Annotated in this window: 49 protein-coding genes (1 of these 49 running past the window's edge); 24 read left to right on the top strand and 25 right to left on the bottom strand. The window is 73.7% G+C overall.

The annotated features are described in order from the left end of the window. Positions 1–1,000, top strand: partial view of an NAD(P)/FAD-dependent oxidoreductase gene (locus ACWED2_RS40340; RefSeq protein WP_449695792.1) — the 3' portion only. The gene continues 188 nt to the left of window position 1, outside the view; only the last 1,000 of its 1,188 coding nucleotides appear in the window; its start codon lies off the left edge, out of view; its stop codon occupies positions 998–1,000. On the opposite strand, the gene ACWED2_RS40335 is transcribed toward ACWED2_RS40340, so the two are convergent. The 6 genes from ACWED2_RS40335 to ACWED2_RS40310 all read right to left on the bottom strand — a co-directional run bounded on the left by ACWED2_RS40335 (position 963) and on the right by ACWED2_RS40310 (position 10,875). Then, the gene (locus ACWED2_RS40335; protein WP_449695791.1) at positions 963–4,706 is read right to left on the bottom strand and encodes a glycoside hydrolase family 2 TIM barrel-domain containing protein; all 3,744 of its coding nucleotides are present in this window, start codon (positions 4,704–4,706) and stop codon (positions 963–965) included. The genes ACWED2_RS40340 and ACWED2_RS40335 overlap by 38 nt on opposite strands. Before the next feature lie 161 nt (positions 4,707–4,867). Then, a complete protein-coding gene (locus ACWED2_RS40330) occupies positions 4,868–6,781 on the bottom strand; it encodes a DUF2264 domain-containing protein (RefSeq protein ID WP_449695790.1) in 1,914 nt (637 codons plus the stop codon). After that, positions 6,778–7,791, bottom strand: a complete 1,014-nt coding sequence (locus ACWED2_RS40325) for a hydroxyacid dehydrogenase (protein ID WP_449695789.1) — start codon at positions 7,789–7,791, stop codon at positions 6,778–6,780. The genes ACWED2_RS40330 and ACWED2_RS40325 overlap by 4 nt, the downstream gene beginning before the upstream one ends. Further along, complete coding sequence (locus ACWED2_RS40320) at positions 7,788–8,642, bottom strand: carbohydrate ABC transporter permease (RefSeq protein WP_449695788.1); 855 nt, start codon at positions 8,640–8,642, stop codon at positions 7,788–7,790. Before ACWED2_RS40320 ends, ACWED2_RS40325 begins: the two co-directional genes overlap by 4 nt. Continuing rightward, entirely contained in the window at positions 8,639–9,571 is a 933-nt protein-coding gene (locus tag ACWED2_RS40315; RefSeq protein WP_449695787.1) for a carbohydrate ABC transporter permease, read from the bottom strand. Before ACWED2_RS40315 ends, ACWED2_RS40320 begins: the two co-directional genes overlap by 4 nt. Next, positions 9,571–10,875 carry an ABC transporter substrate-binding protein gene (locus ACWED2_RS40310; protein ID WP_449695786.1) on the bottom strand — a complete coding sequence of 435 codons (1,305 nt, stop codon included), beginning with the start codon at positions 10,873–10,875 and terminating at the stop codon, positions 9,571–9,573. Before ACWED2_RS40310 ends, ACWED2_RS40315 begins: the two co-directional genes overlap by 1 nt. 109 nt (positions 10,876–10,984) lie before the next feature. On the opposite strand from ACWED2_RS40310, the gene ACWED2_RS40305 reads away from it, so the two are divergent. Both ACWED2_RS40305 and ACWED2_RS40300 read left to right on the top strand, forming a co-directional pair. Next, positions 10,985–12,748: a heparinase gene (locus ACWED2_RS40305; RefSeq protein WP_449695785.1), complete on the top strand. Its 1,764-nt coding sequence runs from the start codon at positions 10,985–10,987 to the stop codon at positions 12,746–12,748. Further along, the gene (locus ACWED2_RS40300; protein ID WP_449695784.1) at positions 12,745–13,854 is read left to right on the top strand and encodes a substrate-binding domain-containing protein; all 1,110 of its coding nucleotides are present in this window, start codon (positions 12,745–12,747) and stop codon (positions 13,852–13,854) included. The genes ACWED2_RS40305 and ACWED2_RS40300 overlap by 4 nt, the downstream gene beginning before the upstream one ends. A 40-nt stretch (positions 13,855–13,894) precedes the next feature. Here the strand turns inward: ACWED2_RS40300 and ACWED2_RS40295 are convergent, their stop codons facing one another. The 4 genes from ACWED2_RS40295 to ACWED2_RS40280 all read right to left on the bottom strand — a co-directional run bounded on the left by ACWED2_RS40295 (position 13,895) and on the right by ACWED2_RS40280 (position 19,024). Next, the gene (locus ACWED2_RS40295) at positions 13,895–14,764 is read right to left on the bottom strand and encodes a protein kinase domain-containing protein (RefSeq protein WP_449695783.1); all 870 of its coding nucleotides are present in this window, start codon (positions 14,762–14,764) and stop codon (positions 13,895–13,897) included. Between the two features lie 96 nt (positions 14,765–14,860). After that, positions 14,861–15,910: a LacI family DNA-binding transcriptional regulator gene (locus ACWED2_RS40290; RefSeq protein WP_449695782.1), complete on the bottom strand. Its 1,050-nt coding sequence runs from the start codon at positions 15,908–15,910 to the stop codon at positions 14,861–14,863. Between the two features lie 153 nt (positions 15,911–16,063). Continuing rightward, complete coding sequence (locus ACWED2_RS40285) at positions 16,064–17,458, bottom strand: serine/threonine-protein kinase (RefSeq protein ID WP_449695781.1); 1,395 nt, start codon at positions 17,456–17,458, stop codon at positions 16,064–16,066. A 165-nt stretch (positions 17,459–17,623) separates the two neighbouring features. Beyond that, positions 17,624–19,024 (bottom strand): protein kinase domain-containing protein, encoded by a 1,401-nt coding sequence (locus ACWED2_RS40280; RefSeq protein ID WP_449695780.1) that lies wholly within the window; start codon positions 19,022–19,024, stop codon positions 17,624–17,626. A 255-nt stretch (positions 19,025–19,279) separates the two neighbouring features. Here ACWED2_RS40280 and ACWED2_RS40275 point away from each other — a divergent pair, with 255 nt between their 5' ends. After that, complete coding sequence (locus ACWED2_RS40275; protein WP_449695779.1) at positions 19,280–19,705, top strand: STAS domain-containing protein; 426 nt, start codon at positions 19,280–19,282, stop codon at positions 19,703–19,705. Positions 19,706–19,710: 5 nt separating this feature from the next. On the opposite strand, the gene nrfD is transcribed toward ACWED2_RS40275, so the two are convergent. The 4 genes from nrfD to ACWED2_RS40255 all read right to left on the bottom strand — a co-directional run bounded on the left by nrfD (position 19,711) and on the right by ACWED2_RS40255 (position 26,668). Further along, positions 19,711–20,727 (bottom strand): NrfD/PsrC family molybdoenzyme membrane anchor subunit, encoded by a 1,017-nt coding sequence (gene nrfD, locus ACWED2_RS40270; protein WP_449695778.1) that lies wholly within the window; start codon positions 20,725–20,727, stop codon positions 19,711–19,713. After that, positions 20,724–21,764: a 4Fe-4S dicluster domain-containing protein gene (locus tag ACWED2_RS40265; protein WP_449695777.1), complete on the bottom strand. Its 1,041-nt coding sequence runs from the start codon at positions 21,762–21,764 to the stop codon at positions 20,724–20,726. The genes nrfD and ACWED2_RS40265 overlap by 4 nt, the downstream gene beginning before the upstream one ends. Next, positions 21,761–25,039 (bottom strand): formate dehydrogenase, encoded by a 3,279-nt coding sequence (gene fdh, locus ACWED2_RS40260; protein ID WP_449695776.1) that lies wholly within the window; start codon positions 25,037–25,039, stop codon positions 21,761–21,763. The genes ACWED2_RS40265 and fdh overlap by 4 nt, the downstream gene beginning before the upstream one ends. A 120-nt stretch (positions 25,040–25,159) precedes the next feature. Next, positions 25,160–26,668 (bottom strand): MFS transporter, encoded by a 1,509-nt coding sequence (locus ACWED2_RS40255; RefSeq protein ID WP_449695775.1) that lies wholly within the window; start codon positions 26,666–26,668, stop codon positions 25,160–25,162. A gap of 250 nt (positions 26,669–26,918) precedes the next feature. Here ACWED2_RS40255 and ACWED2_RS40250 point away from each other — a divergent pair, with 250 nt between their 5' ends. After that, positions 26,919–27,272, top strand: a complete 354-nt coding sequence (locus ACWED2_RS40250) for an STAS domain-containing protein (protein ID WP_449695774.1) — start codon at positions 26,919–26,921, stop codon at positions 27,270–27,272. Positions 27,273–27,502: 230 nt separating this feature from the next. Here the strand turns inward: ACWED2_RS40250 and ACWED2_RS40245 are convergent, their stop codons facing one another. Together ACWED2_RS40245 and ACWED2_RS40240 are read right to left on the bottom strand one after the other, a co-directional pair. Next, a complete protein-coding gene (locus tag ACWED2_RS40245) occupies positions 27,503–27,637 on the bottom strand; it encodes a hypothetical protein (RefSeq protein WP_449695773.1) in 135 nt (44 codons plus the stop codon). Positions 27,638–27,756: 119 nt separating this feature from the next. Beyond that, positions 27,757–28,239 (bottom strand): DinB family protein, encoded by a 483-nt coding sequence (locus tag ACWED2_RS40240; protein ID WP_449695772.1) that lies wholly within the window; start codon positions 28,237–28,239, stop codon positions 27,757–27,759. A 566-nt stretch (positions 28,240–28,805) separates the two neighbouring features. On the opposite strand from ACWED2_RS40240, the gene ACWED2_RS40235 reads away from it, so the two are divergent. From ACWED2_RS40235 to ACWED2_RS40225, 3 genes are all read left to right on the top strand, one after another. Next, positions 28,806–29,384 carry a helix-turn-helix domain-containing protein gene (locus tag ACWED2_RS40235; RefSeq protein ID WP_449695771.1) on the top strand — a complete coding sequence of 193 codons (579 nt, stop codon included), beginning with the start codon at positions 28,806–28,808 and terminating at the stop codon, positions 29,382–29,384. A gap of 187 nt (positions 29,385–29,571) precedes the next feature. Next, the gene (locus ACWED2_RS40230; RefSeq protein WP_449695770.1) at positions 29,572–30,303 is read left to right on the top strand and encodes a sensor histidine kinase; all 732 of its coding nucleotides are present in this window, start codon (positions 29,572–29,574) and stop codon (positions 30,301–30,303) included. Continuing rightward, a complete protein-coding gene (locus ACWED2_RS40225; protein WP_449695769.1) occupies positions 30,300–30,974 on the top strand; it encodes a response regulator in 675 nt (224 codons plus the stop codon). Before ACWED2_RS40230 ends, ACWED2_RS40225 begins: the two co-directional genes overlap by 4 nt. A 3-nt stretch (positions 30,975–30,977) precedes the next feature. On the opposite strand, the gene ACWED2_RS40220 is transcribed toward ACWED2_RS40225, so the two are convergent. Both ACWED2_RS40220 and ACWED2_RS40215 read right to left on the bottom strand, forming a co-directional pair. After that, positions 30,978–31,652, bottom strand: coding sequence for a response regulator (locus ACWED2_RS40220; protein ID WP_449695768.1), 675 nt, complete (start codon positions 31,650–31,652; stop codon positions 30,978–30,980). After that, the gene (locus ACWED2_RS40215; protein WP_449695767.1) at positions 31,649–32,824 is read right to left on the bottom strand and encodes a sensor histidine kinase; all 1,176 of its coding nucleotides are present in this window, start codon (positions 32,822–32,824) and stop codon (positions 31,649–31,651) included. The genes ACWED2_RS40220 and ACWED2_RS40215 overlap by 4 nt, the downstream gene beginning before the upstream one ends. 167 nt (positions 32,825–32,991) lie before the next feature. Between ACWED2_RS40215 and ACWED2_RS40210 the strand changes: the two genes are divergently transcribed. From ACWED2_RS40210 to ACWED2_RS40175, 8 genes are all read left to right on the top strand, one after another. After that, the gene (locus tag ACWED2_RS40210; RefSeq protein WP_449695766.1) at positions 32,992–33,912 is read left to right on the top strand and encodes an ABC transporter ATP-binding protein; all 921 of its coding nucleotides are present in this window, start codon (positions 32,992–32,994) and stop codon (positions 33,910–33,912) included. Then, the gene (locus ACWED2_RS40205; RefSeq protein ID WP_449695765.1) at positions 33,909–34,682 is read left to right on the top strand and encodes an ABC transporter permease subunit; all 774 of its coding nucleotides are present in this window, start codon (positions 33,909–33,911) and stop codon (positions 34,680–34,682) included. Before ACWED2_RS40210 ends, ACWED2_RS40205 begins: the two co-directional genes overlap by 4 nt. A 130-nt stretch (positions 34,683–34,812) precedes the next feature. Next, a complete protein-coding gene (locus tag ACWED2_RS40200; RefSeq protein WP_449695764.1) occupies positions 34,813–34,947 on the top strand; it encodes a keywimysin-related RiPP in 135 nt (44 codons plus the stop codon). A 93-nt stretch (positions 34,948–35,040) separates the two neighbouring features. Further along, the gene (locus ACWED2_RS40195) at positions 35,041–36,882 is read left to right on the top strand and encodes an asparagine synthase-related protein (protein ID WP_449695763.1); all 1,842 of its coding nucleotides are present in this window, start codon (positions 35,041–35,043) and stop codon (positions 36,880–36,882) included. After that, positions 36,879–37,133 carry a lasso peptide biosynthesis PqqD family chaperone gene (locus tag ACWED2_RS40190; protein ID WP_449695762.1) on the top strand — a complete coding sequence of 85 codons (255 nt, stop codon included), beginning with the start codon at positions 36,879–36,881 and terminating at the stop codon, positions 37,131–37,133. The genes ACWED2_RS40195 and ACWED2_RS40190 overlap by 4 nt, the downstream gene beginning before the upstream one ends. Beyond that, positions 37,130–37,546, top strand: a complete 417-nt coding sequence (locus ACWED2_RS40185) for a lasso peptide biosynthesis B2 protein (protein ID WP_449695761.1) — start codon at positions 37,130–37,132, stop codon at positions 37,544–37,546. Before ACWED2_RS40190 ends, ACWED2_RS40185 begins: the two co-directional genes overlap by 4 nt. Continuing rightward, positions 37,543–38,508 (top strand): ATP-binding cassette domain-containing protein, encoded by a 966-nt coding sequence (locus ACWED2_RS40180; protein WP_449695760.1) that lies wholly within the window; start codon positions 37,543–37,545, stop codon positions 38,506–38,508. The genes ACWED2_RS40185 and ACWED2_RS40180 overlap by 4 nt, the downstream gene beginning before the upstream one ends. Positions 38,509–38,510: 2 nt before the next feature. Next, positions 38,511–39,305: an ABC transporter permease gene (locus ACWED2_RS40175; protein ID WP_449695759.1), complete on the top strand. Its 795-nt coding sequence runs from the start codon at positions 38,511–38,513 to the stop codon at positions 39,303–39,305. Between the two features lie 66 nt (positions 39,306–39,371). Here the strand turns inward: ACWED2_RS40175 and ACWED2_RS40170 are convergent, their stop codons facing one another. Continuing rightward, the gene (locus ACWED2_RS40170) at positions 39,372–40,145 is read right to left on the bottom strand and encodes a hypothetical protein (protein WP_449695758.1); all 774 of its coding nucleotides are present in this window, start codon (positions 40,143–40,145) and stop codon (positions 39,372–39,374) included. 174 nt (positions 40,146–40,319) lie between these two features. Between ACWED2_RS40170 and ACWED2_RS40165 the strand changes: the two genes are divergently transcribed. After that, entirely contained in the window at positions 40,320–40,862 is a 543-nt protein-coding gene (locus ACWED2_RS40165) for a DUF6630 family protein (protein WP_449695757.1), read from the top strand. A 116-nt stretch (positions 40,863–40,978) separates the two neighbouring features. On the opposite strand, the gene ACWED2_RS40160 is transcribed toward ACWED2_RS40165, so the two are convergent. Continuing rightward, positions 40,979–45,157, bottom strand: coding sequence for an HAD-IC family P-type ATPase (locus ACWED2_RS40160; protein WP_449695756.1), 4,179 nt, complete (start codon positions 45,155–45,157; stop codon positions 40,979–40,981). A 129-nt stretch (positions 45,158–45,286) separates the two neighbouring features. Here ACWED2_RS40160 and ACWED2_RS40155 point away from each other — a divergent pair, with 129 nt between their 5' ends. Beyond that, positions 45,287–46,129 (top strand): TIGR03619 family F420-dependent LLM class oxidoreductase, encoded by an 843-nt coding sequence (locus ACWED2_RS40155; protein WP_449695755.1) that lies wholly within the window; start codon positions 45,287–45,289, stop codon positions 46,127–46,129. On the opposite strand, the gene ACWED2_RS40150 is transcribed toward ACWED2_RS40155, so the two are convergent. After that, positions 46,122–47,057 (bottom strand): LysR family transcriptional regulator, encoded by a 936-nt coding sequence (locus tag ACWED2_RS40150; protein WP_449695754.1) that lies wholly within the window; start codon positions 47,055–47,057, stop codon positions 46,122–46,124. The two genes, ACWED2_RS40155 and ACWED2_RS40150, sit on opposite strands and share 8 nt — an antisense overlap. Positions 47,058–47,128: 71 nt before the next feature. Between ACWED2_RS40150 and ACWED2_RS40145 the strand changes: the two genes are divergently transcribed. The 3 genes from ACWED2_RS40145 to ACWED2_RS40135 are packed head-to-tail and all read left to right on the top strand — an operon-like array spanning position 47,129 to position 50,498. Continuing rightward, positions 47,129–47,833 carry a succinate dehydrogenase cytochrome b subunit gene (locus ACWED2_RS40145; protein WP_449695753.1) on the top strand — a complete coding sequence of 235 codons (705 nt, stop codon included), beginning with the start codon at positions 47,129–47,131 and terminating at the stop codon, positions 47,831–47,833. Then, a complete protein-coding gene (locus ACWED2_RS40140; RefSeq protein WP_449695752.1) occupies positions 47,833–49,755 on the top strand; it encodes a fumarate reductase/succinate dehydrogenase flavoprotein subunit in 1,923 nt (640 codons plus the stop codon). The genes ACWED2_RS40145 and ACWED2_RS40140 overlap by 1 nt, the downstream gene beginning before the upstream one ends. Further along, positions 49,752–50,498, top strand: a complete 747-nt coding sequence (locus ACWED2_RS40135) for a succinate dehydrogenase/fumarate reductase iron-sulfur subunit (RefSeq protein ID WP_449695751.1) — start codon at positions 49,752–49,754, stop codon at positions 50,496–50,498. The genes ACWED2_RS40140 and ACWED2_RS40135 overlap by 4 nt, the downstream gene beginning before the upstream one ends. Positions 50,499–50,500: 2 nt before the next feature. Here ACWED2_RS40135 and ACWED2_RS40130 read toward each other — a convergent pair whose 3' ends face one another. Further along, complete coding sequence (locus tag ACWED2_RS40130; protein ID WP_449695750.1) at positions 50,501–51,208, bottom strand: ArsR/SmtB family transcription factor; 708 nt, start codon at positions 51,206–51,208, stop codon at positions 50,501–50,503. 111 nt (positions 51,209–51,319) lie between these two features. On the opposite strand from ACWED2_RS40130, the gene ACWED2_RS40125 reads away from it, so the two are divergent. Next, complete coding sequence (locus tag ACWED2_RS40125) at positions 51,320–52,498, top strand: MFS transporter (RefSeq protein WP_449695749.1); 1,179 nt, start codon at positions 51,320–51,322, stop codon at positions 52,496–52,498. A 228-nt stretch (positions 52,499–52,726) separates the two neighbouring features. Here the strand turns inward: ACWED2_RS40125 and ACWED2_RS40120 are convergent, their stop codons facing one another. The 3 genes from ACWED2_RS40120 to ACWED2_RS40110 form a co-directional block, all read right to left on the bottom strand. Beyond that, positions 52,727–53,062, bottom strand: coding sequence for a lycopene cyclase domain-containing protein (locus tag ACWED2_RS40120; protein WP_449695748.1), 336 nt, complete (start codon positions 53,060–53,062; stop codon positions 52,727–52,729). Positions 53,063–53,253: 191 nt separating this feature from the next. Continuing rightward, the gene (locus tag ACWED2_RS40115) at positions 53,254–53,622 is read right to left on the bottom strand and encodes a hypothetical protein (RefSeq protein WP_449695747.1); all 369 of its coding nucleotides are present in this window, start codon (positions 53,620–53,622) and stop codon (positions 53,254–53,256) included. Continuing rightward, on the bottom strand, positions 53,619–54,155 hold the full coding sequence (locus tag ACWED2_RS40110) for a MarR family winged helix-turn-helix transcriptional regulator (RefSeq protein ID WP_449695746.1): 537 nt from the start codon (positions 54,153–54,155) through the stop codon (positions 53,619–53,621). The genes ACWED2_RS40115 and ACWED2_RS40110 overlap by 4 nt, the downstream gene beginning before the upstream one ends. Positions 54,156–54,331: 176 nt before the next feature. Here ACWED2_RS40110 and ACWED2_RS40105 point away from each other — a divergent pair, with 176 nt between their 5' ends. Both ACWED2_RS40105 and ACWED2_RS40100 read left to right on the top strand, forming a co-directional pair. Further along, complete coding sequence (locus tag ACWED2_RS40105) at positions 54,332–56,350, top strand: phosphocholine-specific phospholipase C (protein ID WP_449695745.1); 2,019 nt, start codon at positions 54,332–54,334, stop codon at positions 56,348–56,350. A 122-nt stretch (positions 56,351–56,472) separates the two neighbouring features. Further along, entirely contained in the window at positions 56,473–56,772 is a 300-nt protein-coding gene (locus ACWED2_RS40100; RefSeq protein WP_449695744.1) for a DUF1540 domain-containing protein, read from the top strand. Positions 56,773–56,918: the final 146 nt, after the last annotated feature.

The following is a 56,918-nucleotide window of genomic DNA, read 5'->3' as shown; positions in this document are numbered from 1 at the left end:
CGTCTTCGCGGGCACCGGCGTCCAGCTGCGGATCGCACGGGTCACCGCGGTCGACGCCGAACGCCGGACCGTCGCCCTCGCCGACGGCGAAGAACTCGGTTACGACACGCTCGTCTACGCCCTCGGCAGCACCGCCGCCGCCGTTCCCGAGCACGCCCACAGCGTCGCGGGCAAGGAGTCCGCGCTGCGGCTGCGCGCCCGGCTGGCCGAGCTCGACGCGGGCGCGACGGTGCTCGTCGTCGGCGGTGGCCTGACCGGCATCGAAACCACCGCGGAGATCGCGGAAGCCCGGCCGGACCTCGACGTCGCCCTCGCCGTCCGTGGCGGCCTCGGTGACTGGCTGAGCGAGAAGGGCCGCGACCACCTGCGGCAGGCGTTCGACCGGCTCGGTGTCACCGTGCACGAGAACACGGCCGTCACGAGTGTCGAGCCGGCCGCCGCGAGCACCACCGACGGCCGCACGATCCCGGCCCGGGTCACCGTCTGGACAGCCGGGTTCGCCGTGCACCCCATCGCCGCGGCGACGACGCTGGAGGTCGCCGAGACGGGGCAGATCGTCGTCGACGACACGATGCGGTCGGTCTCGCACCCGGACGTCTACGCCGTCGGCGACGCCGCGTACGCCCGGGGCGGGCACGGCACACCGCTGCGGATGTCCTGCGCTTCGGGGATCCCGACGGCGCAGCTGGCGGCCGACGCCATCGCCGCCCGCCTGACCGGGCGCCCGGTGCCGGAGAACAAGATCGGCTACTCGGTCCAGTGCGTGAGCCTCGGCCGCCGCGACGCCGTCATCCAGCCGGTGACCCCGGACGACCTGGCCAAGCCCGCCGCGGTGACCGGCAGGACGGCCGCCCGGATCAAGGAACTGATCTGCCGGTCCGCGGCGTGGAGCGTCGCGCACCCGACGATGCTCGTCCCGGCCCGCCGCCGGCACACCGTCGCCGCCGGCGCACCGGGCGAGGTCAGCCGCCCGCGGGCAGACCGGTCAGCGCCTCGGTGAAGCTCAGCGGGCGCAGCGACAGCGTGTACTCGTACGTCCGGTCCGCCGCCACCTGGCTCTTCTCCCGCACCGGGTTCGGCGTGTCGCCGACGCCGGTGGCGGCGTGCCCGGCGTGCAGCGTGAACCAGCCCGGGTTCCGCCGCAGCTGGAACGGGTAGGCCGCGCGGTCCAGGTCGTCGTACGGCGTGACGCTGACGTCCTGCGCCCCGCCGACCAGCAGCCCGGACTGCCGGCCGTCGGTCAGCAGGGCCCAGCGCGTGTCGGTGTGGTTGCCGTGGTCCTGCGGGCGGTGGTACTCCACGTACTGCTCGTCCACAGTGGACCGGTTGACCGCGATCGGCGTGCCGTCCTTGCGGTCGGCGTAGCTCTCCGCGGTCCGGCCGTACCAGGAGAACTGCCGGAAGCTGTCCGGGACGCCCAGCGACACCCCGATCCGCGGCAGGTAGTTCATCGTGCCCTGCGGCGTCACCTTGTGGCCCAGGCGCAGCACGCCGGCGGAGTCCACGGTGTACGTCATCGTCTGGTCGAACCACGCGCCCGCCACGTCCGGCGCGGCCACCCGGCTGTCGACCACCACGCTGACGCTGCCGCCGGCGCGGTCCACCCGGACCCCGGTGACCGTGGTCCGCAGGCGGTCGAGACCCAGCTTGCGCCAGTCCTCGCCCTCGGCCCGGCCCCAGGCGAACGTCTCGTTGCTGATCGGGGCGCGCCACGCGTCGAGCTTCGGCCCGCTCGCGAGCAGCTCCTTGCCCCACGCCTGCATCGACGCCAGCGCCCCGGTGCGCTTGTCCACCCGGTAGGCGACCGGCCCGGCCTGGGCGGTGACGTCGTCCGCGGTCTCCCGCGCCGTCACCCGGCCCCAGTCGAACGGCGCCCGGTCGAGGCCGGGCACCCGGGTGCCGCCGAGCGAGAACTGGTCGTGCGCCAGGACGTGTCCCGGGGGCAGCATCGGCTGCGGCTTCTTGACGACCGCCTCCACCGTGAGGAAGCGCTCGCGATCGGCACCCTGGACCGGCAGGGGGATCCGGCCGGTGGTGGCCGCTGCGACGCGGAGGGGCTGCTCGCCGCTCTCGACCGTCTTCGAGCCTTCGGTGACGCGCCACCTGAGGTCGACGTCGCCGGTGCCGGTGAACTGGCGTTCGTTGGTCACCGACAGCACCCCGTCGGCGTAGGCGAACCGCAGTGGCTGGTGCGCCCACGCCAGCTGCGTGGTTTCCGGCTGCGGCTTGCGGTCCGAGCCGATCAGTCCGTCCACACCGGACAGGCTGGAGCCGTAGGACAGGTACGTCCCGCGCTCGGTCACGGTGTCGAAGTCGAGGGCCAGCAGCGCGCCCGGCACGGGCTCCGGCCCGGAGAGCTCCGCCGCGCCGAGCGCGCGGTCGTGAATCCGGACGTCGTCCACCAGACCGCGGCCCAGCCAGCCGATGTTCGAGGGATCGGTCCACGACGTCTCGAAGTCGCGGCCGATGTTCACCTCGGCCGAGGAGGAGTCGATCGGGCCGCTGAAGGCCTTCTGCCCGATCTCCCGGCCGTCGAGGTACAGGCGCAGCGTGGCGCCGTCATAGGTGCCGCTGACCCGGTGCCAGTTGCCGTAGAAATCGGCCGGGACCGGCGCCTGCACCGCGATCCACGTGCCGCTGTGGATGAAGAACTCCAGCGTCGTTTCGTTCTTCATCTTCAGCGTGTACTGGTGGTCGCCCTTGGCGATGATCGGGAACTGGCCGGTCCACTTGCCCGGTTTCACCCAGGCGTCCAGGGTCAGGGCGGTACCGGTGAGGTCCAGCCGCCGGTCGCGGTAGACCTCGGCGAAATCGTCCAGACCGGACAGTTCGAGGGCTTTGCCGCGGTGGCCGCCGACGAGCTTCGACGTCCCGGAGAGGTGGGTGGCGATGCCGTTGCCCGACACGTCCGGGACCTCGCGCAGCGGCTGCCGGATGTTCTGCTCGGCCCAGTCCCAGATGAAGCCGCCCTGGGTCTGCGGGTGGGCCCGGATGATGTCCCAGAACTCGCGGAAGTTGCCGAGGCTGTTGCCCATCGCGTGCGCGTATTCGCCGAAGATCAGCGGTTTCGTCGTGCTCTTCGCCTGCTCGGCGAACCTCTCCGGCGAGGGGTAGCGCGGGCCCCACACGTCGGCGTACGGGGCGTCGCCGTCGGGACTGTTGGACTGGTGGTAGATCGGGCGCGTGGGGTCGTTGGCCCGCAGCCAGTCGGCCATCGCGTAGTGGTGGGCGCCCAGGCCGGCTTCGTTGCCGGTGTCCCAGAGGAAGACGCTGGGGTGGTTCTTGTCGCGTTCCACCATGCCGATCAGCCGGTCCAGGAACGCGTCCCGCCACTCGGGCTGGTTCGCCTGGCACCAGTTCGCGCAGTTCTCGTGGTTGTGCGTCTCGATGTCGACCTCGTCGTCGATCCAGAGGCCGTGTTCGTCGGCGAGCCGGTAGAAGTACGGGTCCGACGGGTAGTGCGACGTGCGGACGGCGTTGACGTTGAGCTGTTCCATCAGCGCGACGTCGCGCTCCTGCGCCCGCCGCGGCACGTGCCGGCCGTGGTCGGGGTCGGTCTCGGCGCGGTTGACGCCCTTGAAGAGCACGCGCTTGCCGTTCACCAGCAGTTGCCTGTCGCGGATTTCGATTTCGCGGAAGCCGGTGGTTTCGCGGGTGATGTGCGTGGTCCGGCCGTCCGGGCCGGTCAGGGTCAGCACGGTCGTGTACAGGTTCGGCGTCTCGTCGGTCCACTTGGCGGGGTTCCGCACGGGCAGGGTCAGGGTGACCGCGGCGCCGGCGTCGCCGACTTCGACGTCCCGCGAAGTGGCGGCGACTTCCTTGCCCGCTTTGTCGCGCAGGCTGAGCCCGACGGTGTGCTTCCCGGTGGTGCCGCCCGGTTTGCGCGCGACCTCGACGGCCGCGCTCAGGACCGCGTCGGTGTAGGCGGGGTCGAGGTCGGTCCGCAGCGTCACGTCCCGGATGTGGGTGGCGGGCGTGGACGTCAGCGTCACGGAGCGGAAGATGCCCGCGTAGCGCCACTGGTCGTAGTCCTCGAGGTAGGCGCCGGCGCTCCAGCGGTGCACCTGCACGGCGAGCCGGTTGGGGCCGGGCTTCAGCGCGGCGGAGATGTCGAACTCCGCGGGGGTGTAGCCGCCCTGGTCGTAGCCGATGTACTGGCCGTTGACCCAGACGAAGTACGCCGAGGTGACGCCGTCGAAGCGCAGGCTGGTCCGGCGCTCGGCCCAGCCGGCGGGCAGGTCGAAGTCGCGGGTGTAGGCCGCGGTCGGGTTGACGTCCCGGGGCACCCGGGGCGGGGCATCGGGCTGGATCTCGGTGGCGATGTTGCGGAAGACGGGGTGGTCGAGGCCGTCGGTCTGCCAGGTGTGCGGCACGGAGACCTCCCGCCAGCCCGAGGTGTCGTACCCGGCGGCGTGGAAACCGGCGGGCACCTGGGCGGGGTTGTCCGCCATGGCGATCCGCCACGTCCCGTCGAGCGTCTTGGTGAACGGCGTCTGTTCCCGCCCCCGGACGGCGGACTCGGCATCGGCGTGCGGCGCGAGGAACGCGTGCGGCGGCTCCTGGCCTTCGCCGACCTTCCGCGGGTCTTCGAGGTAGGAGTAGACGTCGTCGACGGCCGCGTTGGCCTGCCCGGCGGGCACCAGGGTCCCCGCGAGAGCCAACAGGACCACACCCAGAGCGCGCAGCCGCACGGGAGGAACCTCCATGTTCCGACAAGATCCCGACAGAACCCAACAAGATGGAACAGGAAGCGCCGGGGGAGGTCAATAGGACATTCGGTGCGGAACAAGGCATCCGGCGGGGCATCACGCGTGACCCGAGGGGCATCAAGCGTGATCGGGCGGGCATCGCCGCGATGCCCTCGCAGTCACGCGTGATGCCCGGCGGAAGCGGGCAGGGTGATCCGGGCGGTGACGCCGTCGGGCCAGGTCAGCGTGACGCCGTCCGCGATGGGCGCCAAGAACGGGTCGGGGTCGTCCGGGCCGCCGCGGTCCAGGACCACCACCGCGGCGTACACCGCGCCCGGCTCCGGCGGCCCCTCGGTGGCCACGAACGGGATCGCGGTCCACTCGCCCAACGGGGAAACACCGGACTCGAGGGTCACGTCCGCCGTGGTGAAGCCGCGCAGCGGGCGCACTTCCGACCGGAGGTCCGGGGTGCGTGCCGAGGCCGCGCCGGTTTCCGGCCGGGTTCCGCCCGACACCGGCCAGCCGCTCAGCCGCAGCGACCGGACCGGACCGCCGACGTCGTCGAGCCGCGCGAGCCGCACCTCCACACCCCGCCGCACCACCGACACGACCGTCAGCACCGGTCCCGGCACCACCGGCCCGCTCCGTCCCGAGCCGTGGTCGGGGGAGTCGTCGCCGGACGTGTCCACCCACCGGACCCGCCCCTGGGACGCGGCCGCCATGATCCCGCCCGGCAGCTCGATCGCGTAGCACGTCGAGAACCCCGCCCGGTGGCTCGCCCGGCCGTCCGCGTCCAGGACGTACACCGCGTTGTCGGGCCACGAACCGAGCGGCGGCACCGTGGCCGTCGAGTACCCGAGCCGGGCGTAGAGCGGCGCGTCGGACCGCGGGTCGCCGGGGCGGGCGTGGTCCGTGCCGTGGTTGACCACCAGCGCGATGCCGTCCCGACGCCGTCCCGAAACCAGCCAGCCGGGCGCGGGGACGACGCGGGCGACGTCGCCCGTCTCGATCGGCAGCGGCTCCTCGACGTCCGTCCACACGGGATGGTGCGCGGGCAGGGCCAGCCCCAGCAGGCCTTTGGCCGCCCAGTACGGCGAACCGGGCCCGGAGTACGCCTGGCGCATCGCGGGCCAGGCGTGGTGCCACCCCAGGCTGAGCAGCCCGTCGGCGGCGCCGAAGTGCCGCACCATCCCGCCGGCCACCCGCCGGGTCAGTCCCGGCGAGAGCCCGGACGTCCCGGTCAGCGCGCCCACCCAGAACGGCGCCGCGGCCGCGAACCGGTAGACCAGGCTTCGGCCCTGCAACAGCGGGGATCCGTCGCCGCCCACGAGCCGGACGGCGTCGTCGAGGTAGGCCCGCAGGTCCGCCGCCCACCGCAGCCGCAGCGAGCCGGGGCACAGCGTGCCGGTGACGTCGAACAAGTGCGTCCACAGCAACGGGTACAGGTGCAGCGCCCAGCCCGTGTAGTGGTCGTAGGCGCGCTCGTCCCCGTCGCTGAGCCAGCCGCCCGGCCGCCGCAGCGACGCGTGCACGGCGAGGTCCTCCTCGATGTCCGCCGCCGACCACGGGCCGCCCGCCTCGCGCAGGAACGATTCCACCACGATCCGGAACCACACCCAGTTGATCGGCGGGTAGGGCTGCCCGATCACCGTCGCGAGCCAGGCGACGACCCGCTCGCGGACGCCGTCGTCCAGGCGGTCCCACAGCCAGGGCCGGGTCAGCTGCAGCACCAGGGCGATCGACGCGGCCTCCACTTTGGCCTGACCGAGTTCGCCGGGGCGCGGCCAGGCCTCGGGCGACGCCGGGTCGGTGCCGGCGGCCAGCCCGCGCGCGTAGTGCTCGAGGTACCCGCCGGGGTCCGCGCCGCCCTCCCCGGCGACGCGGAACCCGGCGAGCAGGAACGTGCGGGCGAACCCCTCCAGCCCATCGGAAACCCGGCCGTTGCGGCTGGCCGGCCCGGGCAGGTCGATCCGGGCGCCGGCCGGTGAGCGGTGTTCCCCGGCCGCCGCGAGCAGCCGGTCGGCCAGCGCCGCGTAGTGCTCGCGGGTCCAGCCGGTGTACGGCGAAAGCCGCCGGTCTTCGACGGCGGTCATGCCTGCACGGCCAGGGAATGCCGGGTCACCGGCGCCCGGGGTGGCAGGCCCGCCGCGTAGCGCTCCAGCTCGCCGAGCGCCTCGGCGCTCATCCGGCGGGTCTCCGCGCCCAGCGAACCCGCCACGTGCGGCGTCAGCACCACGTTGGGCAGGTCGTAGAGCGGCGAGCCGGCCGGCAGCGGCTCCGGCTCGGTGACGTCGAGGACGGCGTGCAGGCCGTCCGCGGAGCAGGCGTGTTCGAGCGCCGCGGTGTCGACGAGCGCACCCCGCGCGGTGTTGACCAGCACCGCGCCGGGCGGCAGGGCGGCCAGCTCGGCGGCGCCGATCATGTGCCGCGTCGACGGCAGCGACGGCGCGTGCAGGCTCAGCACGTCCGCCTGCGGGAGGGCGTCGGCCAGGGAAGCGGGCTCGGCCCCGGCCGCCCGGATCTCGCCCGCGTCGGCCACCGGGTCGACGACGAGCACCCGGGCCAGCTCCAGCAGCCGCAGCAGCGCGGCGACCCGGCGGCCGACGCGGGAGAACCCGACCAGCACCACCGTCCGGTCGCGGCCGGACAGCTCGCCCCGCCGGCCGCGGTAACCCCAGTCCTCCCGGAACTTCCGCGCGTCGGCGGCCAGGAACGGCACCTTCTTGAACGCCCACAGGATCGCGCCCAGGGTGTACTGGGCGACCGGCTCGGCGTTGGCGTCGGCGGCGGTGGTGACCAGCAGGCCGCGGTCGAACACCGCCGCGCCGACGTGGTCGCGGACGCTCCCGGCCGCGTGCAGCACCGCCCGCAGGTGCGGAGCCGCCCGCAGCACCGCGTCGTCGAGCGGGGGACAGCCCCACGACGTGATCAGCACCTCCACCTCGGCCAGCCGCGCGCGGACCGGCGCCGAGGCGAGCTCGTCGGTGCACAGCGGCTCGCCCAGCCGGGCCGTGGCGCGCAGCCGGGCCAGTTCCGCGTCGCCGAACTGCAGCGCGGCCGTGTCCCGCCCCATCACCAGCAAGGTCTCCGGGCGGCGCGTCACTTGACGCTGCCCGCTGCCAGCCCGGACCGCCATTGCCGGTGCAGCAGCACGAACGCGACCACCAGCGGCAGCACGGCCAGCAGGGAACCGGTGATGACGAGCGGGTTGTACTGCGGGAACTGCGTCACGCGCGTGCTCCACTGGTAGAGGCCGAGGCTCATCGGGAACAGCTTCGGGTCGGTCAGCATCACCAGCGGCAGGAAGAAGTTGTTCCAGATCCCGACGAACTGGAACAGGAAGATGGTCACCAGACCCGGCCGCATCATCGGCAGCCCGATGGTGAAGAACGTCCGCAGCTCGCCCGCTCCGTCGGTCCGCGCGGCTTCGAGGACCTCGCCGGGCACCGCGGCCTCGGCGTAGACGCGGGCGAGGTAGACGCCGAAGGGGTTGGTGAGCAACGGGATGAACACCGCCCAGAACGTGCCGACCACCTCCAGCTGTGACGCCAGCAGGTACAGCGGCAGGGCCAGCGCTGTGGTCGGCACGAGCACCCCGGCCAGCGTCACGGCGAACAGCGCGCGGCGGCCCGGGAAGTCCAGCTTCGCGATCGCGTACCCGCACGCCGCGCAGATGAACGAGCCGAGCACCGCGCCGAGGCCGGCGTAGAGCAGCGAGTTGCGGATCCAGGCGAGGAAGACGCCGTTCTCCTGCGTGAACAACGCGCTGAGGTTGGCGCCCAGGTCGAACTGCCCGAACTCGAACGCGCCGGTCGTGGAGAAGTCGCCGACGGACTTGGTGGCCGAGGTGACCAGCCAGACCAGCGGCAGGACCGCGTACAGCGAGGCCAATACCAACAGGACGTGTACGACCGTGCGTGACGTCCACCGCGAAGCGGCGGGGGAAAGGGTCACCGGGACCTCCGGTTGGACAGGCGCATGACGAGCGCCGAGAGCAGGGCGGAAACCAGGGCCAGCAACACGGACGCGGCGGCCGCGCGGCCGTAGTCGTTGGCGATGAACGCGGCCTCGTACACGTAGAGACTGGGGGACCAGGTGCTCGTCACCGAGCCGGTGAACCCGCGCAGCACCAGGGGTTCGGTGAACAGCTGCAGGGACCCGATCACGGTGAACACGAGGGCGACGAACACGGTCGGCCGGATCATCGGGACCTTGACCGACCACGCCGTCCGGAAGCCCCCGGCGCCGTCGGCCCGCGCGGCTTCGAGGACGTCACGCGGGACGGCCTGCAGTGCGGTGTAGAAGATGATCATGTTGTAGCCGACCCACTGCCAGGTCGCGATGTTGACGATCGAGGGCAGGATGCCGGTCTTGCCCAGCGGGTCGAACGGCAGGACGGCGGTCAGCCCGGAATTGGGGCTGTAGAGGTAGGCCCAGATGAGCCCGGTGATCACGGTCGGCACCGCGTAGGGCAGGAAGACCGCCAGTGACCACACCCGCTTGAGCCGCACCACGGCGGAGTCGATCAGCAGCGCCAGCAGCAGCGCCAGGCCGAGCATGATCGGGATGTGCACCACCACGAACAGCGCCACGTTGCCGAGGCTGGCGTGGAACGCGCTGTCGGTGAGCACGTCGACGTAGTTGCCGAGCGCGACGAACGCCTGCGTCGGGCCGGAGAAACCCAGGCCGGACAGGCGATCGGTGAACAGGCTCAGGTAGAGCGCGTACCCGATCGGGACGAGCACGGTGGCGGTCAGCAGGACCGCGAACGGGGCGGCCAGCACGAGCCCGGCCCGGCCGCGGACACGGCGGCCTTGCGTCACCGCACCGGTGCGAGGGTGTGCCGGCGCGCTCGCGGCGCGTTCGGGAGTGAGGACGGTCATCAGGCTTTCCCTTCCAGCACGGTCAATCCCCGCTCGCGCAGCTCGGCGACGGCGCCGGCCTGTGTCTGCCGGACGGCGGTGGCCAGGGTGGTGCCGCCCGTCTTCACCCCGCCCATCCGGTCGACGACGGTCGAGAACGTCCGCAGCGCGTTGGGTCCCCACGTCCAGTCCGGGACGCGCCGGGCGGCTTCGTCGAGCACGTCGTACACCGGCTCGCCGAGGAAGTACCCGCCCTTGTACGCCTTCCTGGCGACGTCCCGGCTCGGCAGGTAGCCGGGGAAGGGGGTGGTGAACGTGGTGCCGATCTTCGCGACGGCCGGGTCGGTGCTGAGCCAGCGCAGGAACTTCACCGCGGCTTCGGGCACCTTGCTTTCGGCGGAGACGGCGAACGCGCTGCCGCCCTGGACGCCGTTGGCCGGGACACCGTCCCAGGTCGGCATCGTGGTGATCGCCCACCGGCCCTTGTCCTGCGGGATGGACTTGCCGAGGGTGCCGACGCTCCAGGACGCGCCGAGCAGGCCCCACAGCCGTCCGGTGTGCATCGCGCCGATCCAGTCCTGGTCGCCGGTCGGGGCGGTGGCGACCAGGCCGTCGCGGATCATGCCCTGCCAGTGGTCCGCCGTGCGCAGGGTGCCTTCGCCGTCGATGGCCACCCGCCACGAGCCGCCGTCGACCCGCCACCACGGATCGCCCGCCTGCCAGCACATCCCGGCGAAGAACGAGCCGTCGTTGAGCGGGAACGTCGTCACGCGCGCGGCCGGGTCGGCCGTCTTGACGGCTTGGGCGGCGGTGCGGAACTCGGCCCACGTGCGCGGGACCGCGATCCCGTGCCGGTCGAACAGGTCCTTGCGGTAGTAGAGCACCATCGGGGCGAGGTCCATCGGCACCGCCCAGGTGCGCCCGCCGGGCCGCACGCCCTGCCAGGCCGCGGGGGAGTAGCCGCGCTCGAGGTCGGCCAGGTCGTCGGTGAGGTCGCGCAGCCCGCCGGTGGTGAGCAGCTGCGGCAGGCCCTGGTACTCCGCGTGCAGGATGTCCGGGGCGTTGTGGGCGCGCAGCGCGTTGGTCTGCTGGGCGTAACCGCCTTTGAGGCCGGACGCGATCACGTTGAGCTCCACCACGATGTCCGGGTGGGCGGCGTTGAACGCGGCGACGTACTTGTCCATGCCGGTGAGCCACGACCAGATGGTCACGCGGGTGGCGCCGGACGCGGTCGTCGTCGACGCGCAGCCGCCGAGCAGCCCGCCGGCCGCGAGCCCGGCCGTGGCCGAAAGGAACGTCCGGCGGTCGAACCCCTGAAGCTTCATTGCTCCTCCGTCGAAGTGATGGCTGTCACTGTCCGGGTGTGCCATAGTTCGAGTCAACAATTCGGGACAAAAGCGATCACAAACGATCGGAACCGAAAAGGCGGCAATGATGCGGCTCCCCGACGTGCGCGACCGGACGCTCTGGGACGCCGTGGACGGCGCCGCGATCCTCGCCGAAGCCGAGGCCGTGCTCGCCCGTCCGGCGCCGGTCCTGACGGCGACGGCGTGGGCCAGGACGTTCCGCGACGGCGTGCGCACGGAGTACGAAGACGCCGCCCGCGAGCTGCGTGACCGCGTCACGCTGCTGGTGCTCGGCGCGGTGCTCACCGGCGAGGTCCCGCCGGGCCCGGTGCCGTTCCTGGACGGCGCGATCGACGGGCTGGTCGCGCTCGCCGAGGCGACCACGTGGTGCTGGGCACCCCACGACCGGCACGCGGCCGGGCGCGGCGAGGTGCTGGCCGACCCCGACGACCCGTTCCTCGACCTGGGCGCGGCCGAGGTCGCGTCGCTGTTCGCCTGGGCTGATCACGTCCTGGGCCCGCACCTCGACCTCCGGGCGCCGGGACTGCGCAGACGTTTGCGGCGCGAGGTCGACGTCCGCGTCCTGACGCCGTTCGAGCGCGTCCGCGACTGGCACTGGCTCGGCCTCGACGGCGACGCGCACAACTGGAACCCGTGGATCCACTCCGGCGTCCTCACGGCCGCGCTCCTGCTCGTGGCCGACGACGAGCGGCGCCGGCGGCTGGTGCGGCTGGTCGTCGAGGGGCTCGGGCACTACGTCGCCGTCCTGCCGGACGACGGCGGCATCGACGAGGGCGTCGCCTACTGGTGGCACGGCGCCTGCCGCCTGCTGGAGTGCCTGGACCTGCTGGCCGACCCGGGGGAGCTTCCGGTGCTGCCCGAGCTGATCCGCTTCCCGCACCGGATGCACCTGGGCGGCGACGCCTACGTCAACGCCGGAGACGCCCCGGCCCGCCTGTCCCCGGCCCAGCCGTGGCACGTCCTCCACCGGTGGGGCGTGCGGCTCGGCGACGCCGACGTACGGGCGCACGCGGTGAGCCGGGCGCGCGCGGGCGGGCGGCTCGTGTGGCCGTCGGCCGGGCTCGGCCGCGCGCTTTCCGGCTTGGCGGACCCGGACTGGCGGAAGGCGATGGCGGCGGAACCCGAAGCGAGCCGGCCGGCCCGCGAGGAATGGCTGCCGCGGGTGCAGGTGCTGGTGGCCCGGGAGCGGGCGGGGACCTGCCGCGGGCTGACCGTGGCGGTGAAGGCCGGGCACAACGGGGAACGCCACAACCACCTCGACGTGGGCTCCTACTGGGTGGCGGCCGACGGGGTGCCCGTGGTGGCCGACGTCGGCCAGCCGACCTACACCGCGGCCAGCTTCGGGCCGGACCGCTACCGGGCCTGGCCGCTGCGCAGCGAATGGCACAACGTCCCCGAGCCGGGGGTGACGCAGCAGCCGGGCGAAGCGGCCGGCGCCCGGCACGTCCGGGTGAACCTGACGGCGGAGGCCGCCTCGCTCACCGCGGACCTCGCCGGGGCCTACCCGGGGGTGGCGCGCTGGATCCGGTCCGTGCGGCTGGTTCGCGTCCCGCACGCCCACGTCGTGGTGGCCGACGACGACTCCGTCCGGCCGGTCCGGCTCCGGCACGTCCTGGCGGGCGAGGTCGAGCTGGGGGACGGCGAAGCGGTCGTGGCGCGCGACGGCGTCCGGGTGCGGCTGAGCTGGGACGCCCGGCACACCACCCCGGAACTCGAACGGCGGCCGCTGGACGACCCGCTGCTGCGCGCCTCCTGGGGCGACCACCTCACCCGGCTCACCCTGCTGGTGCGCGAGGGCCCGGCGCGGGTCCGGCTGGAGCAGGTCCGATGATGCTCGCCTCCGAACGGCACCAGCTGATCCTTTCGCTGGTGCGCGAGCACGGCGCGGTCCGGCTCACCGAGCTGGTGGCGCGGCTGGGCGTCACCGCGGTCACCGTGCGGCGGGACGTCACCGAGCTGGCCGACCGTGGCCTGCTGACGCGGGTGCACGGCGGTGTCACGCTGACCCGGGGCCGCGGCGGCCACCCCGAGCCCGGGCGCGCCGCTTCGGCGTTCGGCCCGGCCACGCACGGCGCGCTGGTCGGCATGGTCGTGCCGTCGGTCGAGTACTACTGGCCGACGGTGGTCCAGGGTGCCCAGGCCACGGTGGCCGCCGCCGGCGGGCGGCTCGTGCTGCGCGCGTCCAGCTACGACGCGGCCGAGGACCGTCGCCAGGTCACCAAGCTCCTCGAACGCGGCGTGCAGACGGTGCTGGTCGCCCCGGCCACCAGCGGGCGCGGCGCGCTGGACCTGCTGCGCTGGCTGGGGTCGCTGAGCGTCCCGGTGGTGCTCGTCGAGCGCCTCCCGCCGCCGGAGCTGCCCACCCTCGCCCTGGACGCGGCCACGACGGCCCACGCGCTCGGCGCGGGGCTGGGCGTGCGGCACCTGGTTTCCCTCGGCCACCGCGGGGTCGGGCTGGTGACGTCCCGGACCAGCCCGACCAGCCGGGCGCTGCGCACCGGCTGGCGGGAGACGATCGGCTCCCTCGGCCTGGACGCGGCCACGTCACCGGATCTCGACGTCCCGGTGTACGGCTCCCCGGGCTGGGCGGCGGAGTACGACGCCCTGCTGGAGCGCTGCCGCCGGGCCGGCGTCCGGGCCCTGGTGGTGCACGCCGACCGCGAGGCCATCGGCCTGATCGAACGCGCCCGCGACGGCGGCATCGCGGTGCCCGGCGAGCTGGCGGTGGTCTCCTACGACGACGAGGTCGCGGCGGCGTCCGACCCGCCGCTGACCGCGGTCTGCCCGCAGAAGCACCGGCTCGGCGCGGTGGCGGCCGAACTCGCGCTGGCCCGCCTCGCCGACACGACCGAGCGGCCCGTGCACCGCCTCCAGCTCTGGCCGACGCTCGTGGTCCGCGAATCGTGCGGGAGCGCGGCGGAATCCGCGCGCGCCTGAAGCCGACGGGAATCGCGGGTTCGCGAGGCCGGGATCCGGTTCAGGCGGGTGCCGGCGCACGGAGTCGCACGAGGCGGCGCAGCGCCGCGTGGGTCGTCACCGCCGTGCCGAGGGCGACGACGAGGACCGTGCCCGTCACCAGGACGCGGGCCCGGGACCGGGCGGTGCGAGCCGGGAGCAACGGGCGGGACACCGCCAGTTCGGTGAGCGTGCGTTCGGCGTCGGCCATCGAGGGCCGCGCCGCCGGTTCCGGGCGGACCAGTTCCAGCAGGGCGTCGAGGACCGGGCCGTGGGTCCGCGGCGGGACCGCGGTGCCCGGCACCCGCCCTTCGAGCGCGAAGTACAGGGTGGCGCCCAGGGAATAGACGTCCGACGGACACCCGGGGCGCGCACCCGCGGCCACCTCCGGGGCGGGGAAACCGCCGGTACCCAGCCCGAAGCCGGTGATCTTGGCCGTCCCGTCCGCGGTGACCAGCACCTTGTCCGGACCGAACCCGCGGTGGAGGACGCCCTCGGCGTGCGCGGCCGCCAGCGCCGAAGCCAGCTGCGCGCCGAGCGCCGCGACGCGGTCCGGTGGCACGCTCCCGCGCCGCTCGACCAGTTCGGCCAGGGAACCGGCCGTCAGGTCCTCGGTCACCAGGTACGGCGTCAGGTCCTGCTCGAAGACGTCGTGCACCACGACGACGTGCGGGTGGTGCAGGCGGATCGCGGCGCGCGCGTCGCGGATCGCCTTGGCCCGGACGCGGTCGGAATGGGCCGCGTCGAACGGGCACCCCGGCGGCAGCTGTGCGACGACGACGAACCGGTCCAGCAATTCGTCCTTGGCCCGCCACGCCGTGGCGCCGGGATGGTGGCCGGCCGGTTCGAGCAGGCGGTACCGCCCGGCCAATGCGCCCTTTTTCGCTGCCACCCGTATCCCCTTGTCGACGTCGACGATCCCTCGTGAGGAAATACGGCCGCACGGGGAAACGGGTTCGGTCGGCGGGCGCCGATCACCCGGGAATTTTCACTTCCCGGACAACGCCGCCGTGCTTTCCCCGGTGACGAACGCCGGGGCCACCGCGGCGGGCTCGGCGGCCGGTCCGCCGTCGAGCTGGCCCACCGCCTGCCGGACGGACAGGACCCCCAGCTCGGCCGCCGGGACCACCACCGCGGTGGGCCGGATCCGCTGCTGCCCCGCCACGGTGTCCGAGCAGATCGCCACGACGGAGACGTCGCCGGGGACCGGCCGCCCGCGCTGCCGGAGGGCGCCGGTGACCAGCGGGAGGGTGGCTTCGTCGTGGACGACCAGCGCGGTCGGGCCGTCCTCGGCGAGGAGCCCGTCCAGGCAGCGGGCGACGTCTTCGGCGGTCGGCGCGCAGAGCTGGGAAACCGCTTTCACGCCGCGCTCCCCGGCGGCGGCGTGGAAGCTCTCGACGAACCCCTTCAGGTACCGCAGCCGGGGGCCGGGCACCGTGGCCGACGGCTCGAGGTGGGCGACCGACCGGTGGCCGAGGTCGGCGAGGTGGGTGAGGCAGGCCCGGGCGGCCGGGGCGAAGTCGAGCGCCACCGACGCCAGCCCGCGGTGCTGCCCCGGCGCGCCGACCAGCACGGCGGGGCGGCCGGAGGCCAGCAGCACGGGGACGCGCGGGTCGTCGTCGCCGGCGTCCAGCACGATCACCGCGTCGGCCAGGGCGGCCGACGTCACCCGGTGCAGGCCCGAGGTGCCTTCGTCGTCGGTCACCAGCAGCAGGTCGAAGCCGAGCTCGCGGGCCGCGCCGGCGGCCGCGGAGAAGAACTCCATCTCCATGCCCAGCTGCCGGTCGCCCAGCGGCGGCACCGCCACCGCGAGGATGCCGGCGCGGGGCGACGGCGACCCGCCGCGGCGCCGGTAGCCGAGGGCGCGGATGGTTTCCTCGACCCGGCGCCGGGTGGCCGCGGAGATCGTCCGCTTCCCGGTGATCACGTAGGACACGGTGCTCGCCGAGACGCCGGCCGCGTTCGCCACGTCGGTGATCGTCACCGCGCCGCGGCCGCCGCCGGACGGTTCGTCCGCCACGTCGCGGAAATTCATCATTTCGTGAGGACTTTCTCGAGACCCATTGTCCGGTCCGTTGTCCGGCCGGAAGTTAGCGCTAACAGGAAGGGGTGGAAGTCGACCTTAATGCCGGTCGTCACAGCTGGTCAAGCCACCTTCGTCGGAGGCGGTGGAAACGTGCCGGGCGCCGATTCATTCCCGGGGGCGACACTCGGTCACCGGCATCCCGCGGTTGCCGCCGCGGGCCAGGGCGACGAAGCCGAAGGTGGTCGATTCGCCCGGCTTCAGCACCGCATTCCACTCGGCGTTCGCGATCGCCGGAGAGGCGCCGGTCCGCACCAGCCTGCCGTTCCAGAGGTCGTCGACGCTCGTGCCGGCCGGGTTCGTCCAGCTGACCGTCCACCCGGTGACTTCGGCCCGCCCGCTGTTGCGCACGGTCACCAGCCCCTTGAAACCGCCGTTCCACGATTCCACCACCTGGTAGCGCGCGGCGCAGCCGGCCGGGCCGGTGGCCCGGGACGAGCGCGGGGTCGTGGACGGCCCTGGGGACGGCGCTGTGGACGGTGCCGAAGCGAGCTGGGCCGCCGCGCTCGTGGGCTCCCGGCCCGCCGGGAGCGACGTCGCCGCCACGACCGCGGCCGCCGCCAGCACCAGCGCCGTCCCGGCGAAGACCACCCGGAACCGGCGGCGGCGGGGCGGCGGGGGAGCGGGGTCCGCGGGCACCGCCACCGGGGCCACGCCGGGCGCGGTGGCGCGGGTCAGCAGCCGCGCCGCCCCGGCCATCGTGGGGCGGGTGGCGGGATCCCGGTGGAGCAGCCGGAGGACGGTGTCGGTGACCGGGCCGCTGGTCGCGGGTGGGGTGATGGCGCCGGCGCCGACCCGTTTGAGCAGCGCCAGCTGGTTCTCGTCGGTGCCGAACGGCGGCCGCCCTTCGAGCGCGGTGTAGAGCGTCGCCCCGAGCGAGTAGACGTCGGACGGGAAGCCGGGCTCCTCGCCGTCCGCGACCTCCGGGGCGAGGTAGGCCGGCGTGCCGACGACCAGCCCGCGGCCGGTGGCGGTGCCCTCCCCGCGCGCGTGGGCCACGCCGAAGTCGGTGATCTTCGCCGAGCCGTCGGTGGTGACCAGCACGTTGTTGGGGCTGATGTCGCGGTGCACCACGCCTTCCGCGTGCGCCGCGGCCAGTGCCGAGGCGAGCTGGGCACCCAGTTCGGCCGCGTACTCCGGCACCAGCGGGCCGTGCTCCTCCAGCAGTTCGGTCAGCGTGCGGGCCGGCAGGTACTCCATCGTGATGTAGGCCGCGGTGCCCTGCTCGACGACGTCGTACACGACGACGGCGTGCGGGTGGCGCAGCCGGGCGGTGACCCGGGCCTCCCGGATCGTCCGGTCGCGCGTGCGCTCCGCCGCGCCCGGGCCGTCGGGGGAGTCGGGGAAGAGCTGCTTGATCGCGACCAGGCGGTCGAGCCGCTCGTCCTTCGCCCGCCACACGGTCCCCATCGCGCCGTGACCCGCCCGGCCGAGCACGCGGTACCGGCCGGCGATCACTGCCCCTTCGTGCACGGGCACGCTCCCCTCTGTCGTCTCCGTCATCAGGGAACACGGCCAGTTCCGGCGCGCAGTTCGGCGCGTCGGACCAATTCACTCACCTGGGTGGGGGTACGAAATAGCGTTCGACGTATTCGTTCCGGATGCCGGAAACCGCGGCGGCCGCTACGGAAGAATGGCCGATCCGGTTGTGACGGAACGATAACGTTCTCAGTTCGACCGGCAGTTGACGACCGGGAGGGCCGGGACGACCGCGCGGCCGGGCGTGACGTCCTGGTTGAGCCCGAACGAAGCCGAACCGTCCGGCTCGACGAGCGCGTTCCAGCCCGCGTCGGTGACGGTCACCGCCGAGCCGACCTGGCTCAGGGTGCCGTTCCAGAGGTCCCGGATGCTCGCGCTGCCGGGCTGCACCCAGGTCACCGCCCAGGCGCTGAGCCGCCTCGGCCGGTCGTTGTGCACGGTCACCTGCACCTGGTAACCGCCCGGCCAGGCGTTCGTGATCTCGTAGCGCGCGGTGCATCCGGCGGTGTCGCCGAGAGGAGCGGGTGGTGCGGGTGGCGTGGCGCGCCGCGCCGATCCGTCGGACACGCGAGCCGACGCCGGCGCGGGTGCCGTGGTGGTGCTGCTGACGGTGCGGGAGGTGGTGATCGTCGCCGGCGGGTGCTCGACGGGCGCCGCGGTGGTGGTCCCGGGCCGGTCGGCGAGGGCGAGCCCGGCCGCCACGCTCACCGACGTCAGGCACGCGGCGGCCCCGGTCACGGCGGCGCGGCGGAGCCGGGACCGGCGGGGCCCGGCGGCCGGGGGCGGCTTGCCGACAGCGGCCAGCAGGTCCACCGCTTCCTGCATCGACGGGCGCGCGGCCGGGTCGCGTTCGAGCATCCGCATCAGCACGGCGGTCAGCGGGCCGCCGTGGGCCGGCGGGGTGAGCTGGTTCTCGGTGATCCGCCGCAGCAGCGCGATCGGGTCGTCGCCGGTGCCGAACGGCGGCGTGCCCTCCAGCGCGGTGTAGAGCGTGGCGCCGAGCGAATAGACGTCGGACGGCAGGCCCGCTTCGCCGCCGCGGGCGACTTCCGGGGCCAGGTAGGGAAGCGTGCCGACGACGACGTCGTCGTCGGCCGCCGGGTGCTCGCCGAGCGCGCGCGACACGCCGAAGTCGGTGATCCGGGCGGTGCCGTCGTCGGTGACGAGGACGTTGTTGGGCGTGATGTCCCGGTGCAGGATCCAGTCGCCGTGCGCGGCGGCCAGCGCCGCGCCGATCTGCCGCCCGAGCCGCAGCACGTCGCACCGCGGCAGCGGTCCGCGCTCGACGAGGACCTCGGTCAGCGAACGGGCGGGCACGTACTCCATGACCAGGTACATCGAGCCGGCGTCCTCGAAGACGTCGTACACCGCGACGGCGTGCGGGTGCCGCAGCCGCGAAGCCAGCCGCGCCTCCCGGATCGCCCGCTCGCAGACGTCGCCGCCCTTGCCCGGCTCGTGCAGGAACTGCTTGACGGCCACGACGCGGTCCAGCCGTTCGTCCTTGGCCCGCCACACCAGGCTCATCGCGCCGCGGCCGAGGTGCCCCAGTAGCCGGTACCGCCCGTTGACGAGCTGTTCCTCGAAAGCCACCCATACCCCTGCGTCGGTCGACGAAGCGATGCACTTTTTAGCAGAAGACGGGCGTTCGGTGGGGCTTCGGGACGACTGGATCTCCGAACCGTTATCCGGGTCACCGGGACGCATTCCGGTAATTCGCCGTAGGTGCGCCCCTATTCGACGAATTCGGTGGCGGGGCGGAAGCCGGCGCCGCGGAGGCGTACGGTGTGGGCATCGCGGTTCAGCCGGCAGCCGCCCTGCGTCCGTCCCCGTGGGTGGGAGGCCTGTGTGCTCGACCAGATCGCCGCTCCGCAGTTCCGCATCGACGTCCCGGCCGCGATGGCCGTGCGGGTGACGGCCACGGCGGAGGTGACGACCGTCGCGATCCGCGGCGAGATCGACCTGCCGGTGCTGGGCCGGCTGCGCAGCCTGCTCGGCGAGGAGATCGACCTCGCCCCGCGGGCGCTGGTGCTGGATTTGTCCCAGGTGTCGTTCTGCGGCGCGGGAGGCATCACGGAGCTGCTGGTGGCGGCTTCGGAGGCGCACGTGAGCGGGGTGCCGTTCGCGATCGTGGCGCAGGGGCGCGCGGTGCTGCGGCCGATCCGGGTGCTGGGGCTGGAGCGGTCCCTACCGGTGCACGGGAGTGTGGCGGCGGCCTCGGCCTGGCTGGGGGTCCTGCCCCGGTTGCGTGGAAGCGGGCCAGGATCGGCCTGACCTCGTCATGACCGTCGCGCGCGCTCCCGCTGCGGCACGACGACGTACTTCGGGTCCTTTGTGGACTCCACGCCGGCCTCGAACACCCCGAAGCGCTGCAACGCACTCCCGGCGAACAGCGCCGCCCCGGCCGCCGCGGAGACGGCGCGGCTGCGGTGCCCGGCCAGCGCGCCGAGCAGGCCCGCCGCGGTCAGGCGTTCCGACCACTTGCGCAGCCGGTGCGCCTTGCCGGTCGTGTACGCCTCCGCCGTGAGGCCGAGCCGCCGCTCCAGCACCTTCGACGCCACCAGTTCGGTCGCCGCGCCGATGGCCGCCAGCGTCCGGGCCGGGCCCGCCTCTTCGACCGGGACCAGCACCATCGCGAAGCCGCCGGAACTCGCCGCGGCCGAGCCGGTGAACACGAACGGCAGCTCCGCGTGGGCCTCGTGCCAGGCGGGCACCGCGGTCTGCGACAGCAGCACGGCCGTGTAGGACGCGACGGCCGGGGCGACGACCGCCGACGACAACCCGGCGGGCCGGGCGACCGCGCGCAGGACCCGGCCGGGCAGAGAACGGCGCAGCCCGGCGGGCAGCACCTCGGCCGCCGCGGCGACGCCCATCCCCGGGCCGAACGCGCTCAGGATCCAGGTGCCCACGCTCATCGGCGAAGTCGGTTTCGCGACGCGCAGCATGTGGTGGAAGCGTTCGGGCCGCCCGAGGTCGGCGACCAGCAGGTAGACGCTGGCGAGCAGCGCCGCCAGCGAGCCGGTGCGGCCGACCCGGCGCAGGGCAGGCCGCCCGGTCAGGTCGGCCCCGGCGGCCAGCAGCGAGGTGCCGGCCGCGAGCCCGCCGGTGAACAGGTAGGCGGGCACCTTCCACTCCCACACCGGCGGCTTGAGCACCGGACGTCCGTAGTAGGAGCGGAACTCGGCGCGGGGCACCATGAGCTCTTCCGCGGAGCCCCCGCGCCGGCGGCGGCCGCCGAACACGCGGGCGCGGGTGTCGGCGGCTCCGGCGTCGCTGCGGGGTTCGTGCGAGGTCACCGGCGCCGCCTCCCGAACGACCCGAACGACGCGACCGCGGCCGCGAGCAGCGCCGACGCCGCCAGCCCGGCGTACTTCCACATCGCCGTCAGTTCGCGGGTCGGCACCACCGGATCCGGCGGCAGCCCGTAGACCTCCGGTTCGTCCAGCAGCAGGAAGAACGCGCCGGTGCCGCCGACCCGGTCGGCCGGGTCGTGGCCGTAGAGCCGTGCTTCGGCGACCCCGCGTTCGTGCAGGGCTTCGACCCGGCGCGCGGCCCGCGAGCGCAGCTCGTCCAGCTCGCCGAACTGGATCGAGTCGGTCGGGCAGGCCTTGGCGCACGCCGGCTCGAGGCCGTCGTGGAGCCGGTCGTAGCAGAGCGTGCACTTCTGTGCCCGGCCGTCGCCCGGACGGCGGTCGATCACGCCGTACGGGCAGCCCGAAACGCAGTAGCCGCAGCCGTTGCAGATGTCCTGCTGCACCACCACCGAGCCGAACTCGGTGCGGAACAGCGCGCCGGTCGGGCAGACGTCGAGGCAGCCGGCGTGGGTGCAGTGCTTGCACACGTCCGAGGCCATCAGCCAGCGGAAGTCGGTGCGGCCCTCGGCGCCGGTCTTCGCGCCCGGCAGGTCGAACGACGGCATGCCGAGGTCTTCCGGCGCCCGCGGCAGCGGAGACGTGCCCAGCTCGCCGCCGCCGCGCGGGGCGTCGTGGAGCTCGTCGGCGACGAACGCGGTCGTGACGTCGATCGCCGACGGCCCGGTCGGCAGCCCGCCGAGCCCCGGCGACTGGCCGCCGAGCGGGCGCTGCTGCTCGATGAAAGCCACGTGCCGCCACGAGTTCGCGCCGAGGGCGCCGGTGTTGTCGAACGACATCCCGAGCAGGTCGAGCCCGTCTTCGGGGACGCCGTTCCACTCCTTGCAGGCGACCTCGCAGGCCTTGCAGCCGATGCACACCGACGTGTCGGTGAAGAACCCGACCCGCGGCGGGTGCCCGGTGTGCCCGGCCTCGCCGGCGACGTCCGGCAGCGGCCCGGAGAGCCGGTTCTCGATGGTCATGGTCCGTCCTCCGTGCCGTGGCCGGGTTCGACGTGCTCGGTGTCGTGCGCGGTCGCCACGCGGGTGCCCGTCTCCGGCGTGATGCCCGCCCGTTCGCGGTACTCCTCGAGCAGGGCGAGCAGCCCGGCGCCGCGCGGCCGCCGTCCGGGCCGGACGTCGCAGGTGGCGACCTTGCTCTCCTGGATGAAGACGTTCGGGTCCAGCACCACGCCGAACAGGTCGTTCACGACGTCCCGCGACACCAGCCCGGAGCTGCCCCAGTGGTAGGGCATCCACACCTGGTGCACGACCCGGTCCTGCACCCGCAGCGGTGCCATCCGGTCGGTGACGAACACCCGCGCTTCGACGGCCGCCCGCGCGGTGATCACGTGCGCCCAGCCCAGGTGCGCCAGCCCGCGCAGCTTCGCGAGCTCGGGGGAGACCTCGACGAACAGGTCCGGCTGCAGCTCCGAGAGGTACGGCAGGGTCCGGCTCATCCCGCCCGCGGTGTGGTGCTCGGTCAGCCGCGCGGCGGTGAACACGAACGGGAACACCTCGCCCCCGTGCTCGGGTGGCGACGGGTGCGAGGGGTTGTCGCGGCGGCCGTAGACCTTCCGCGTCGGATTCCCCTGCTGGGCGTGGAACGGGTTCCGGAACGGCGACTCGTGCGGCTCGTAGTGCGTCGGCAGCGGGCCGTCGGCCAGGCCCGACGGCGCGAACAGCCACGCCTTGCCGTCCGACTGCATGACGAACGGGTCGTCGCCGCGCAGCGCGGCCGGGCCGACGGCGTCCGGTGGCGGGACGTGGTCCGGCGGCTTGGTCTTCTCGAAGTCGGGGACGTCGTGGCCGGTCCATTCGCCGCGCTCGGCGTCCCACCAGATCAGGGCCTTGCGTTCGCTCCACGGCCGCCCCTGCGGGTCGGCGGAGGCGCGGTTGTAGAGCACCCGCCGGTTCAGCGGCCACACCCAGCCCCACTCGAGGGCGTAGAGGTCCTGCTCGAAGCGGGACTTGCGGCGGGCGGCCTGGTTGACGCCGTCGGCGTAGACGCCGCTGTAGATCCAGCAGCCGCAGGAGGTGCTGCCGTCGGCCTTGAGCTCGAGGTAGCCGCCGACCTCCTTGCCGGTGGTGAGGTCCTGGCCGCTGATCCGCCGCAGCACGTCCTCGGCGGACGGTTCGTCGCCGTGCACCTCGTGGTCCCAGGCGAGGTCGAGCACCGGCCGGTCGCGCTCGTCGGTGGAGCCCGCCAGCCGCTCGCGGACGAGCCGGCCGAGGTGGTGGAAGAACCACAGTTCGGACCGCTGGTCGCCGGCCGGCTCGACGGCCTTTTCGCGCCACTGCAGCATGCGCTGGGTCTGGGTGAACGTGCCTTCCTTCTCGACGTGCGAGGCGGCGGGGAAGAAGAACACTTCGGTGCGGCACTGCTCCGGCACGATCTCGCCGGTCTCGATCTCGGGCGCGTCCTTCCAGAAGGTGGCGCTCTCGATCATCGTCAGGTCGCGGACGACGAGCCAGTCGAGGTTGGCCATGCCGAGCCGCTGCAGCCGGCCGTGCGCGGACCCGACGGCCGGGTTCTGCCCGAGCAGGAAGTACCCGGAGACCTTGCCGTCGACCATGTCCATGACCGTGCGGTAGGTGCCGTGGTCGCCGTTGATCCGCGGCAGGTAGCCGAAGCAGAAGTCGTTGTCCGGGGTGGCGTGATCGCCCCAGTACTCCTTGAGCAGCGACACGGTGTAGGCGTCGGCGTTGCGCCAGAAGCCCTTCTGCTTGTCGCCGCGGATGCTGCCGAGGTAGTCGTCGAGGGTCTCGTGCTCGGGCGTGGGCATCGGCAGGTAGCCGGGCAGCAGGTTGAACAGCGTCGGGATGTCGGTCGAGCCCTGGATGCTGGCGTGCCCGCGCAGCGCGAACACGCCGCCGCCGGGCCGCCCGATGTTGCCGAGCAGCAGCTGGATGATCGCGCCGGCCCGGATGTACTGGGCGCCGACGCTGTGCTGCGTCCAGCCGACGCTGTAGACGAGCGCGGCGGTGCGTTCCCGGCCGGAGTTGCGCGTCCAGGCGTCACAGACCCGCTGGAAGAGCTCCTTCGGCGTCCCGCAGGTGGCCTCGACCAGTTCCGGGGTGTAGCGGGCGAAGTGGCGCTTGAGGACCTGGAAGACGCAGCGGGGGTGCTGCAGCGTCGGGTCGGCGGCGATCTCCTCGCTGCCGCCTTCGAGCACCGGGCCGCCCGAGCCGTGCTGGTCGGACGCCGACGTCTCCTTGCCGTGCGAGGTGTCCCTGGGCCGGACGCCCTCGTAGTGCCAGGTCTTCGGGTCGTAGGCGGCCTTGGCCTCGTCGTAGCCGCTGAACAGGCCGTCGAGGTCCTCGGTGTCGCGGTAGTCCTCGGACACCAGGAAGGACGCGTTGGTGTAGGCGGTCACGTACTCCCGGAAGTCCAGGTCGTTGCTCAGGATGTGGTTGATCACCCCGCCGAGGAACGCGATGTCGGTGCCGGCCCGCAGCGGCACGTGGGCGTCGGCCAGCGCGCTCGTCCGGGTGAAGCGCGGGTCGATGTGGAACACCTCGGCCCCGCGGGCCTTCGCCTCCATCACCCACTGGAACCCCACCGGGTGCGCCTCGGCCATGTTCGAGCCCATGATGATCACGCAGTCGGAGTTCTGCAGGTCCTGCTGGTAGTCCGTCGCGCCACCGCGACCGAAGGAAGTCCCCAGACCGGGAACGGTGGCGGAGTGTCAAATGCGCGCCTGGTTCTCGATCTGGATCGCGCCCAGCGCCGTGAAGAGCTTCTTGATCAGGTAGTTCTCTTCGTTGTCCAGGGTGGCGCCGCCGAGGCTGGCGATGCCCGTGGTCCGGCGCAGCGGCTTCCCGCGCTCGTCGGTGTCCTGCCAGCCCTTCCGGCGCGCGTCGAGCACGCGGTCGGCCACCATTTCCATGGCCGTGCCGAGGTCGAGGTCGGTCCACTCGGTGGCGTACGGCGCGCGGTAGCGGACCTTCCGCTCCCGCTGCGGGCCAGTGACCAGCTGCTTGCTCGCCGAACCCTTGGGGCAGAGCCGGCCGCGCGAGATCGGGCTGTGCGGGTCGCCTTCGATCTGGACGACCTTTTCGTCCTTCACGAACACCTGCTGCCCGCAGCCGACGGCGCAGTAGGGGCAGACCGACTTGGCCACCCGGTCGGCGCTCGCGGTGCGCGGCGCGAGGGCTTCGGAGCGCGGGGATTCGGCGGCCTTGCCCCGGCCGAGCGGGTCGGTGCCGGTGAGCTGGCGGTAGACGGGCCACAGTTCGAGCCACTTCCGTGGTCCCATGTCACCTCCAGCGTGCGTCGGAGCCGGGCTACCCGCGGTTCGTTCAGCGTAAACCGGCTCAGCCGGGCCGGCCCGGTGGAAAGCGCACCCCGGAGCGAGGCCGGGGTGCGCCGCCGTGCGTCAGGTCGAGAAGGGGGAGGAGGCCCCTTCCGCGCGGGTGCGGCCGCGGCGGCCCGCGGCGGCGAGGGGCTGGGCGATGTCCTCGAGGGACTTGCCTTCCGCGTCGACCGCCAGGAACCGGGCGACCAGGCCGCCCGCGATCATCACCGCCGCGCCCAGCAGGTAGCCGACGAACAGGCGGACCGGGTGCTCGCCGGTGCCGATCAGGGCGCCGTAGATCACCGGGCCCAGCGCGCCGAAGCACTGCGCGATCGCGAAGAACACCGCGATCGCCTTGGCCCGGACTTCGAGGGGGAAGATCTCGCTCACCGTCAGGTAGCCCGCGCTCGCGCCGGCGGAGGCGAAGAAGAAGATCACGCACCACGCGATCGTCTGGGTGATCGCGTTGAGCGCGCCCGCGTAGAACAGCACCGCGGTGATCGCCAGCAGGACGCCCGACACCACGTACGTCCCGGAGATCATCTTGCGCCGTCCCAGGGTGTCGAACAGGTGGCCGATCGTGAACGGGCCGACCAGGTTGCCCACCGCGAACGCGATCAGGTAGATCGGCGTCGCCTCCGACGAGACCCCGTAGAACTTGCCGAGCACCAGCGTGTAGGTGAAGAAGATCGCGTTGTACAGGAACGACTGGCTGATCATCAGCGACGCGCCCAGCACGGCCCTCGACGGGTAGTCGCGGAACAGCACCCTGGCCAGTGCCACGTACCCGATCCGCTCGGCCGGCGTCACCTCGATCGCCTTCTTCTCGTCGACCGGCGGCAGGCTGCGGCCGCCGTGCTCGACCTCTTCCTCGATCTGCTTGATCGACTCTTCGGCGGCGTCGGCCTTGCCGTGCATGATCTGCCACCGCGGGCTCTCCGGCAGGTGCCGCCGGACCAGCAGGATGACCAGCCCGAGCACCGGCCCGATGAGGAAGCCCAGCCGCCAGCCCAGCGCGAGGTCCATCCGGTTGAGCAGGATGTACGTCCCGATCGTGCCGAGCACCGCGCCGGCCCAGTAGGTGCCGTTGACGGCGATGTCCACCCGGCCCCGGTAGCGGGCCGGGATCAGCTCGTCGATCGCCGAGTTGATCGCCGCGTACTCGCCGCCGATGCCCATGCCGGCGATGAACCGGGTGGCGTAGAGGAAGACGACCCAGCCCGCGCCGTTGCCCAGGGTCAGCGCGGTCAGGCCGCTGCCGACCAGGTAGACGGCCAGGGTGAGCATGAACAGGTTCCGCCGGCCCAGCTTGTCCGACAGACTGCCGAAGAACAGCGCCCCGACCACCTCGCCGGCGAGGTAGATCGTCGCCAGCAGCCCGACGGCCGCCGACGACATGTGCAGCGTCTCGGGCTTGGTGAGGGTGTCGGCGACCGCGCTGGCCACCGTGATCTCCAGGCCGTCGAGTATCCAGGCCACGCCGAGGGCGACGACCATCCGGGTGTGGAACGGGGACCAGGGCAACCGGTCGATGCGTGCCGGGATGAGCGTGCGCACCCCGGCGGACGCCGGATCGGGTGTTGCCGCCATGACAACCTCCTTGAGAGCAGACCGCTCCGCGTGGCTTCCCCCGTCTCCTCCTGGTGAAACACGATCGGGTCGACTCGGGTGGTCACACCTTGTGATCAGCGGCCGGCCGTCACTACCCTGACGCGCGAGCGGGTCGTGCAGGAGCCGCAGTGCCTGTTCGTACCGGTTTCTCGTGGATGGGGTGTTTCGCGTGGCGTCCTCCGGTTCCCCGGCGGAGCGGTTGGGGGTTTCTTGCTCGCACGGTGAACCGGTGCTGCTGGCCCTGACCGGCGAGCTCGACGCCGGCACGGTGCTCGTTGTCGTGGCGGCGGTGGCCGCCGCGCTGGCGGGCAGCCCGGAGCCGCGGGCGATCGTGCTGGACCTCGCGGAGGTGCACTTCCTGGGCGCGGCGGGGGTGCGCGTGCTCAGCGCGGTGACCGACCACGCCGCCGCCCAGAACGCCCGCCTCCGCATCGTCACCGGCGGCAACCCGGTGGCGAGCCGGGCGCTCCGGCTGACCGGAGCGGACCGGGTGCTGGACGTCTACGCCGACCGAGGCACCGCACTGGGCGCCGGCGACGGCCGCGAGTTCCTCCGGCTCACCGCCCGGATGTGGAACAGCTGACAGTACACTTTGGACTGAGCGCTGGCCCTGTCGGTGGTCTCACCGCGGGAGCGGATCGGCTCGGCTTGCGTGCGTGCGTGGTCGGGTTGCGTGCCTGGGCGGTCGGGTTGCGTGCGTGGGCGGTCGGCTTGCGTGCCTGGAGGGTCGGCGCGCGGGCCCACCGCCGCCGCCACTGCCCGGACTGCGGCGAGCCGCGCGGCGGGCCACGCCGGGCCGCCGCGCGGATCTCCTCAGTGCTGGCCCCTGGCCGCCGCGAAGTAGGCGTTCGACGGGCCGGTGAACGAGAGCACCACGCCGACCACCGCCACGTAACCCCCGATCGTGCTCTGCCCGACCAGCACCGAAAGCAGCATCCCCGTCCACACGCTGGAATTCCCTTCCGGTCGCCGTTCCACAGTGGATTCGCACCCGATTCCCGGCTCTGGTGGCGAAAATGCGCAAGATGCGGGGTGGGGCGGCGCGGCGGACACCGGGCGAGGCCGGGTCAGCGGCCGGTGCTGCCGTCGATCAGCTCGCGGAGGATGTCGGCGTGCCCGGCGTGGCGGCCGGTCTCCTCGATCAGGTGCACCAGCGCCCAGCGCATCGACGGCGCGGCCCGGCCGGGGCGGGCCACCGGCCGCGTCAGGTCGGTGCAGGCGTCGATGACCGCGTTCGCCCGCTCGCACGCGGCGCGGTAGTCCGCCAGGACCGAGGCGACGGTCTCCTCCGGCCGCGGCCGGAACGTGCCCGGCCAGTCGGCGACCACTTCGCCGAGGAACGTGCAGCGCTCGACGTGCGCCAGGTGCCGGACCAGGCCCAGCAGCGACGTGCCGGACGGGACGCCGGGCGTCCGGACCTGCGGCTCCGGCACGTCCTCCGCCTTGGCGGCGACGGCGGCCCGCAGGTGGTCGAGGAAGCCGCGCAGCACGTCCTTTTCGGCCGGGCCGGTGCGCGGGGGCGGGGTGTCCCGCCGCCGGGTGCGGGGCATGGTCAGTCCTCCCGGCCGGTGCGGCGGATCAGCGGCAGGTGGTCGACGACTTCGGCGGTCCGCCCGCCGGGGGAGGGCGTCGGCGCGTTCGACGGCCCGGAGCGCCGGATCGAGGGCCCGCAGGGGCGGGCACCTGCCCAGGTCCTGGTTCCACGACCACGGCGCGACGGACCCGTGCTCGACGACCGGCAGCCGGTGACACTGCCCGATGTTCCGACGGCGGCATCGCGGGTCGCCGGTTGCCGCCTGAAGCCGGAACACGCGTGATCGGAGCCGGATCCGGCGTGATCGGGGCCGGAACTCGCGTGATCGTGGCCGGATCTGACGTGATCGGGGGCGGAACTCGCGTGTTCGGGGCCGGATCTGGTGTGTTCGGGGGCGGAACTCGCGTGAGCGGGGCCGCCGGGGGCGAGCGCCTCCGCGGCCCGCCGCGGCGCGCTGTCCGGGAGGCGGGTCGGGTGGTGGCCGTCCCGGAAGCGGTCGGTGGTGGAGATCGTCATGACCCCACCCTGACCCGGCCCTGGCGGTTCCGGCACGCTTTCTTGCGGTTCCGGCAAGATGGCCGGGTGAGCGACGACTTCGAAGACGTCCTGCACGCGGTCGGACCCCGGCTGCGGGCGCTGCGCCGGCCCCGCGGGATGACCCTCGCCGACGTCGCGGCCGCCACCGGAGTGTCGGAAAGCACGCTGTCGCGGCTGGAAAGCGGGCAGCGGCGGGCCAGTCTGGAACTGCTGCTGCCGCTGGCGCGCGCCTACGGCGTCCCGCTCGACGACCTCGTCGGAGCGCCCCGCACCGGCGATCCCCGCGTCCACCTGACGCCGATCCACCGCCACGGCATGACGTTCGTGCCGCTGTCGCGGCGGCCGGGTGGCGTGCAGGCCTACAAGATGATCATCCCGAGCGCGGACCGGCCGCCGTCGCCGGACCACCGGACCCACGAGGGGCACGAATGGCTGTACGTGCTCCACGGGAACCTGCGGCTGGTCCTCGGCGAGCACGACCTGGTCCTGCCGCCGGGCGAGGCGGCGGAGTTCGACACGACGATCCCGCACTGGCTCGGCAGCGCCGACGGGAAGGCGGTCGAGCTGCTGATCCTGTTCGGCCGCCAAGGGGAACGCGCCCACCTGCGCGCCCGGGCGCACTAGCCGGATTGTCCACAAAGGACTGTTCCGGTTCGGCCGTCGCTCGCGGCGCGGGGACAAAACGACCGGTCGGTATTCGGCGGAACCGACGAAACACCCCGTTTTGCGTATGATCGGACCGGGGGATCCGCTGCCCGGCCGTGTCGGCGATGGGGGCCGGGGCGGCGGTTCCGGCGACTAGGGGGTTGCGGTGGTCGAATCGACCTGGCTGGGGGCTGTCCGGGGAAGAGCGGGGCGGGGGTCGCGGACCGGCGTCCCGGAACCGCGGTGGCCGGCCGCGAAGCTGTTCCGGCAGATCGAAGTGCGGGCGCGGGAGCGGGAACGCCTTCGCCTGCTTCAGGATCTCCACGACGACCTGGGGCCCGCGCTCGCCGGGATCCGGCTGCGGCTCGACGCCGCCTCGGCCCGGCTGACCGCGGCACCGGAGGTCCGGCGGCTGGTGAGCGACGCCGCGACCGAGACGGCCCGCACGATGGGCGAGATCCGGCGCATCGTGGACGGGCGCCCGCCGGCCGAGCTCGTCGAAGACGGCCTGCCGGCGGCCCTGCGGACGCTGGCGCGGCGGCTGGACGGCGCGCCAGCGGAGCTGGCCGTGGAATGGCCCGAGGCGTGGCCGCAGGTGCCGCTGCACGTCGAGCTGGCGGCCTACCGGATCGTGGCCGAAGCCGTGACCAACGTGCTGCGCCACGCGGGCGCCCGGCAGGTGGTGGTCCGGGTCGAGGCCACCGCGGGACGGCTCGTGCTGGAGGTCGCGGACGACGGCGCGGGCCGCCCACCCGCCGGGTGGTGGGGTCACGGCACCGGCCTGTTCTCGATGCGGCAGCGGGCGGAGTCGCTCGGCGGCAGCTGCGTCGTCCTGCCGCGGCCGGACGGCCGGTCCGGCACGCTGGTGCGCGCCGAGCTCCCGTGGGAGGCGGCGTGACGGTCACCGGCCGCGACCAGGTGAGCGTCCTGCTGGTCGACGACCACCCGCTCTTCCGCTCGGGGGCGCGGGCGGCCTTCGAGGACGCCCCGGGCCTGGCGATCGCCGGCGAGGCGGCGACGGCGGCGGAGGCATTGGAACTGCTGGCCCGCCACCGGGTCGACGTCGTGCTGCTCGACATCCAGCTGCCCGGTTCGTCGGGCCTCGAACTGGCCCGCACGATCACGGAGTCGGTGTTGCCGGGCGAGACGGGCCCACGCGTGATCATGGTGTCGGTGGTGGAGGACGACGACTCGGTGGTCGCGGCCCTGCGCGCGGGAGCGCTCGGCTACCTGCTGAAGGGCGTGTCCCGCGACGAGCTGCTGCGCGCGGTCCGCACGGTGGCGGCCGGGGGAGCCGTCTTCGCCCCGTCGATCGCCGCCCGGCTCCGCGGGTACTTCTCGGCGCTGCACGACATCCCGGGCCGCGTCGCCTTCCCGGAACTGACGGATCGCGAGCGCGAAGTCCTGGACCTCATCGCGAGCGGCGAGACGAACCGGCGGATCGCCCGGAAGCTGGTGCTGTCGGAGAAAACGGTGCGCAACCACATCACCCGGGTGTTCACGAAGCTGAAGGTGAAGGACCGCCAGGAAGCGGTGGTGCGAGCCCGCGACGCCGGCCTCGGGTGGTGACCGTCAGCCGCGGCCGGCGGTGACCAGGCCCGTCTCGTAAGCCGCGATGACGAGCTGGGCCCGGTCGCGCGCCGCGAGCTTCGCGAACAAATGGCTCAAGTGGGTTTTGACCGTCGCCGGGCTGAGGTGGAGCTTCTCGGCGATCTCGCCGTTCGACAAGCCCCTGGCCACCAGCACCAGGACCTCGCGCTCCCGCCCGGTCACCCCGGCCAGCTCGGCCCGGGGTGGGCGGGCCGGCTCGGGGCCGCGGGCGAATTCCGCGATCAAGCGGCCCGTCACCCCCGGCGTCAGCAGGCCGTCGCCCGCGGCGACCACGCGGATCCCGGCCAGCAGGTCCTCCGGTGGGGTGTCCTTGAGCAGGAAACCGCTGGCCCCGGCGCGCAGGGCGCGGAAGACGTACGCGTCGATGTCGAACATCGTCAGGATCAGCACCCGGACCCCCGGCAGCTCCGGCGACGCGCAGATCCGGCGGGTCGCCTCGATGCCGTCGAGCTCCGGCATGCGGACGTCCATCAGGACGACGTCCGGCCGCTCGCGCGCGGCCAGCTCCACCGCGTCCGCCCCGGTGCTCGCCTCGCCCACCACCGTCAGGCCGGGGGCACTGTCGATGAGCAGCCGGAAACTGCCGCGCAGCAACGCCTGGTCGTCCGCGACGAGCACACGGATCGGGCCGGTCACGCGGATTCCTCGCGGACCGCGCCGGCGCACGGCAGCCGCGCGAACACGCGGAACCCGCCGCCGTCCGTCCGGCCGGCCGAGAACTCGCCGCCGTACATCGCGACGCGCTCGCGCATGCCGACGAGACCGTGGCCGTCCGGGTGCGGGGGTGCGGCCGCCGAGCCGTCGTCGGCGACCTCGATGCGGACTTCGCCGCGGTGGTGTTCGACGCTCACCCGGCACCGCGCGCCCGCCGCGTGCTTGACGACGTTCGTCAGCGCCTCCTGCACGATCCGGTAGATGGTGAGCTGCACCCCCTCCGGCAGCCCGTCGACGTCCCGGACCTCCAGCGCGGCGGCCACGCCCGCGGCCCCGGCCTGGTCGACCAGCTTCGGCAGCTGCGCGACCCCCGGTGCCGGCCCCAGCTCGTCCGGCCCTCCGTCCTGGCGCAGCACGCCCAGCATCCGCCGCATGTCCCGCAGGGCGTCGCGGCTGGTGGTCTCGATGGAGTGCAGGGCGTCGTGCACGAGCGCGTCGGATTCGCCGGCCGCACGCGACTCGAGGACGTGCCGCGTGACGCCCGCTTCGACCGCGATCACGCCCATGCTGTGCGCGACGACGTCGTGCAGTTCGCGCGCGATCCGCAGCCGCTCCTCGGCGACCGCGCGGCCGGCGTGCTCGGCTGCGCTCCGCGCGGCGTACGCGCGCCGCTCGCGCACGGCCCGCCCCACCACCCAGGCCGCGCCGAGCAACGCCAGCCCGGTGGGGGCGAGGTCGAGCAGGTCGTCCTTCCACCACCCCGGGGTGCCGGCCACGAACTCGACGAGCAGCAGCGCCAGGCTGGTGCCGGCGACCACGTACGTCGGCAGCAGCCGCCGCCGTTCGGTCAGCGCGACGGTGTAGAGCGCGAACGCGGCCGCCGCGAACGGCTCGCGCACGACGCCGGCGACCACGGCGAGCCCGGTCGCCGCCAGGACGGTGCCGAACACCGGCAGCGGCCACCGCCGCCGCAGCGCGCACGGCAGGCCGATCGCCACCACGAGCAGGTACTGCCACCACGGCCCCGGCCGGTGCGCGAACGCGGTCAGCAGCAGCACCACCGTGTAGCCCACGGCGACCACGCCGTCGAAGGCGAGCAGCGCCCCGGCGCTCCACTGCCGCGCGACGACGGCGTGCAGGCGGGCGTGGTCCACCTGATCGACTCTAGGCCCGGAACCGGGCGCCCGCCTCGGCCCGGGGGATGACATCCGGGCGGGTGACCCGGGCCCGCCGCGGGAGTGGATCTCCGCCGCCGGGCCGAGCCGCGGGTTCGGCGGCCGGGCCGATGTGCCCGCCCGGGCACCTGCGGGACGGTGACGGGGTGATCGAAGTACGGAACCTGACCAAGCACTACGGATCGACGCGGGCGGTCCAGGACCTGACCTTCACGGTGAAACCGGGGCAGGTCACCGGCTTCCTCGGCCCCAACGGCGCGGGCAAGTCCACCACCATGCGGATGGTGCTGGGCCTCGACGCCCCCACCGCGGGCGAGGTCCGGCTGGCCGGCCGGCGCTACCACGAGCTGCGGAACCCGCTGCGGCACGTGGGCGCGCTCCTGGAGGCGAAGGCGGTGCACGGCGGCCGGACCGCCTACCACCACCTGCTGTGGCTGGCCCAGAGCAACGGCATCGGACGGCGGCGGGTGACCGAGGTGATCGGCCTCGTCGGGCTGGACGGCGTGGCGGGCAAGCGCGCCCGCGGCTTCTCCCTCGGCATGGGCCAGCGGCTCGGGATCGCGGCGGCCCTGCTGGGCGATCCGGGGGTGCTGCTGCTCGACGAGCCGGTGAACGGCCTCGACCCCGAAGGGATCCGCTGGATCCGCACGCTGATGCGGGACCTCGCCGCCGAAGGGCGCACGGTGTTCGTCTCCAGCCACCTGATGAGCGAGATGGCGGTGACGGCCGACCACCTCGTGGTGATCGGCCGCGGCCGCCTGCTGGCCGACACCGGCATGGCCGACTTCATCGACCGCAATTCGCAGTCGTACGTGCGGATCCGCACCCCCGAACCGGTGCGGATGCGGACCGTGCTGGAGGCGGCGGGCATCCGGGTCGGGGCCGGGCCGGACCACACGCTGCAGGCCACCGGGGCGGAACCGGCCGTCATCGGCGGCCTCGCTTCGCTCAACGGGCTGACCGTCGACGAGCTGAGCCCGCAGCACGCGTCGCTGGAGGAGGCGTTCATGCGGCTCACCGCGGCGGACGTCGAATACCGGGCCGGCGGGGAAGGGGCGGTGGCATGACCGGGGAACCGAAGAGCCGGGTGCTGCTCTCGGAGTTCACCAAGATCCGGACCGTCCGGTCGACGACGTGGACCCTGGTGCTGGCGTTCGTGGTCACGGTGGCGCTGAGCGTCGCGCTCGCGCTGTACATGCGGTCGGTCTTCGACCGGATCAGCGCGAGCGAGCGGCAGGCCTTCGACCCGGCCGAGTTCGCGCTCGGCACCGTCGCCTACGGCCAGGTCGTCCTGGTGGCGTTCGGCGTGCTCGTGGTCGGTTCCGAGTACGGCAGCGGCACGATCCGCGCTTCCCTGGTGGCGGTGCCGCGGCGCCTGCGGTTCTACGGCGCGAAGGTGCTCGCCGGCGGCCTGCTCGCGCTCGTCGTCTCCGAGCTCACCGCGTTCGCGATGTTCTTCGCCACCCAGGTGGCGCTCGGGCCGCACGGCGGTTCGCTCGGCGCCCCGGGCGTGCTCCGCGCGGTGGCCGGGACCGGGCTGTACCTGACGCTGATCGCGGTGCTGTCGATGGGCGTGACGACCATGCTCCGCAGCCCGGCGCTCGCGCTCGGCGTGCTGATCCCGTTCTTCTTCATCGTGTCCAACCTGCTCGGGCACGTGCCCGGGATCAAGCGCGCCGGGCAGTTCCTCCCGGACCAGGCCGGCCACCAGATCATGCTCGTGACGACCCCGGGGGATTCGGTGCTCGGCCCGTGGAGCGGGCTGCTCGTCATGACGGCCTGGGCGGTGGCGGCGCTGGCGGGCGGCTACCTGGTGCTGCGGGCGCGGGACGCCTGAGCCGGCGAACCGGGGCCGGATGGGGACCGATGTCCCAAGCGGCTGGGACCACGGGCTTCCTAGGTTCGGAAGTGCCCGGTGGGGCGCGGGTCCGCGTCCCACGCACTCGCACCGAGGAATGGAGGAGCTCATGACTGAGCACGACGGCGTCGTCTACGAGCCGCCCACGCTGGTCAAGGCCGGCGACTTCGCCCAGGTCACGCTCGGCATCCCGCCGCCGCGCGACCCGGTCGACTGGACGTTCTGGCTGCACGCCCTGATCTGACCGGTGCCCGGCCGGTGGTGCGACGCCCAGCGCGTCCCGCCACCGGCCGGGCCCGTCCCGCCACCGCCCCTCGACCGGAACCGAGAAGGAACCATGGACTTTCTGATCCTGCCGGACGATCCGGCGGCCGCCGGGCCGGCGGAGACGGCCGCCGCGCGCCTCGGGCCCCAGGTGCTCACGCACGCGTCCGGCCGGCCCTGGCTGGCCGGCCGCTGGGCGGCGGAGGACCTCGTAATCGTCACCGCCGGGGCCCGCCGCCTCGCCGTGTTCGGCCGCACCCGGCTCGACCGCGACCGCACCGAGCGGGCGCTCGCGAACGCCCGGTCGCTGCGGGACCTCGACGGCGTGTTCCGGCAGCTGCCCGGCGCCGTCCACCTGGTCGCGTCGTTCGACGGCCGGATCCGCGCGCAGGGCAGCCTTTCGACGTCGCGGCAGGTCTTCCACGCCGAGCTCGGCGGCCTGACCGTGGCCGCGGACAGCCCCCGGCTGCTCGCCGGCCTCGCCGGCGCCGGGCTGGACGAGACGACGCTGGCGCTGCGGCTGATGGTGCCCGCGCCGCCCTGGCCGCTGACCCTGCGGTCGGTGTGGCGGGGCGTGCACCAGGTGCCCGCCGGGCACTGGCTGGAGATCGAGCCCGCCGGCCGCGGCCGCGCGGTGCCGTGGTGGACGCCACCGCCCGCCGACCAGCCGCTCGCCGTGGTGGCCGACCGGCTCCGGGAAGCGTTGCTGGAAGCCGTTTCCGTCCGGGTGCGGGGCCGCCGCGCGGTCGGCGCCGACCTGTCGGGCGGGCTCGACTCGACCAGCCTGTGCTTCCTCGCCGACGCCGCGGGCGCCGAGCTGGTCACCCACCACTGGAAGGCGCGCGATCCCGCCAACGACGACACCGCGTGGGCCGAGCGGGCGGCGGCGCGGCTGCCCGGGAGCCGGCACCGGTTCGTCGAGCCCAAGGACTCGCCGAGCTGGTACGAGAGCCAGGCGGACCCGGACGACCGCGCCGACGACGTCGAAGGCCCGCTGTCCTGGGACCGCAACCGGCTGCACATGGAGCACCAGGCCCGCGCCGACGCCGCCGACGGCGCGACGCTGCACCTGGTCGGGATCGGCGGCGACGAGCTGTTCACCACGCTGCCGACCTACCTGTGGTCCCTGGTGCGCAAGCACCCGTTGCGCGCGCTGCCCGCCGTGCACCAGCGCCGGGTCGCGAACCGGTGGGCCTTCGGCGCGACGGTCCGCGGGCTGCTGGACTCCTCGCCCTTCGCGGATTCGTTCGCCGCCGCGGCCGCCGTGCTCACCGACCCGCCCACCGACCCCTCCGACCCCGGGCTGGGCTGGGGCGGCGGCTGGCGGCGGATGCCCGAGTGGACGACGGGCGACACCGTCGAAGCGGTGCGCCGTCTCCTGCGCGAAACCGGCGAGGCGCGGCCGCGGCCCCTCGTCGGCGACCACGTCCGGCACCAGATGCTCGAGTACTCCGTCTACAGCGGGGGCGCCATCCGCCAGATGCGGCTGGCGCTGGACGGTTCCGGCGTCGAGTGGGACGCGCCGTTCCTCGACGACCGGGTGATCGAAGCCGCCCTGTCCGCCCGCATCGAGGACCGCGCCGGGCGCGGGCTGTACAAACCCCTGCTGACCGCGGCGATGCGCGGGGTCGTCCCGGACGAAATCCTCGAGCGCCGCACGAAGGGCGAGTACAGCGCCGAAGCCTACGACGGGTTGCGCCGCAACCGGCGGACCCTGCTGGACCTGTGCGAGGACCTGCGCCTGGACCACCTCGGCCTGGTCGACCCCGGGCCGCTGCGGACGACGCTGCTGGACCCGGGGGCCAAGCTCGGGCAGCTGATCCCGCTGGAGAACACGCTCGCGTGCGAGACCTGGCTGCGCTCACCGAGCTCCGCGCCGGCCGGGTCCGCGGTACCGACGGGAGAACCGCGGTGAAACTCCGGACGGACGTCACGCTCACCGCCGTCGAGGACGGCGCTGTCCTGCTCGACGAACGCGACGGGTCCTACTGGCAGCTCAACGGCACCGCCGCGACGAGCCTGCGGCTGCTGCTCGAGGGCAATTCGGCCGAGCAGGTGGCCGAGTTGCTCTCCCAGCGGCACCCGGACGCGGCGTCGCGCGCGCTCGGCGACGTCGAGGCCCTGCTGGCCGCCCTGCACCGGAACCACCTGGTGGTGACCGCATGACCACGCCCGCGACCTCCGAACCCCGGATCGCACTGGGCTGGCGGCGGCAGGTGACGGCCCGCGTGGCCGTCGGCGCCGCCCGGCTCCTGATCCGGCTGCCGCCCGGCCGGCTGCGCAAGGCGCTGCGGGTCATCAGCACCGGGGCCCGCCCGGCGACCGCCGCCCAGGCGCTGGCGGCCCGGCAGGCCACCGTGAGCGTCAGCGCGCGGTGCGCCGGGCAGGGGTGCCTGCAGCGGTCGGTGGCCACCGCGCTGCTGTGCCGGCTGCGCGGCCGGTGGCCGGACTGGTGCACCGGGGTGCGCACGCAGCCGTTCCGCGCGCACGCCTGGGTCGAGGTCGACGGCGCGGCGATCGGCGAGTACGAGGACATGCGCGGCTTCCGCCCGACGATGACCGTGCGGGCCGGCTCGTGACGGGGTACGCCGTGCGCGCCGAGGGGCTGGGGAAGGACTACGGCGGGCACGCGGCCGTCGCCGGGCTGGACCTGGCGGTCGGGAGCGGGCAGCTGTTCGGCTTCCTGGGCCCCAACGGGGCCGGCAAGAGCACGACGATCGGCATGCTGTGCACCCTCGTGCGGCCGAGCGCGGGCCGCGCCGAGGTGGCCGGCCACGACGTGGTGCGCGAGCCCGGCCGGGTGCGGCGGAAGATCGGCCTGATCTTCCAGGAGTCCACTGTGGACAACGACCTGACGGCGGAGGAGAACCTGCGGTTCCACGCGGAGCTGTTCGGCGTCGGCCGCCGCACGGCCCGGGCCGCCATCGCCGAGCTGCTGGAGCTGGTCGAGCTCACCGACCGGCGCACCTCGCCGGTGCACACGTTCTCCGGCGGGATGCGCCGGCGGCTGGAGATCGCGCGCGGCCTGCTGACCGCCCCCGACGTGCTCTTCCTCGACGAGCCGACCACCGGCCTCGACCCGCAGACGCGCCTGGCGATCTGGGCGTACCTGCACCGGGTGCGCCGCGAGCGGGGGATGACGGTGTTCCTGACCACGCACCACCTCGAAGAAGCCGAGCACTGCGACCGCCTCGCCATCCTCGACGGCGGGCGGCTCGTGGCGGAGGGCACGCCGGCCGGCCTGAAAGCGGTCGTCGGCGCCGACGTGGTGACCCTGCGGACCGGCGACGACGAGGCCGCGCTGAGGATCGTGCGCGACCGGCTCGGCCTCGACGCGGTCCGCGACCCCGACGCCGTCCGCGTCCGGGTCGCGGACGGCGCGTCACTGGTCCCGAAGCTGTGCGCCGAGCTGACGGTGCCGGTGCACGCGGTGACCGTGACCCGCCCGGTGCTCGACGACGTCTTCGTGCACTACACCGGGCGCAGCATCCGCGAGGAACCACCGGCGGCGTCCCTCGCCGTGACGGCCGGGCGGAGGTGACCGTGACCGCACTGCCGGCGGACCTGCGCGCGATCCGCGTGCTGTGGCTGCGCGAGGTGATCCGGTTCGGCCGCAACCGGCTCCGCGTCGCGATGGGCCTGCTGAGCCCGCTGATGTTCCTGCTGATCCTCGGCACCGGCCTCGGCCCGCTGGCGGGGGCGGGCGGCAACTTCCGCGGGTACCTGTTCCCGGGCGTCCTGCTGATGGCGGTCCAGGCGCCGGCGCTCGCCGTCGGGATTTCCCTGGTGTGGGACCGGCAGGCCGGCTTCCTCCGCCAGATGTTCGTCGCGCCCGTCCGCCGGGGAGCGTTGGTGGCGGGGCTCTGCCTGGGCGGCGCCACGGCCGGGACGTGTTACGGAGTGCTGGTCCTGGTGCTGGCCGGCGCGGCCGGGATCCCGTACGACGCGAGCTTGCTGCTGGTACTGGCCGAGCTCGCCCTGGTGTCCTTCACGTTCACGGCGATGGGCGTCCTGGCGGCGGTCTGCATTCGCCGGATCGAGACGTTCCAGGTGGTGATCAACCTGGCGCTGACCCCGCTGTTGTTCCTGTCCGGGGCGGTGTTCCCGCCGGGCGGCCTGCCGGGATGGCTGAGCACGGCGGTGGCGGTGAACCCGCTGACGTACGCGGTCGACGCGATCCGCCGGACGCTGCCGGGCGAAGCGGCGTTGCTGCCGGGGACGCGCGGGCCGGAGTGGTGGGGCGCGGCGCCGCCGGTGGTGGCCGAGCTCGGGTTGGTGGTGCTGCTGGCCGGGGTGGCGATCGGGGTGGCCGCGCGGCGGTTCTCGCGGACCGAGTGAGCCGGAGCCCGCCTTCGCGTGCCGAGTGTGCCCTGGGGGCCGGCCGTCGCCGGCCCCCAGGGTGTTTCACGCGCCGCTTCCGGCGGGGTACCACAGTGAGTGGAATTCCTCGTCCAGCTGTTCCGGCGTCCGGGGCAGCCACGTCCGGGCCAGCGCGGCGACCGTTTCCCGCGGCAGCGGCGGGTTGACCTCGCGGTGGCTCGGCCGGGCGACCGACTGCAGTGCCCAGGCGAACGCGATCAGCGGGTCGAGCCGGGCCCAGCGGTGGCGGTCGATGCCGAGGAACATCGTCGAACGCAGGAACACGTGCCACACGTGGTAGCCCGTCGGCGGTTCGCCGTTCATCGTGTGCACTTCGGACTCCACCTCGACCCGGCGCGGGTCGAAGAGCGTGCCCTGGCCGAACGCCGCGAACGCCGTGACGAGGCGGGGGTCGTCGCGGTGGTAGTAGCTGTCGACCACGCCGAGCTGGACGCGGGACAGAATGCGCAGCGGATCCGCGATGGGACGCACGAATTCGGTGTAATTCGCCGGGTAGCCCTCGCTCTTGCTCATTTCCAGCCAGGTGTTCACCATCAGCTGCACCGAGTTGTCCCCGAGTGCGTCGTGAATGGCCGCGAAAGCCGCGGTGACTTCCGGTACCCGGTGGAAGAGCGTCACGTCGTCGAAGCGGTACCAGAACTCGTTCGCCCGGCGGTCGCCGCGCATTCCCGGTACCGGTGGAAAACCCCCGTCCGCCGTGGCGGCCGCGGTGCCGGGCAGGGCCAGTGCCGCCCCGGCGAGCGCGGCCGCTCCCGCGGAGATTTTGAGCGCACTTCGTCTGTCGAAAAGATGGGTCATCGTGGATTTCCTCCCTTTCTTCCATGATAGGCGCGGGGGTGAGTTTTTTCCACGATTTCGGTTGTTTCGAAATCCTCGCTCTCCGGAATAGGGTCGCTCCGCCGGGTGATGGGCGGCCCGTGGGGTGCTCTGGCATGATCTGCCGGTCGGACACCGGCCCTGCGGAGGACATCGATGACGGCTCGTGACGCGCTCGTGGCCGTGGCCGCCCTGCTGGCGCCCGGCGTCCCGCAGGTGGCCGGGCAGGTCCTCGCCGCCCATGACGACCAGGAGGCGTTCCTGCGGGAGCACGCCGAGCGGCTCGACGAGCGCGGGATCGACGAGCCCTTTCCCCTGCTGCCGTGGATCGCGCTGGTGGACGCCCTCACCGACCACGGCCTCCTCGCCGAGGTCGACTGGAAGGCAGCACCCGGCGAGATCGCCGATCAGCTGCGGGCGTTGCGGTCCGCGCCGCCTTTCGCCGACGTCTGGGCGTCGCTGGCGGACAGCGAGCTGCCGACGTACGAGTTCCTCGAGGAGGCCGGAAACCGGTTGCACGGCAGGGGAACCGCCCTCGCCGTCCTCGACATCGAGTCCGACTGCTACCCGCTCGTCCTCCTGCCCGCCACCTGCGGCGCCGACCTCGTCACCCTCGCCGCGGCCGCCGGGTTCACCGCCGAGGTCCTGCACAACGCGGCCGGAAGCCCGGACAGTGTGGTGAAGCCGGACCTCACGTGATCCAAGCCGGAACTCGCGTGATCAGGTCCGGAACTCGCGTGATCCAAGCCGGAACTCGCGAGTTCCGGCTCCAAACACGTGAGTTCCGGCTCCCATCACGCGAGTTACGGTTCCGATCACGTGGGTTCCGGCTGCCGGAGGGGTGGCAGGGCCGAGGTCAGGGCTCCCGTGGCGACGCCCGCGCCGACGCCGGCCCAGGCCAGGGGGCCGAGCGGGGTGCAGCCGAAGAACCGGCTCACCCCCGGCGTCTGCACGATCGCCGCCAGGGCGAGCGCCGACCCGACCGCCGTTCCCACCACCAGGGGGCTGCGGCGGCGGCCGCGCAGGGTCTGGGCCAGCTGGGTGCCGACCAGGCCGCACAGGGCCATCGTGCTCGTGCGACGCCGCGTTCCCGGGGTGAAGCGGCCGATCAGCCACGCCGTCGTCGCGCCGACGCCCGTCGTCACGCCGCGGCTGGTGATCGCGCGGGACAGGCCGTCCCCGAGGCCGCCGCCGGGACCGCCGTCGTCGTCCGGGCGGGTGACCGCCACCGCCATCGCCGGGAACAGGTCGGTCAGCAGGTTGACCAGCAGCAGCTGGCGGGTGCCCAGCGGCGAGTCGCCCGAGAGCAGCGTGCCCAGCACCGAAAAGCCGATCTCGCCCGCGTTGCCGCCGACCAGGATCACCACCGCGTCCGACACGCTGCGCCACAGCGCGCGGCCTTCCGCCACCGCCTCCAGCAGCACCGTCAGGTCCTCGTCGGTGAGTGCGACGTCGGCCGCGGTGCGGGCGGCGGTCGACGCCCGCGCGCGCACGCCGATGCCGACGTCCGCGGCCCGGATGGCCGCCGCGTCGTTCGCGCCGTCGCCGACCATCGCCGTCACCCGCCCGGCCTCGCGCAACGCCTCCACGACCTGCAGCTTCTGCTCCGGCGCGACGCGCGCGATCACGCCCGCGCCGGAGAGCAGCCGGGACCGGCCGGCCCGGTCCAGCGCGGCCAGCTCGTCCCCGGTGACGACCGGGGCGTCGGACGGCCAGCCGAGCGAAGCCGCGATCGCCCGCGCGGTGTTCGGGTGGTCGCCGGTGAGCATCACGGGTGACACGCCGGCCTCGCGCAGCCCGGTGATCAGCGGCCCGGCCGTCGGCCGCACCGTGTCGGCCAGCCCGAGGAACCCGAGGAACTCCAGATCCGCGAGCACTTCCTCGTCGTCAAGCGACGGCGACACCGTCCGGGACGCCACCGCCAGCACCCGCAACCCCTTGTCCGCCAAGGCTTCCGCGGCCCGGGCCAGCTCGCCGGCGCGGGCGCAGGCGGGCAGGACGACCTCCGGGGCGCCCTTGACCACGAGCGTCACCTCGCCGTCTCCTTCGCGGCCGACGGTGGCCGAGTAGCCCCGGTTCGCTTCGAACGGCTGCCCGGCGAGCTCGGTCCAGGCGTCGTCCGGGCCGGCGGCGTCGAGCACGGCGTGGTCGGTGGCGTGGGCCCGCACGTGGGGGTCGTCGAGCGTGCCGGGGCACGCGCGCGCGGCGGCCCGCACCACGACGTCCCCGGGGCCTGGCTCCCGCGCCTCCCCGCCGGGACCGGTCGTCGTCACCACGCGCAGCCTGTTTTCGGTCAGCGTGCCGGTCTTGTCGAAGCACACGACGTCCAGGCGCCCCAAGGCTTCCAGCGCCCGCGGGGCCCGGACCAGGATGCCCCGCGCGGACAGCCGCCGGGCCGCGGCCCGCTGCGCCACGGTGGCCACCAGTGGCAGCCCCTCGGGGACCGCGGCGACGGCGATCGCGACGCCGCCGGCCAGCGCCCGGCGCAGCGGGCGGCCGCGGATCGCCGAAAGACCGGTGACGAGCGCGCCGCCGAGCATCGTCAGCGGCAGGGCGCGGCGGGTGAGGTCCTGCAGCCGCGCCTGGATGCCCACCGCGGCGGCGGTCCGGGTGGCCAGCTCGACCGCGCGGCCGGCCACGGTCTCCGAGCCGACCGCCACGACCACCGCCGTGGCTTCGCCGCTGACCACCGTGGTGCCGGCGAAGACCAGGCAGCCGCGCTCGGCCATCGGCGCGCCCGGCACCGGATCGAGTTGCTTGGCGACCGGGAGCGACTCGCCGGTCAGCGCGGACTCGTCCACTTCGAGGTCGCCCGCGGTCAGCAGCCGGGCATCGGCCGGGACGACGTCGCCGACCCGCAGCTCGATCCGGTCGCCGGGCTCGAGGGCCCGCGCGTCGACGACCCGGCCGCCCTCCCGGCGCGCCCGCTGCCGCTCGTCGTCCCGCAGCTTCGCCAGCGCGCGCCGGCCGCGGAACTGCTGGGCGCCGCCGACGACGGCGTTCAGGCCCATCGCCGCGGCCACCAGCAGCGCGTCCACCGGCGAGCCGACCACCGCGGAGGCGACCGCGCCGAGCGCCAGCACCGGGGTCAGCGGGTCCTTCAGCTCGGCGACGACGTCGGCGGCGAGGCCGGCCCCGAACCGGACCGGCGCCACGGCCGGGTGCCGGGCCACCGCACCGGTCAGCGCCCGCACCCGCCGGGCCGCCGGCTCCCGGTGCGTCGGCCCGGTCTCCGCGGCCGCGAGCCGCTCGAGGACTTCCTCGCCGGTCAGCTCGTGCCAGGCGATCCGGGGCCGGCCGGCCGGGGGCCGGGCGGCGGCCACGCGCACCGCGGCGAGCGTGCCCATCGCCAGCCCGGTCAGCCCGCCCAGCAGCACCGGATCCAGCCGCGGTACGGGCGGCACCAGCGTCCGGCGGCGGCGGGACGCCAGCAGCAGGCCGCCGATCAGACCGCCCGCCGTCGCCACCCGGGTGGCCCGCCTGCTGGTGACCCGCGCGGCGCCGGCCGCCCGCAGCACCCGCCAGACACCCGGCAAGCCCGGCCGGACGACGAGGTCGGCGCCCCACAGCACCGGCGCGTCGCGGTCGGCGAGGGCGACGCAGAGGTCGCCGGCGAGCAGGCCCGCGACCTCGTCGCAGTGCGGGGTGCACGCCGACGGCGGCCGGCCCACGGTGAGCACGACCCGGCCTTCGTCCTGCAGCCGCGTCACCAGCCCGAAGAACGATTCCTCCGCGACGTCGTCGGCGAGCGCGGCGAACTCGCCGAGCCGGTCACGGACGTCGTCGCCGGCGATGACCACCCGCGCCTCGGCCCGGCGCGCCGCGTCCAGCACGGCTTCGGCGTGCGGATCGAGACCGTCCCCGCCGTGCAGCGCGTCGGCGTGCAGCACGACGGTGTCCACTGTGTCCAGTGCCTTGAGCCGGTCCGGGTCGCGGACGAGCACGCCCTCGCGGGCGAACGCGGTGCCCATCGCGGTGTGGAAGGCGGTGTCGGCACAGCGCGCGGGCATCGGCGACGCCGCGAGGAACGCTTCGGCGGCTTCGCGGGGGTTGCGGCGCACCAGCAGGTCGGCGAGCGCGGCGAGCAGGCCGCCGCCGACGGCGTTGCGGGCGTAGTCCTCCATGGGGATCCGGACCCGGCGCTGCGGCGGGGTCACGCCGAGGCTGGGCCGCTCCGGCGAGCAGAGGTCGTCATGGGCGGCGTCGAACGCGGTCAGCCGGGCGATCGCCTCGGTGAGCTGCCCGGCGCGTAGGAGGGCGTCCAGCACCAGCTCGAGGGGGTCCTGGCTCAGCCCGCGCACCGCGGCGGACACGCCCGAGCGGGCCAGTTCGGCCGTGTACCAGCCGAACTGCTCGTCGAGGGCGGCGCGGACGGCGGGGTGTTCCCGGGCTGCGGACACCGCCGCGCGCACGGCTTCGTGCAGCCGGCCGGACCGCACCCCGGCCGAGACGGCCAGCCCGGCGACGTCCATCGCCAGCGCGAGCGCCGCCGTCCGCACCCCGTAGGTGTCGCCGGGGTGGGCCGGGGCGGAGTCGCCCGGCCCGGCCGGGGTCAGCCCGTGTGCCTCGCACCGGCCGGCGATCCAGTCGGCCACGCGGTCCGCCGCGGCCTCCTCGGCCAGGTGGACCACCGCGCTGCCCAGCCCGCCGTCCCAGTAGGCCCCGGCGACGTCGGCGTGCGCGGCCAGTTCGGCGGTGAACGGGGCGACGTCGGCGTGCTCGCCGGGCCGCAGCGGCACGTGCAGCCGCCGCCCGGCCCGCCAGACGGCGGTGCGCGGCCCCGCGGCGTTGCGCACGACCCGCGTGGCGCGCACGGCGGTGCGGCTGCTCGCCCGGGTCGCCTCCGCCGCGGTCCCGGCCGCGCCCCCGGCCAGTTCGCGGGCGACCGGGCCGAGCGCCGAGGCCACCTTCTTCGCTTGCCGCGTCACGAGAACCGGACCGGCCAGGGCCAGCACGGCCCCGGCCTTCGTCACCGCGAACAACCCTCCGAGCACCCCGGACCTCCACTTGCCGACCGTCTCACCCGCGTTCCCCGGTGGCCGTCGGTCAAACTTCGGGCCGCCCGATCGCGGGACGGCAAGCGGGTTGCCTTGACGTCCACGGCAACGTTTAGCTTCTCGGGGGTGAAGTTCGGAATCAGTTACAGCACCCCGGTTTTCGGCTCCGACCCGGCCGTGCTGGCCGGGTTCGCGCGGGACGCGGAAGAGTGCGGGTTCGAGTCGTTGTACCTGCCGGAGCACGTGGCGCTGTACCCGGGCGCGAAGATCGGGCCGATGGAGCTGCCGCCTTCGCTGCCGTACGCGGACCCCTTGGAGTGCTTGAGCTTCGTCGCCGCCGTCACCAGCCGCATCCTGCTCGGCACCGGCGTCCTGCTGCTGCCCTACCACCACCCGGTGGTGCTGGCCAAGCGGCTGGCCACCGTCGACGTGCTCTCCGGCGGCCGGATGCGGCTGCTCACGGTCGGGGTCGGCGCGCTGCCCGGCGAGGCACGGGCGGCCGGAGTGGACTTCGCGACCCGCGGCCGCCGGGCGGACGAGGCGATCGACGTCCTGCGGCTGCTGTGGGCGGGCGGCGAAGAGGGGGTCTCGTTCGACGGCGAATTCTTCGCCTTCGAGGGAGTCAGCAGCTTCCCGAAGCCGGTCGGTGTCCGCACGCTGCCGATCCACGTCGGCGGGTCGAGCGCGGCCGCCGCGCGCCGGGCCGGGCGCCGCGGTGACGGCTACTTCCCCGGAGGGTCGCTCACGGCGGACGAGCGCCGCCGTCAGTTCGAGCTCGTCCGGGCCACCGCGAGCGACCCGGGAACCATCCAGTACACGCGGTGGGGGTCGCTCGACCTGTCCACAGAGGACGTCGACGAGCTGGCCCGGCAGGGCGTGAACCGGGTGGTCGTGACGCCCGGCACGGCCGAGCCCGGGCGCCGGCGCGAGGAAATGGCCGCGTTCGCCGCGCGGTTCGGCCTCAGCTGACTTCGTCCACCAGGGACTCGATGCCCGGCGGCAGGCTCGCCCGCCGGGCCGGGTCGGCCACGAACCCGGCGATCGCCGACCGCAGCGCGCGCACCGCCCGGGTCGGTTCCAGGTCCGCGCGGTGGGCCAGCTGCACCACGCGCGTCATCCCCGCGTCCGGCGTGAACCGGGTCATCCGGAACCGGTCGCCGGCCACCGTGCTCGGGACCACCGCCGCGCCCACGCCGGCGCGGACCAGTGCGAGCACCGCGTCCATCTCGCCGCCCTCGATCGCGAACGACGGCTCGAACCCGGCCGCGCGGCAGGCGTTGACCGTCGCCTCGCGGACGTCGTAGCCGCGGCGGAACATCACCAGCGGGACGTCCGCGAGCTCGGCGATGCCGAGCCGGTCACCCGCGACCGGCGCGTCCGGTGCGGAGATCACCACCAGCTCCTCGAGCAGCAGCGGCGTCGCCGTCAGGCCGGCGTCGGCGCTCGTCCGGGCGCCCGCCAGCAGGGCCAGGTCCAGCGCGCCCTCGGCCAGCCGCTGCCGCAGGTCGCCCGACCCGCTTTCGTGCAGCTCCAGCTGGATGCCCGGGTACCGGTGGCGGAACGCCGCGAGCATCGACGGCAGCAGGCCCGTGCACAGGCTCGGCGGTGCCCCGAGCCGCACGCGGCCGCGGTCGAGCTCCGCCAGCTCCCGGACGGCCAGCCGCGCGGTTTCGGCGTCGGCGAGGATCCGCCGCGCGATCGGCAGCAGGGTTTCGCCGGCTTCGGTGAGGGACACGTTGCCGCGGATCCGGTGGAACAGCGGGGCGCCCAGGTCGTGTTCGAGCGCGCGGATCTGCTGGGACAGCGACGGCTGGGCCACCCGCACCTGCTCGGCGGCGCGGGTGAAGTGCCGGTGCTCGGCGACGGCGACGAAGTAGGCGAGCTGGTGGAACTGCATAGGATCAGCCTATCGATAACAGAGCTATCATGTCTTTGACCTCTGGTGGATGCGCTCTTAACGTCGATCGGGTGGTGAACACCCTCGCCCCGCCCCGGCGCTCCGCCGTCCGGCGCTTCTGGGCCTCGACGATCGGCAAGAAGGCCGTCATGGCGGTGACCGGCCTGCTCCTGCTCGCCTTCGTGGTCGCGCACATGGTGGGCAACCTCAAGACGTTCCTCGGCGCCGACGACCTCAACCACTACGCCGGCTGGCTGCGCACGATCGGCGAACCGGTGCTGCGCCGCGAATGGTTCCTCTGGCTCCAGCGGGCGGTGCTGCTCACCGCGCTGGTCCTGCACGTCACCGCGGCGGTGCAGCTGGCCCGGCGCGACCGGCGCGCCCGGCCGGTGCGGTACGTCCACCGGCCGCCGGCGCACGGGACCTTCGCCGTGCGCACCATGCGCTGGGGCGGCGCGACGCTCGCGGTGTTCGTCGTCTGGCACATCCTCGACTTCACCGTCGGCACGGTGAACCGGGACTTCGTCCCCGGGGACCCGTACCACAACCTCGTCGCGGACTTCCAGGTCTGGTGGGTCAACCTGATCTACCTGCTCGCCCTGGCCATGCTGGGCCTGCACATCCACCACGGCTTCGCGAGCGCCGCCCGCACCCTGGGCGCCACCCGCCCGCGGCGGGAACGGGCGATCAAGATCTTCGGCAGCACGACGGCGGTCGTGGTCGCGGGCGGCTACGCCCTCGTCCCGGTCGCGATCATGACGGGAGTGGTGCACTGATGTCCGGATACCGTGTGGGCAACCCGATCGCCGACACCAAGGCACCGGCTGTGCCGCTCGAAAACCGCTGGGACGAACGAAAGTTCGCCGCGAAGCTGGTGAACCCGGCGAACCGGCGGCGGCACCGGGTGATCGTCGTGGGCACGGGGCTGGCCGGCGGCTCGGCCGGTGCGACCCTCGCCGAGCAGGGCTACCACGTCGTCCAGTTCTGCTTCCAGGACTCGCCGCGGCGCGCGCACTCCGTGGCGGCTCAGGGCGGTATCAACGCGGCGAAGAACTACCGCAACGACGGCGACTCGGTGTACCGGCTCTTCCACGACACGGTCAAGGGCGGCGACTTCCGGGCCCGGGAGTCCAATGTGTACCGGCTGGCGCAGGTGTCGGCGCAGATCATCGACCAGGCCGTGGCCCAAGGGGTGCCGTTCGCCCGGGAGTACGGCGGGCTGCTGGACACCCGGTCCTTCGGCGGTGTGCAGGTGCAGCGGACGTTCTACGCGCGCGGCCAGACGGGCCAGCAGCTGCTGATCGGCGCGTACCAGGCGCTGTCCCGGCAGATCGACGCCGGGAACGTCGAGCTCCACGCGCGCACCGAGATGCTGGACCTGGTCGTTTCCGGCGGCCGGGCCCGTGGCATCGTCGCGCGCGACCTGGTCACCGGCGAAATCACCACGCACCTCGCGGACGCCGTCGTGCTCGCCACCGGCGGCTACGGCAACGTCTTCTACCTCTCGACCAACGCCAAGGGCTCCAACGCCACGGCGATCTGGCGGGCCCACAAGCGCGGCGCCTATTTCGCGAACCCGTGCTTCACCCAGATCCACCCGACGTGCATCCCGCGGTCGGGCGAGCACCAGTCGAAGCTGACGCTGATGAGCGAGTCGCTGCGCAACGACGGCCGGATCTGGGTCCCGAAACGCGCCGGCGACCCCAGATCACCAGGGGAGATCCCCGAGGACGAGCGCGACTACTACCTCGAGCGCCTCTACCCGAGCTTCGGCAACCTCGTGCCGCGGGACATCGCCTCACGGGCGGCCAAGAACGTCTGTGACGCCGGGTTCGGCGTCGGCCCCGGCGGCCTGGGCGTCTACCTCGACTTCGCCGACGCGATCGCGCGCCTGGGCCGTCCGGCGATCGAAGCCCGCTACGGCAACCTCTTCGACATGTACCAGCGCATCACCGCGGAAGACCCGTACGCGGTGCCGATGCGGATCTACCCGGCCATCCACTACACGATGGGCGGGCTGTGGGTGGACTACGACCTGCAGAGCACGATCCCCGGGCTGTTCGTGATCGGCGAGGCGAACTTCTCCGACCACGGCGCCAACCGGCTCGGCGCGTCGGCGCTCATGCAGGGTCTCGCCGACGGCTACTTCGTGCTGCCCGCGACGGTGAACGACTACCTCGGCGGCACGCGGCTCGGCGACGTCTCCGCCGAGGCGGTCCGCGAGGTGGAAACCGAGGTACGCGACCGGATTTCCCGGCTCCTCGCGGTGCGGGGGACGCGGTCGGTCGACTCGTTCCACCGCGAGCTCGGCCTGCTGATGTGGGACCACTGCGGGATGTCCCGCACCCGCGAAGGCCTGCGCAAGGCCCTGGGCCGGGTGCCCGGGCTCCGGGCGGAGTTCTGGCGGGACGTCCGGATCCCCGGCGGCGGCGCGGAGCTCAACCAGGAGCTGGAGAAGGCCCACCGCGTCGCCGACTTCCTGGAGCTGGCCGAGCTCATGCTCGTCGACGCCCTCGCGCGCGAGGAATCCTGCGGCGGCCACTTCCGCGAAGAACACCAGACCCCCGAAGGCGAAGCCTTGCGCGACGACGAGAACTTCGCGTACGTCGCCGCCTGGGAGTACGGCGCCGAGCCGGTGCTCCACCGGGAAGAACTGGTCTTCGAGCACGTCCACCCGACCCAGCGGAGTTACACATGAAACTCACCGTCCGCGTCTGGCGGCAGGCCGGCCCGGCCGCCGAAGGCCGGCTGGTCGCCTACCCGGTCGAGGGCGTCAGCCCGGACATGTCGTTCCTCGAGCTGCTGGACGTGCTGAACCAGCGGCTGATCGAGGCCGGCGACGAGCCGGTGGCGTTCGACCACGACTGCCGCGAAGGCATCTGCGGCTCGTGCGGCGTGGTGATCAACGGCCGGGCCCACGGCCCCGAGCGCACGACGTCGTGCCAGCTGCACCTGCGCTCCTTCGCCGACGGCGACGTGATCGACGTGGAACCGTGGCGCGCCAAAGGGTTCCCGATCATCAAGGACCTGGTCGTCGACCGGTCGGCGCTCGACCGGATCGTCCAGGCCGGCGGGTACGTCAGCGCGCCGACGGGCAGCGCCCCGGACGCGCACGCGACCCCGGTCCCCAAGCCGGACGCGGACCTGGCCTTCGACAACGCGACCTGCATCGGCTGCGGCGCCTGCGTGGCGGCCTGCCCGAACGGCTCGGCCACGCTCTTCACCGCGGCGAAGGTGACCCACCTGAGCCTGCTCCCGCAAGGCGGCCCCGAGCGCGCGAGCCGGGTGCTCGACATGGTGGACGCGATGGACGCCGAAGGCTTCGGCGGCTGCACGAACACGGGGGAGTGCGTGGCGTCCTGCCCGAAGGGGATCCCGTTCTCGAGCATCGCGACGCTCAACCGCGAGTACCTCGCGGCGAGCCGCTCCGGACGTCGCTGACGTCAGAACCCCGGCAGCAGGGCACCGAACCGGCGGCGGCCGCGCGGGGTGATCCGCAGCTCGCGGTCTCCCGGGCCGCGGCGGACCAGGCCGTCGGCCAGGAACGCTGCCAGGACCTCGTGGCCGAGGACGCCGCCGAGGTGCGGGACGCGGTGGGTCCGGTCCAGGCACGCCGTGGCCGGCCGCCGCCGGCCGGGATCGACCTCCGCCGGCGAAACGCCGAGGTCCCGGAACGCCGACAGGTCGTCACCCAAGGCCACGTCCGCGGCGGATCCGTCCGGAGGCCGCAGCGCCCCGCGTGAGACGAGCAGGGCGAACACCGCCACGCCGAGCCGTCCCGCCGCGTGGTCGTAACACGTGTGCGCGATGTCCGCGCCCGACTCGGCGCGGTCCGGCGGGGTGATGCCGTCTTTGCCGGCGTAGTGCGCGAGGGCGGTGAGCACGCCCAGGAGGTCTTCGCGGCCGACGCGGTAGACCGCGTGCCGTCCGGTGTGCTCGACCGTCACCAGCTCGGCGGCCCGCAGCCGGGCCAGGTGGTTGCCCAGCCGGGGTGCGGTGACGCCGAGCGCGTCGGCCAGCTGCACCATCGTGTGCGGGCCCTCGGCGGCCAGCACCTGCAGGGCCGTCAGCCGGACCGGGTCGGCCAGTTCGCGGGTCAGCTCGACGATCGCGCCCTGGACGGCGTTGCCCGCGTCGACCAGTCCGCCCATCACCGCCCCTTCCGACGTGCGCGAGCCTAGCACGCTTCACGAGCACGTGAATGATGTTTGCAGGCGGCCGGCGTGGGAAATACCCTTCACGTCATCGTGAAGGGTGGATGCATGCGAAGTCTCCTGTGGGGCCGCGGGGTGTCCGCGCTCGGCGACGGCCTCTGGTTCACGATCTGGGCGCTCTACCTCACCCGGATCGCCGGGCTGCCGCCGGTCACCGTGGGTGCCGGGCTGGCGGTGGCGAGCGCGGTGGGGATGGCCGCCGCGGTACCGCTGGGCGCGTTCGCCGACCGGGCGGGCGCGCGGCCGGTGCTGGTCACCCTCACACTGGTGCGGGCCGCCGCGATGGCAGGCTACCTCGCCGTGGACGGCACCTGGTCGTTCCTGGCCGTGACGGTGCCCTTCACCGCCCTGGCGACCGGCGGGACCGCGGTCCGGACGGCGCTGATCACCGGGCTGGTCACCGAACCCGCCGATCGGGTGCGCGTGCTCGCGCAGCAGCGGGTGGCCCAGCACGTCGGGTACGCCGCGGGGGCCGGGCTGGGCGCCTTGGTGCTCACCGCCGACGCCCGGTGGGCCTACACGCTGGCCATCGCGGGCAACGCCGTGAGTTTCCTGGTGCTCGCCGGCGCGACCCTGCTGGTGCCCGCACCCGCGCCGGTCCCGCGGAGGACGGCGACCCGAGTGGTGCTGAAGGACCGGCCGTACCTGTGCCTCACCGCGGCCACGGCCGTGCTTTCGCTGTGCTGGGCCATGTTGTCGGCCGGCTTGCCGCTGTGGCTGTCCGGCCGGACGCACCTGCCGCTGGGACTGGGCGGCGTCGTGGTGGTCATCAGCTCGGTCGGGATCGCGGTGTTCCAGGTGCCGTTCGCCCGGTTCGCGCGCACGACGGGCCAGGCCGCGCGCACGGCGGTGGTGTCCGGGGTGGTGCTCGCGGCCAGTTGCGTGCTGCTCGCCACGACCGCCGGTGGCTCGGGAGCACTCGCGGTCGGCGTGGTGGGCCTCGCCGCGGCGCTGCACGTCGTGGGGGAGCTGGGGTACGTGGCCGCCAACTGGGGCCTGTCGGTGCGGTTGATGCGGGAAGACGCCAAGGGCGCCTACCAAGGCGCGACCGAAGCGGCGACGGCCACCGTGCAGATGATCGGCCCCGCCGTGTTCACCCTCGCGGTGGGCGGGCTCGGCGGACCGGGCTGGCTGCTGGTCGCGGTCGTGTTCCTGGCGGCCGTCGCACCCGTGCCCGCGTTGACCCGCTGGGCGGTCCGGACCCGGCAGCCGGCGGCTGTCCACTGAGCGACGCACGTCACCCTCGCCACCCGGAACACCAGCGGGGGCAGGACGTTGTACAGAGTGTCGGTACGGCGGTGCCCCCGGGCCTCACCCCTTGCCTTCACGGAATACCGGTAACGCTGGAGCCGTGTTGAGCCTTCCGCCGCGAGGCGGCCCCCGTACCGGCCCTGAAACTCCCGTCTCCGCTCGCAGGTCGACCCCCCTCGGACCTCCGCTGGGCGGAGACGGGCCTTACTCCTTTCCGCGGCGCCACCGCCGCAGCAGCCGTCCGGTCAGGCCGACCCCTTCGTAGGTCAGGACACCGCACACCGGGATGACGACGAAGAAGAGGACTTCTTCCAAGGGAATCCCGAACGGCGCACGCAAGCCGCTGACGAACGCCGCGTCGAAGTGCCAGACACCGCCCGCGATGGCCAAGGCGTCCCAGACGAGGAACACCGCCGCCACCGGCAGCACCGCGCGGGCGAGCCGGCCCGGCCTGCGGTACACCCGCGCGCCCGCCAGTTCGATCGGCAGCGTCACCAGCACGCACGCGCCGAGGACGGCCAGGTACTCCCAGCGGCCCACTCAGCGCATCCCCGCAGAACGCCACACCCGTCCGAGCATGCCGGGATTCTGCCCGGCGCCGCCGGTTCCCGCAGCCGGACCCGCCCGGCCGCGTTTGCCGGGCCGCGGGCCGGGTACACCGGTCGCGGCGGTGACCCGCCCGGTGTTCGAGCTCAGCCCGTGGTCTCCACAAACCCGGGCACCCGGGCGGGTCACCGCCGCACGGCGGCCATGAGCGGATGCCAGCGCGTGGCGTCGAAGATCAGCGTGATGGCCTCGATCTTCCCGTCGCGCAGCCGGAAGTGCTCCGCGGTGTGCTGCGTGCCGACCGGGGTCGCGGTGTGCACGTCGTAGACCAGCGTGGCCTCGGCATCGCCGTAGAGCTCGCTGATCAGGTCCACGCCGGTGACGATCCCGACGAACCCCGCCAGCCCGTCGAGGTGGCCGCGCGCGTCGGCGGATTCGATCAGCGGGCTGCGGAAGGTGAACGCGGCGGCCAGCTGCGCGGCCGCGGCGGTCACGTCGCCTTCGAATCGGGCGCGGTGGTAGGCCCGCACGGTTTCTCTGGTCCGGGTGCTCATCGGTCCTCCAGGTGGCGGGCGAGGTGGTACTGGTTCTCGGCGAGCCGCAGGCACAGGTGCCGCAGCTGGGCCGTCTCGGCGGCGGTGAACCCCCGGAAGAGCGCGGCCATGGCCAGCTGCGATGGCTGCCGGAACTCCGCCAGCCAGGTCCGGCCGTCCGGGGTGATCCGGACCAGCACCGCCCGCCGGTCGCGCGGGTCGGGCACGCGCCCGGCGAGGCCGGCGCGTTCCAGGGTGTCGACGAGGCCGGTCACGTTCCGGGAGCTCACGCCGGCGGACGCGGCGAGGTCCTTGATGTTCGCGTCGCCGCCGGCGAGCCGGATCAGGATGTCGAGGGCGCCGGGGCTGAGGCCGCGGCTGTCGGTGCCCCGGGACCGCAGCGCTTCGAGGCTCCGGGCGGCCGTGCGGACGGCGGCCGCGGCTTCGAGCACGCCGGTGTCTTCGCCGAGCGTGAACCCGGCCAGCGCGGCCCGGACGTCGGGGGCGTAGAGCCGGTCGTCCGCGTCCCGGGAGAGATTGGGTACGTCGTTCATAGTGAGTCACTACATTAGTACGTACTTCCGTATCTCTGTCAACATCTTTGTCCGGGGCCTGTCCGCTCGCAGGCGTTAACCAGGGTTTCGCCCGGCGTTAGCCTCGGTCCCGGGACAGGTTCGCTCTTCGCCACCCATACTGACCCGGCTCGCCACCACGACCCCCCGGAGTCCCCATGACGGACGTCAACCGACGACGTTTTCTGCAGCTCGCCGGCGGTACCGCCGCCCTTTCCGCGCTGTCCGCCAGCATCGCCCGCGCAGCGGAAATCCCCGCGTTCCACCGGACCGGGACCCTGCGGGACGTCGAGCACGTCGTGGTGCTGATGCAGGAAAACCGGTCGTTCGACCACTACTTCGGCGCCCTGCGCGGGGTCCGCGGCTTCGGCGACCCGCGGCCGGCGACCCTGGCAAACGGCAAGTCCGTCTGGGCGCAGTCGGACGGCAAGCGCGACATCCTGCCGTTCCGCCCCGAAGCGGACAACCTGGGCCTGCAGTTCATCCAGGACCTCCCGCACGGCTGGAACGACACGCACGCGGCGTGGAACGCCGGCAAGTACGACAAGTGGGTGCCCGCGAAGGGCACGACCACGATGGCGTACCTGACCCGCGAGGACATCCCGTTCCACTACGCCCTCGCCGATGCGTTCACCATCTGCGACGCCTACCACTGCTCGTTCATGGGCTCTACCGACCCGAACCGCTACTACATGTGGACCGGTTACACGGGCAACGACGGCAAGGGCGGCGGGCCGGTCCTCGGCAACGACGAAAAGGGCTACTCCTGGACGACCTACCCCGAGCGCCTCGAACAGGCGGGCGTTTCGTGGAAGATCTACCAGGACATCGGCGACGGCCTCGACGCCGCCGGCGGCTGGGGCTGGATCGAAGACGCCTACCGCGGCAACTACGGCGACAACTCGCTGCTGTACTTCGACGCCTACCGCACCGCGAAGCCCGGCGACGCCCTGTACGAGAAGGCCCGCACCGGCACGAACGCCAAGGCGGGCGAGGGTTACTTCGACCGGCTGCGGGCGGACGTCAAGGCCGGGAAGCTGCCGCAGGTTTCCTGGATCACCGCGCCGGAAGCGTTCTGCGAGCACCCGAACTGGCCGGTGAACTACGGCGCCTGGTACATCGCGCAGGTCCTCGACGCGCTCACCGCGAACCCGGACGTGTGGAGCAGGACCGCGCTGTTCATCACCTACGACGAGAACGACGGCTTCTTCGACCACGTCGTCCCGCCGTACGCGACGGCCGCCCAGTCCACTGTGGACACTACGGGGGAGATCTTCGCGGGCTCGGCCTCGAACCCGGCCGGTCCGTACGGGCTCGGCCAGCGGGTGCCGATGCTCGTGGTGTCGCCGTGGAGCAAGGGTGGCTACGTCTGCTCGGAGACGTTCGACCACACCTCGATCATCCGGTTCATCGAGCGGCGCTTCGGCGTGCCCGAGCCGAACATCACGGCTTGGCGCCGCTCGGTGTGCGGGGACCTGACCTCGGCGTTCGACTTCGCGCGCACCGACGCGCGGGTGCCCGCCCTGCCGGACACCGCGGGCTACGAGCCGCCGGACCGCAAGCGGCACCCGGACTACGTGCCGGCCGTCCCGGCCACCGCCGTGCTGCCGAAGCAGGAACCCGGGCTGCGGCCGGCGCGGGCGCTGCCGTACGACCTGGCCGTCGACGCGCGGGTGGCGGACGTTTTCGGTCTGACGTTCGTCAACCAGGGCCGGGCGGGCGCGACGTTCTACGTCACCTCGCCCGGGGGCGAGCCGCGGACGTACACCGCGGGCGCCGGCCGCTCGCTCGCCGCCACGCTGCCGGTGTCCGGGGGTTATGACTACACCGCCTACGGGCCGAACGGGTTCGTCCGGCAGTTCCGCGGCGGCGGTCTCGCCGGGCCCGAGGTGAGCGCGCGGCCGGAGGGGCGCAGCGGGAACCTGGCGCTCGTGCTGACCAACAGCGGCCCGGCCCCGGTGCGGGTCACGCTGACCGACGCGTACGGCCGCCGCTCGACGTCCCGGGTCCTGCGCCCGGGCGCGCGGGTGGTCGAGGTGGTGGACACGCGGCGCAGCGGCAACTGGTACGACGTCTCGATCGTCTCGGACCGCGACCCGCGCTTCCTGCGCCGCCTGGCCGGGCACGTCGAGACCGGGCGGCCCAGCACGAGCGACCCGAACACGCTCACGCACTGAGGCTGCGGCGCTCGATCGGGGACGTTTGTCACCCGGCCGTGGTGGCGTGCGTTGCGAGGCCCGGTTCCGGGTGGGACGGTCGGGGAACCGACTGTTTTCCCACCACGGAACCAGGAGAGCGGATGACCACCACCGAGATGCCCGCCGTGCACGAGTGCACGGTCAGCGGCTGTTCCTACAACCACGACGGCTGCCACGCCTTCGCCATCACGGTGGGCGGCGGCAACGGATCGGCGGACTGCGGAACGTTCGTCCCGCTGAACACGAAGGGCGGCTTGGACCGGGTCGTGGCCCAGGTCGGCGCGTGTTCCCGGACGGACTGCCGGCACAACTCCTCGCTGGAGTGCGCGGCGGACAGCATCCGCGTCGGCCCGGGCGGCGGCGGCCACGCGGCGAACTGCCTGACGTACACGCCGAGGTAGCGCCGACCGTCCGGTTGAGTGCTCTGCCGCGGCTGGTCGTGAGTGGTATTTCGGGTTCTAACCCGAAATAAAACACAAGAAAGAGGTGGGAGATGGGAGACGCGCAGAATGTGGAAGAGGAGGGGGGTTGGGATGAGGGGGAGATG

Source organism: Amycolatopsis sp. NPDC005003 (assembly GCF_053600695.1).
The sequence above is the reverse complement of the archived record's forward strand: the minus strand, read 5'-3'. Positions and strand labels throughout refer to the sequence as shown.

Excerpts from the sequence above, each read along its gene's own strand:
- ACWED2_RS40335 (WP_449695791.1), bottom strand. The coding sequence starts at position 4,706 with ATGGAGGTTCCTCCCGTGCGGCTGCGCGCTCTGGGTGTGGTCCTGTTG.
- ACWED2_RS40330 (WP_449695790.1), bottom strand. The coding sequence starts at position 6,781 with ATGACCGCCGTCGAAGACCGGCGGCTTTCGCCGTACACCGGCTGGACC.
- ACWED2_RS40315 (WP_449695787.1), bottom strand. The coding sequence starts at position 9,571 with ATGACCGTCCTCACTCCCGAACGCGCCGCGAGCGCGCCGGCACACCCT.
- ACWED2_RS40310 (WP_449695786.1), bottom strand. The coding sequence starts at position 10,875 with ATGAAGCTTCAGGGGTTCGACCGCCGGACGTTCCTTTCGGCCACGGCC.
- ACWED2_RS40305 (WP_449695785.1), top strand. The coding sequence starts at position 10,985 with ATGCGGCTCCCCGACGTGCGCGACCGGACGCTCTGGGACGCCGTGGAC.
- ACWED2_RS40300 (WP_449695784.1), top strand. The coding sequence starts at position 12,745 with ATGATGCTCGCCTCCGAACGGCACCAGCTGATCCTTTCGCTGGTGCGC.
- ACWED2_RS40290 (WP_449695782.1), bottom strand. The coding sequence starts at position 15,910 with ATGATGAATTTCCGCGACGTGGCGGACGAACCGTCCGGCGGCGGCCGC.
- ACWED2_RS40285 (WP_449695781.1), bottom strand. The coding sequence starts at position 17,458 with ATGACGGAGACGACAGAGGGGAGCGTGCCCGTGCACGAAGGGGCAGTG.
- ACWED2_RS40265 (WP_449695777.1), bottom strand. The coding sequence starts at position 21,764 with ATGACCATCGAGAACCGGCTCTCCGGGCCGCTGCCGGACGTCGCCGGC.
- ACWED2_RS40255 (WP_449695775.1), bottom strand. The coding sequence starts at position 26,668 with ATGGCGGCAACACCCGATCCGGCGTCCGCCGGGGTGCGCACGCTCATC.
- ACWED2_RS40240 (WP_449695772.1), bottom strand. The coding sequence starts at position 28,239 with ATGCCCCGCACCCGGCGGCGGGACACCCCGCCCCCGCGCACCGGCCCG.
- ACWED2_RS40205 (WP_449695765.1), top strand. The coding sequence starts at position 33,909 with ATGACCGGGGAACCGAAGAGCCGGGTGCTGCTCTCGGAGTTCACCAAG.
- ACWED2_RS40200 (WP_449695764.1), top strand. The coding sequence starts at position 34,813 with ATGACTGAGCACGACGGCGTCGTCTACGAGCCGCCCACGCTGGTCAAG.
- ACWED2_RS40195 (WP_449695763.1), top strand. The coding sequence starts at position 35,041 with ATGGACTTTCTGATCCTGCCGGACGATCCGGCGGCCGCCGGGCCGGCG.
- ACWED2_RS40185 (WP_449695761.1), top strand. The coding sequence starts at position 37,130 with ATGACCACGCCCGCGACCTCCGAACCCCGGATCGCACTGGGCTGGCGG.
- ACWED2_RS40170 (WP_449695758.1), bottom strand. The coding sequence starts at position 40,145 with ATGACCCATCTTTTCGACAGACGAAGTGCGCTCAAAATCTCCGCGGGA.
- ACWED2_RS40165 (WP_449695757.1), top strand. The coding sequence starts at position 40,320 with ATGACGGCTCGTGACGCGCTCGTGGCCGTGGCCGCCCTGCTGGCGCCC.
- ACWED2_RS40150 (WP_449695754.1), bottom strand. The coding sequence starts at position 47,057 with ATGCAGTTCCACCAGCTCGCCTACTTCGTCGCCGTCGCCGAGCACCGG.
- ACWED2_RS40140 (WP_449695752.1), top strand. The coding sequence starts at position 47,833 with ATGTCCGGATACCGTGTGGGCAACCCGATCGCCGACACCAAGGCACCG.
- ACWED2_RS40135 (WP_449695751.1), top strand. The coding sequence starts at position 49,752 with ATGAAACTCACCGTCCGCGTCTGGCGGCAGGCCGGCCCGGCCGCCGAA.
- ACWED2_RS40130 (WP_449695750.1), bottom strand. The coding sequence starts at position 51,208 with ATGGGCGGACTGGTCGACGCGGGCAACGCCGTCCAGGGCGCGATCGTC.
- ACWED2_RS40125 (WP_449695749.1), top strand. The coding sequence starts at position 51,320 with ATGCGAAGTCTCCTGTGGGGCCGCGGGGTGTCCGCGCTCGGCGACGGC.
- ACWED2_RS40115 (WP_449695747.1), bottom strand. The coding sequence starts at position 53,622 with ATGAGCACCCGGACCAGAGAAACCGTGCGGGCCTACCACCGCGCCCGA.
- ACWED2_RS40110 (WP_449695746.1), bottom strand. The coding sequence starts at position 54,155 with ATGAACGACGTACCCAATCTCTCCCGGGACGCGGACGACCGGCTCTAC.
- ACWED2_RS40105 (WP_449695745.1), top strand. The coding sequence starts at position 54,332 with ATGACGGACGTCAACCGACGACGTTTTCTGCAGCTCGCCGGCGGTACC.
- ACWED2_RS40100 (WP_449695744.1), top strand. The coding sequence starts at position 56,473 with ATGACCACCACCGAGATGCCCGCCGTGCACGAGTGCACGGTCAGCGGC.